The organism is Halomonas nitroreducens (assembly GCF_003966155.1).
GTDB classification, from domain to species: Bacteria; Pseudomonadota; Gammaproteobacteria; order Pseudomonadales; family Halomonadaceae; genus Halomonas; species Halomonas nitroreducens.
The window spans coordinates 115,343-171,195 of the sequence record NZ_RXNS01000001.1 but is presented as its reverse complement, the minus strand read 5'-3'; the positions used below and the strand labels follow the sequence as shown (position 1 = coordinate 171,195).

General features: G+C 68.9%; 56 protein-coding genes (1 of these 56 cut by a window edge). 26 read left to right on the top strand and 30 right to left on the bottom strand.

The window, feature by feature from the left end:
* Positions 1–104 precede the first annotated feature (104 nt).
* From EKG36_RS00675 to EKG36_RS00655, 5 genes are all read left to right on the top strand, one after another.
* The gene (locus tag EKG36_RS00675) at positions 105–1,682 is read left to right on the top strand and encodes a bifunctional GNAT family N-acetyltransferase/carbon-nitrogen hydrolase family protein (RefSeq protein WP_126479977.1); all 1,578 of its coding nucleotides are present in this window, start codon (positions 105–107) and stop codon (positions 1,680–1,682) included.
* Positions 1,683–1,686: 4 nt separating this feature from the next.
* Positions 1,687–2,496: a M90 family metallopeptidase gene (locus tag EKG36_RS00670; RefSeq protein WP_126479975.1), complete on the top strand. Its 810-nt coding sequence runs from the start codon at positions 1,687–1,689 to the stop codon at positions 2,494–2,496.
* A gap of 64 nt (positions 2,497–2,560) precedes the next feature.
* Positions 2,561–3,325, top strand: coding sequence for a glycosyltransferase family 2 protein (locus EKG36_RS00665; protein WP_126479973.1), 765 nt, complete (start codon positions 2,561–2,563; stop codon positions 3,323–3,325).
* On the top strand, positions 3,322–3,603 hold the full coding sequence (locus EKG36_RS00660; RefSeq protein WP_126479971.1) for a lipid-A-disaccharide synthase N-terminal domain-containing protein: 282 nt from the start codon (positions 3,322–3,324) through the stop codon (positions 3,601–3,603). Before EKG36_RS00665 ends, EKG36_RS00660 begins: the two co-directional genes overlap by 4 nt.
* 56 nt (positions 3,604–3,659) lie before the next feature.
* Positions 3,660–5,360 (top strand): ArnT family glycosyltransferase, encoded by a 1,701-nt coding sequence (locus EKG36_RS00655; protein WP_246007393.1) that lies wholly within the window; start codon positions 3,660–3,662, stop codon positions 5,358–5,360.
* Positions 5,361–5,392: 32 nt separating this feature from the next.
* On the opposite strand, the gene EKG36_RS00650 is transcribed toward EKG36_RS00655, so the two are convergent.
* Positions 5,393–6,268, bottom strand: a complete 876-nt coding sequence (locus EKG36_RS00650; protein ID WP_126479967.1) for a LysR substrate-binding domain-containing protein — start codon at positions 6,266–6,268, stop codon at positions 5,393–5,395.
* Positions 6,269–6,381: 113 nt separating this feature from the next.
* Here EKG36_RS00650 and EKG36_RS00645 point away from each other — a divergent pair, with 113 nt between their 5' ends.
* Together EKG36_RS00645 and EKG36_RS00640 are read left to right on the top strand one after the other, a co-directional pair.
* A complete protein-coding gene (locus EKG36_RS00645; RefSeq protein WP_246007392.1) occupies positions 6,382–7,557 on the top strand; it encodes a TauD/TfdA family dioxygenase in 1,176 nt (391 codons plus the stop codon).
* Between the two features lie 95 nt (positions 7,558–7,652).
* Entirely contained in the window at positions 7,653–8,330 is a 678-nt protein-coding gene (locus tag EKG36_RS00640) for a TVP38/TMEM64 family protein (protein WP_126479964.1), read from the top strand.
* A 9-nt stretch (positions 8,331–8,339) separates the two neighbouring features.
* On the opposite strand, the gene EKG36_RS00635 is transcribed toward EKG36_RS00640, so the two are convergent.
* Together EKG36_RS00635 and EKG36_RS00630 are read right to left on the bottom strand one after the other, a co-directional pair.
* Positions 8,340–9,665, bottom strand: a complete 1,326-nt coding sequence (locus EKG36_RS00635; RefSeq protein ID WP_126479962.1) for a glycosyltransferase — start codon at positions 9,663–9,665, stop codon at positions 8,340–8,342.
* Positions 9,662–10,606 carry a LysR family transcriptional regulator gene (locus tag EKG36_RS00630; protein WP_126479960.1) on the bottom strand — a complete coding sequence of 315 codons (945 nt, stop codon included), beginning with the start codon at positions 10,604–10,606 and terminating at the stop codon, positions 9,662–9,664. The genes EKG36_RS00635 and EKG36_RS00630 overlap by 4 nt, the downstream gene beginning before the upstream one ends.
* Positions 10,607–10,711: 105 nt before the next feature.
* On the opposite strand from EKG36_RS00630, the gene EKG36_RS00625 reads away from it, so the two are divergent.
* A complete protein-coding gene (locus EKG36_RS00625; RefSeq protein ID WP_126479958.1) occupies positions 10,712–11,791 on the top strand; it encodes a tartrate dehydrogenase in 1,080 nt (359 codons plus the stop codon).
* Positions 11,792–11,798: 7 nt separating this feature from the next.
* Here EKG36_RS00625 and EKG36_RS00620 read toward each other — a convergent pair whose 3' ends face one another.
* Positions 11,799–12,659, bottom strand: coding sequence for a class I SAM-dependent methyltransferase (locus tag EKG36_RS00620; protein WP_126479956.1), 861 nt, complete (start codon positions 12,657–12,659; stop codon positions 11,799–11,801).
* A gap of 91 nt (positions 12,660–12,750) precedes the next feature.
* On the opposite strand from EKG36_RS00620, the gene EKG36_RS00615 reads away from it, so the two are divergent.
* The 9 genes from EKG36_RS00615 (at position 12,751) to EKG36_RS00575 (ending at position 21,216) form a co-directional block, all read left to right on the top strand.
* Positions 12,751–13,305 (top strand): lipocalin family protein, encoded by a 555-nt coding sequence (locus EKG36_RS00615; RefSeq protein ID WP_126479954.1) that lies wholly within the window; start codon positions 12,751–12,753, stop codon positions 13,303–13,305.
* 212 nt (positions 13,306–13,517) lie between these two features.
* A complete protein-coding gene (locus EKG36_RS00610) occupies positions 13,518–14,510 on the top strand; it encodes a succinylglutamate desuccinylase (RefSeq protein ID WP_126479952.1) in 993 nt (330 codons plus the stop codon).
* 248 nt (positions 14,511–14,758) lie between these two features.
* Complete coding sequence (locus EKG36_RS00605; RefSeq protein ID WP_126479950.1) at positions 14,759–15,529, top strand: ABC transporter ATP-binding protein; 771 nt, start codon at positions 14,759–14,761, stop codon at positions 15,527–15,529.
* A gap of 28 nt (positions 15,530–15,557) precedes the next feature.
* Positions 15,558–16,262, top strand: a complete 705-nt coding sequence (locus EKG36_RS00600; protein WP_126479948.1) for an ABC transporter permease — start codon at positions 15,558–15,560, stop codon at positions 16,260–16,262.
* On the top strand, positions 16,262–16,993 hold the full coding sequence (locus tag EKG36_RS00595; RefSeq protein ID WP_126479947.1) for an ABC transporter permease: 732 nt from the start codon (positions 16,262–16,264) through the stop codon (positions 16,991–16,993). The genes EKG36_RS00600 and EKG36_RS00595 overlap by 1 nt, the downstream gene beginning before the upstream one ends.
* 125 nt (positions 16,994–17,118) lie before the next feature.
* Positions 17,119–17,886: a transporter substrate-binding domain-containing protein gene (locus tag EKG36_RS00590; protein WP_126479945.1), complete on the top strand. Its 768-nt coding sequence runs from the start codon at positions 17,119–17,121 to the stop codon at positions 17,884–17,886.
* Positions 17,887–18,194: 308 nt separating this feature from the next.
* On the top strand, positions 18,195–18,974 hold the full coding sequence (locus EKG36_RS00585) for a transporter substrate-binding domain-containing protein (protein WP_126479943.1): 780 nt from the start codon (positions 18,195–18,197) through the stop codon (positions 18,972–18,974).
* 208 nt (positions 18,975–19,182) lie between these two features.
* Positions 19,183–20,331 (top strand): beta-aspartyl-peptidase, encoded by a 1,149-nt coding sequence (iadA, locus tag EKG36_RS00580; RefSeq protein ID WP_126479941.1) that lies wholly within the window; start codon positions 19,183–19,185, stop codon positions 20,329–20,331.
* 108 nt (positions 20,332–20,439) lie between these two features.
* Positions 20,440–21,216, top strand: a complete 777-nt coding sequence (locus EKG36_RS00575; RefSeq protein ID WP_126479939.1) for a transporter substrate-binding domain-containing protein — start codon at positions 20,440–20,442, stop codon at positions 21,214–21,216.
* Positions 21,217–21,229: 13 nt separating this feature from the next.
* On the opposite strand, the gene cadR is transcribed toward EKG36_RS00575, so the two are convergent.
* Positions 21,230–21,688, bottom strand: a complete 459-nt coding sequence (gene cadR / locus EKG36_RS00570; protein ID WP_126479937.1) for a Cd(II)/Pb(II)-responsive transcriptional regulator — start codon at positions 21,686–21,688, stop codon at positions 21,230–21,232.
* 81 nt (positions 21,689–21,769) lie between these two features.
* On the opposite strand from cadR, the gene EKG36_RS00565 reads away from it, so the two are divergent.
* Positions 21,770–23,977, top strand: a complete 2,208-nt coding sequence (locus EKG36_RS00565; RefSeq protein ID WP_126479935.1) for a heavy metal translocating P-type ATPase — start codon at positions 21,770–21,772, stop codon at positions 23,975–23,977.
* A gap of 4 nt (positions 23,978–23,981) precedes the next feature.
* On the opposite strand, the gene EKG36_RS00560 is transcribed toward EKG36_RS00565, so the two are convergent.
* The 16 genes from EKG36_RS00560 to EKG36_RS00485 form a co-directional block, all read right to left on the bottom strand.
* Entirely contained in the window at positions 23,982–25,187 is a 1,206-nt protein-coding gene (locus EKG36_RS00560) for a cation:proton antiporter (RefSeq protein WP_221766019.1), read from the bottom strand.
* A 141-nt stretch (positions 25,188–25,328) separates the two neighbouring features.
* Positions 25,329–26,216, bottom strand: a complete 888-nt coding sequence (locus EKG36_RS00555; RefSeq protein WP_126479933.1) for a F0F1 ATP synthase subunit gamma — start codon at positions 26,214–26,216, stop codon at positions 25,329–25,331.
* Positions 26,170–27,744 carry an alternate F1F0 ATPase, F1 subunit alpha gene (locus tag EKG36_RS00550; protein ID WP_126479931.1) on the bottom strand — a complete coding sequence of 525 codons (1,575 nt, stop codon included), beginning with the start codon at positions 27,742–27,744 and terminating at the stop codon, positions 26,170–26,172. Before EKG36_RS00550 ends, EKG36_RS00555 begins: the two co-directional genes overlap by 47 nt.
* 3 nt (positions 27,745–27,747) lie before the next feature.
* A complete protein-coding gene (locus EKG36_RS00545) occupies positions 27,748–28,515 on the bottom strand; it encodes a F0F1 ATP synthase subunit B family protein (RefSeq protein ID WP_126479929.1) in 768 nt (255 codons plus the stop codon).
* A 3-nt stretch (positions 28,516–28,518) separates the two neighbouring features.
* Positions 28,519–28,797, bottom strand: coding sequence for a F0F1 ATP synthase subunit C (locus EKG36_RS00540; protein ID WP_126479927.1), 279 nt, complete (start codon positions 28,795–28,797; stop codon positions 28,519–28,521).
* A 14-nt stretch (positions 28,798–28,811) separates the two neighbouring features.
* A complete protein-coding gene (locus EKG36_RS00535; protein ID WP_126479925.1) occupies positions 28,812–29,510 on the bottom strand; it encodes a F0F1 ATP synthase subunit A in 699 nt (232 codons plus the stop codon).
* Positions 29,507–29,824, bottom strand: coding sequence for an N-ATPase subunit AtpR (locus tag EKG36_RS00530; RefSeq protein WP_185827438.1), 318 nt, complete (start codon positions 29,822–29,824; stop codon positions 29,507–29,509). Before EKG36_RS00530 ends, EKG36_RS00535 begins: the two co-directional genes overlap by 4 nt.
* Entirely contained in the window at positions 29,814–30,131 is a 318-nt protein-coding gene (locus EKG36_RS00525) for an AtpZ/AtpI family protein (protein WP_126479921.1), read from the bottom strand. Before EKG36_RS00525 ends, EKG36_RS00530 begins: the two co-directional genes overlap by 11 nt.
* A 1-nt stretch (position 30,132) precedes the next feature.
* Entirely contained in the window at positions 30,133–30,567 is a 435-nt protein-coding gene (locus EKG36_RS00520) for a F0F1 ATP synthase subunit epsilon (protein WP_246007391.1), read from the bottom strand.
* Positions 30,539–31,954 carry a F0F1 ATP synthase subunit beta gene (gene atpD / locus EKG36_RS00515; RefSeq protein WP_126479919.1) on the bottom strand — a complete coding sequence of 472 codons (1,416 nt, stop codon included), beginning with the start codon at positions 31,952–31,954 and terminating at the stop codon, positions 30,539–30,541. Before atpD ends, EKG36_RS00520 begins: the two co-directional genes overlap by 29 nt.
* 142 nt (positions 31,955–32,096) lie before the next feature.
* Positions 32,097–32,852, bottom strand: a complete 756-nt coding sequence (locus tag EKG36_RS00510; RefSeq protein ID WP_126479917.1) for a glutamine amidotransferase-related protein — start codon at positions 32,850–32,852, stop codon at positions 32,097–32,099.
* A gap of 21 nt (positions 32,853–32,873) precedes the next feature.
* Positions 32,874–34,049: an iron-containing alcohol dehydrogenase gene (locus EKG36_RS00505; protein WP_126480428.1), complete on the bottom strand. Its 1,176-nt coding sequence runs from the start codon at positions 34,047–34,049 to the stop codon at positions 32,874–32,876.
* Between the two features lie 22 nt (positions 34,050–34,071).
* On the bottom strand, positions 34,072–35,457 hold the full coding sequence (locus EKG36_RS00500) for an aldehyde dehydrogenase family protein (RefSeq protein WP_126479915.1): 1,386 nt from the start codon (positions 35,455–35,457) through the stop codon (positions 34,072–34,074).
* A gap of 153 nt (positions 35,458–35,610) precedes the next feature.
* Complete coding sequence (locus tag EKG36_RS00495) at positions 35,611–36,993, bottom strand: glutamine synthetase family protein (RefSeq protein WP_126479913.1); 1,383 nt, start codon at positions 36,991–36,993, stop codon at positions 35,611–35,613.
* Between the two features lie 81 nt (positions 36,994–37,074).
* Positions 37,075–38,538 carry an ethanolamine permease gene (eat, locus tag EKG36_RS00490; protein ID WP_126479911.1) on the bottom strand — a complete coding sequence of 488 codons (1,464 nt, stop codon included), beginning with the start codon at positions 38,536–38,538 and terminating at the stop codon, positions 37,075–37,077.
* Positions 38,539–38,747: 209 nt separating this feature from the next.
* Positions 38,748–39,704 carry a LysR family transcriptional regulator gene (locus EKG36_RS00485; protein ID WP_126479908.1) on the bottom strand — a complete coding sequence of 319 codons (957 nt, stop codon included), beginning with the start codon at positions 39,702–39,704 and terminating at the stop codon, positions 38,748–38,750.
* 87 nt (positions 39,705–39,791) lie between these two features.
* Between EKG36_RS00485 and EKG36_RS00480 the strand changes: the two genes are divergently transcribed.
* Positions 39,792–40,598 (top strand): TraX family protein, encoded by an 807-nt coding sequence (locus EKG36_RS00480; protein ID WP_126479906.1) that lies wholly within the window; start codon positions 39,792–39,794, stop codon positions 40,596–40,598.
* On the opposite strand, the gene EKG36_RS00475 is transcribed toward EKG36_RS00480, so the two are convergent.
* Complete coding sequence (locus tag EKG36_RS00475; RefSeq protein ID WP_126479904.1) at positions 40,572–41,489, bottom strand: LysR substrate-binding domain-containing protein; 918 nt, start codon at positions 41,487–41,489, stop codon at positions 40,572–40,574. The two genes, EKG36_RS00480 and EKG36_RS00475, sit on opposite strands and share 27 nt — an antisense overlap.
* Positions 41,490–41,588: 99 nt before the next feature.
* Here EKG36_RS00475 and EKG36_RS00470 point away from each other — a divergent pair, with 99 nt between their 5' ends.
* Entirely contained in the window at positions 41,589–42,581 is a 993-nt protein-coding gene (locus tag EKG36_RS00470) for a YeiH family protein (RefSeq protein WP_126479902.1), read from the top strand.
* A 161-nt stretch (positions 42,582–42,742) separates the two neighbouring features.
* Here EKG36_RS00470 and EKG36_RS00465 read toward each other — a convergent pair whose 3' ends face one another.
* Together EKG36_RS00465 and purE are read right to left on the bottom strand one after the other, a co-directional pair.
* A complete protein-coding gene (locus tag EKG36_RS00465; protein WP_126479900.1) occupies positions 42,743–43,855 on the bottom strand; it encodes a 5-(carboxyamino)imidazole ribonucleotide synthase in 1,113 nt (370 codons plus the stop codon).
* 10 nt (positions 43,856–43,865) lie between these two features.
* Positions 43,866–44,378 (bottom strand): 5-(carboxyamino)imidazole ribonucleotide mutase, encoded by a 513-nt coding sequence (gene purE, locus EKG36_RS00460; RefSeq protein ID WP_126479898.1) that lies wholly within the window; start codon positions 44,376–44,378, stop codon positions 43,866–43,868.
* Between the two features lie 272 nt (positions 44,379–44,650).
* Between purE and EKG36_RS00455 the strand changes: the two genes are divergently transcribed.
* Positions 44,651–45,316 carry a YbaY family lipoprotein gene (locus EKG36_RS00455; RefSeq protein WP_126479896.1) on the top strand — a complete coding sequence of 222 codons (666 nt, stop codon included), beginning with the start codon at positions 44,651–44,653 and terminating at the stop codon, positions 45,314–45,316.
* Positions 45,317–45,381: 65 nt separating this feature from the next.
* On the opposite strand, the gene EKG36_RS00450 is transcribed toward EKG36_RS00455, so the two are convergent.
* The 6 genes from EKG36_RS00450 to EKG36_RS00425 all read right to left on the bottom strand — a co-directional run bounded on the left by EKG36_RS00450 (position 45,382) and on the right by EKG36_RS00425 (position 53,052).
* Positions 45,382–47,388 carry a TRAP transporter permease gene (locus tag EKG36_RS00450; RefSeq protein WP_126479894.1) on the bottom strand — a complete coding sequence of 669 codons (2,007 nt, stop codon included), beginning with the start codon at positions 47,386–47,388 and terminating at the stop codon, positions 45,382–45,384.
* 44 nt (positions 47,389–47,432) lie between these two features.
* Complete coding sequence (locus EKG36_RS00445; protein ID WP_425459572.1) at positions 47,433–48,005, bottom strand: DUF1850 domain-containing protein; 573 nt, start codon at positions 48,003–48,005, stop codon at positions 47,433–47,435.
* Between the two features lie 20 nt (positions 48,006–48,025).
* On the bottom strand, positions 48,026–48,988 hold the full coding sequence (locus tag EKG36_RS00440; RefSeq protein ID WP_126479892.1) for a TAXI family TRAP transporter solute-binding subunit: 963 nt from the start codon (positions 48,986–48,988) through the stop codon (positions 48,026–48,028).
* 159 nt (positions 48,989–49,147) lie between these two features.
* Positions 49,148–50,344 carry an L-2-hydroxyglutarate oxidase gene (lhgO, locus tag EKG36_RS00435; protein ID WP_126479890.1) on the bottom strand — a complete coding sequence of 399 codons (1,197 nt, stop codon included), beginning with the start codon at positions 50,342–50,344 and terminating at the stop codon, positions 49,148–49,150.
* Positions 50,345–50,444: 100 nt separating this feature from the next.
* Entirely contained in the window at positions 50,445–51,425 is a 981-nt protein-coding gene (gene glaH, locus EKG36_RS00430; protein ID WP_126479888.1) for a glutarate dioxygenase GlaH, read from the bottom strand.
* Between the two features lie 187 nt (positions 51,426–51,612).
* The gene (locus tag EKG36_RS00425) at positions 51,613–53,052 is read right to left on the bottom strand and encodes an APC family permease (protein WP_126479886.1); all 1,440 of its coding nucleotides are present in this window, start codon (positions 53,050–53,052) and stop codon (positions 51,613–51,615) included.
* A 148-nt stretch (positions 53,053–53,200) separates the two neighbouring features.
* Between EKG36_RS00425 and EKG36_RS20885 the strand changes: the two genes are divergently transcribed.
* The 5 genes from EKG36_RS20885 to nrfD all read left to right on the top strand — a co-directional run.
* On the top strand, positions 53,201–53,614 hold the full coding sequence (locus EKG36_RS20885; RefSeq protein ID WP_342774401.1) for an XRE family transcriptional regulator: 414 nt from the start codon (positions 53,201–53,203) through the stop codon (positions 53,612–53,614).
* A gap of 93 nt (positions 53,615–53,707) precedes the next feature.
* Complete coding sequence (locus EKG36_RS00415) at positions 53,708–54,379, top strand: hypothetical protein (protein WP_126479882.1); 672 nt, start codon at positions 53,708–53,710, stop codon at positions 54,377–54,379.
* A 175-nt stretch (positions 54,380–54,554) separates the two neighbouring features.
* Entirely contained in the window at positions 54,555–54,686 is a 132-nt protein-coding gene (locus tag EKG36_RS20880) for a hypothetical protein (protein ID WP_281274390.1), read from the top strand.
* A 355-nt stretch (positions 54,687–55,041) separates the two neighbouring features.
* Entirely contained in the window at positions 55,042–55,563 is a 522-nt protein-coding gene (locus tag EKG36_RS00410; RefSeq protein WP_246007388.1) for a 4Fe-4S dicluster domain-containing protein, read from the top strand.
* A protein-coding gene (gene nrfD, locus EKG36_RS00405; RefSeq protein ID WP_126479880.1) for an NrfD/PsrC family molybdoenzyme membrane anchor subunit crosses the window boundary here: on the top strand, positions 55,547–55,853 show its 5' portion. The gene runs 875 nt beyond the window's last position; the window shows 307 of its 1,182 coding nt (coding positions 1–307); the start codon lies at positions 55,547–55,549; the stop codon falls past the right edge of the window. The genes EKG36_RS00410 and nrfD overlap by 17 nt, the downstream gene beginning before the upstream one ends.

Genomic DNA, 55,853 nt, shown 5'->3' with positions numbered 1-55,853 from the left:
AGACCTTCCCTTACCCCGATCCATGCCGCAGCTTGGACCTCTGCTGCCTCCAAGGCCCCATGCTAGACTCCCTTCTTCATACTTGGACCGGGAAGCCTTGGATCATGTCCCTCGATGAGCTGCACCTGAACCTGCGCAACCTGACGCCGGACGACTATCCCGAGCTGAAGGCGCTGATGGACGCCGTCTACCACGACATCGGTGGCGCCTGGCCGGAACACACTATCGAGAAGCTGATCCAGGAATTCCCGGACGGCCAGATCGCCATCGAGGACGACGGCAAGCTGGTCGGCGTGGCCCTGACCGTGCGGGTCGACTACGACGACTTCTCCAATCCCCACCAGTACGACGACCTGATCGGCCAGCGCGAGATCATCCTCAACGATCCCCAGGGCGACGCCATGTACGGCCTGGACGTGCTGATCCATCCGGATTATCGCGGCTACCGCCTGGGCCGCCGCCTCTACGAGGCGCGCAAGGAGCTGTGCCGCTCGATGAACCTGCGGGCGATCCTCGCCGGCGGGCGCATTCCCCAGTACCACCAGCATGCCGAGGAGCTCTCGCCCACCGAGTACATCGACAAGGTGGCCCGCAAGGAGATCCACGACCCCATCCTCTCCTTCCAGCTGGCCAATGATTTCCAGGTCAAGCGGCTGCTGCGCAAGTACCTGCCCGAGGACGAGAAATCCCAGGGCTACGCGACCCTGCTGGAGTGGAACAACATCCTCTTCGAGCCAGCCGAGCGGGTGCTGGAGACCCGCCCCACCCAGGTACGGGTCGGCAGCGTCCAGTGGCAGATGCGCGAGTTCGCCTCGGTGGAGGGCGTGCTGCAGCAGGTGGAGTACTTCGTCGACGCCCTGGCCGACTACCAGAGCGACTTCGCCGTCTTCCCGGAACTGTTCAACGCCCCCCTGATGGGCCTTCAGGATCGCGCCGCCCAGCAGGACCAGATCGCCGCCATCCGCTTTCTGGCGGGGTTCACCGAGAGCTTCAAGGCCGAGCTGTCGCGCATGGCGGTGGCCTACAACATCAACATCGTGGCCGGCTCGATGATCGAGGAACAGGCCGACGGCCGGCTGTACAACGTCGCCTACCTGTGCCACCGCGACGGCACCCTGGAGTGCCAGACCAAGCTGCACATCACCCCCCAGGAGCGGCGCGACTGGGTGATCGAGGGCGGCGACGAGCTGCAGGTGTTCGAGACCGACGCGGGCCGGGTGGGTATCCTGATCTGCTACGACGTGGAGTTTCCCGAGCTCTCGCGCCTGCTGGCCGACCAGGACATGGACATCCTCTTCGTGCCCTTCTGGACCGACACCAAGAACGGCTACCTGCGGGTGCGCCACTGTGCCCAGGCGCGAGCCATCGAGAACGAGTGCTACGTGGTGCTGTGTGGCAGCGTCGGCAACGTCCCCTCCATCGAGAACATGGAGATCCAGTACGCCCAGTCCTCGGTGTTCTCGCCTTCGGATTTCGCCTTCCCCCACGATGCCGTGCTGGCCGAGACCACCCCCAACACCGAGATGATCATGTTCTCGGACCTGGACCTGACCCGGCTGACGGTGGTCCGCAACGAGGGCTCGGTAACCAACCTCAAGGACCGCCGTCAGGATCTCTTCGACCTGCGCCTGCGGGACTGGTCCTGGAAGTCCGGGGGCCGCACCGGCCTGGAGGAGAACTGACAGCGTGATCGGCAGGCTGAGACACTGGCGCACCGCCTGGTTCGAGACCCGCCACCCCTTCCCCGAAGCCGACTGGCGGGAGGCCCGAGCACGGCTGCCACTGCTCGCGGCCGTGCCGGAGCCGGCGGCCTCCCGCCTCGGCCACCGGGCCTGGCACTTCGCTCATGCCAAGCGCCTGAGCCGGCATCCCGCGTTGGCCGAAGCACTGAGCTTCGACGTCGCGGACCGGCTGGCCATCGCCGCCCAGGCCTGCCTGCTGACGCTTGGCTGGAGCGAGGGCGATCATCGCGATGCCTTCGCTAATGTCCACGAGATCCTGATCCTGCCCGATGCCTTCCAGCGTCGCGTGGAGGAGCTCGACGAGTTCGGGGTGATGCACGAATACGACGACCAGCGGGTCGGCGAGACCTCCCATCAGGGCCCGGTGGTGGTCGCCTATCCCGACCTGATGGCCAGTGGCGGCCTGGATGGGTTCAATGTGCTGATCCATGAGCTGGCCCACAAGCTGGACATGGCCAACTCCCTGGACGCCGACGGCTTTCCGCCCCTGCCCGGCGACATCGCGCCACAGGACTGGCACCGGGAGTTCACCGCGGTCTGGGATGATCTCCAGGCCAGGCTCGCCCGCGGCGAGGCCACCCCCATCGACGACTATGCCGCCAGTCACCCGGGGGAATGCTTCGCGGTGGCCTGCGAATATTTCTTCACGGCTCCGGGGGTCCTGCATCAGGCCTACCCATCACTCTACGGGCTGCTGACGCGCTACTTCCGCCAGGCCCCGCCCTGGCGACACGACGCATTCCCCGCCTCTTAAGCCTGTGATAAGAATGCTTGGGTAGTGTCTGCTCCGGTCCGCAAGCATGCACAGAGAACCCGCCGTGAAAGCTCCCCTGGTATCCGTGATCATTCCCGCCCGGGACGAGTCGGGCAACCTGCCGAGCCTGCTCGACGAGATCGCCCGCGCCCTGGCCGCTCTCGATCATGAAGTGCTGGTGGTGGACGATGGCTCCCGCGACGGCAGCTGGGCGCTGCTCGGGGCACGAACCGCCAGGGATCCCCGGCTGAGGCCCCTGCGCCATGCCGAGAGTGCCGGGCAGAGCACCTCGGTGTGGCAGGCCGGTCACGCGGCGCGGGGCGAATGGCTGGCCACCCTTGACGGCGATGGCCAGAACGACCCCGCGGACCTGCCGCGGCTGCTCGCACGGGCACGCCAGGGCGATGTCGCCCTGGTCGCCGGCCACCGCACCACCCGTCACGACGACTGGCTCAAGCGGATCTCGTCACGCATTGCCAACGGCGTGCGCGCTCGGCTGCTCCAGGATGCCACGCCGGACACCGGCTGCGGGCTCAAGGTCATCCGCCGCGAGGCCTTCCTGCGCCTGCCCTACTTCGATCACATGCACCGTTTCCTGCCGGCACTGGTTCAGGCCCAGGGCGGTCGCTGCGTCTCGCTGCCGGTCAGCCACCGCCCGCGGGGCGCCGGCCGCTCGCACTATGGGGTGCATAACCGGCTGTGGGCAGGCCTGATCGACATGGCCGGGGTGATGTGGCTGCGGCACCGCTCGAAGCTGCCGGCGGCCCTGGAGGTAACGCACCGGGAGACGCTTGACGAGCCAGTGGAACAAGCGAGGAGCGAGACATGACCATCGAGTGGCTCTGGCTGGGCGTCGGCTTCCTGGGCCAGGCGCTGTTCTCCGCCCGCTTCCTGATCCAGTGGCTGGCCAGCGAGCGGGCCCGGCGCAGTATCGTGCCCCACGCCTTCTGGCTCTTCAGCCTCGCCGGCGGCATCACCCTGCTGGCCTATGCCCTCTACCGACGCGATCCGGTGTTCATCGCCGGCCAGGGGGCGGGACTGTTCATCTACACTCGCAACCTGGTGCTGATCCGCCGCGAGGTCCGGTTGAGCCGGGCTCGTCAGTGATCGCCTTAGCCTCTCGCCACTCCCTTGCCATGCATCACACCCGCTACGTTCGCCGTTTGCCTCCCCTGTCCTGGCTCTGGCTGCTGGCGATCGCCGCCGGCTTCCTGGGCGTGGGGCTCGGCCTGCGCGACCCCTGGCCCGCCGACGAGCCACGCTTCGCCCTCAACGCCCTGGAAATGCTCCACACCGGTCAGTTCTGGATCCCCCACCGAGCCGGGGAGCCCTATCCCGACAAGCCGCCGATCTTCATGTGGGCCATGGCGGGGGCCATTCACCTGACCGGGTCGGTGCGCCTGGGCTTCCTGCTGCCGTCGCTGGTCGCTGCCCTGGGCACCCTGGCCCTGGTCATGGACCTGTCGAACCGCCTCCACGGGCGCCGCGTGGCCTGGCTGGCGGGCCTGGCCCTGCTCTCGAGCTTCCAGTTCGGCCTCCAGGCGCGTACCGCTCAGATCGACATGCTGGTCACCTTCTTCATCACCCTCGGCGCCTACGGACTGCTGCGTCATGCCCTGCTGGGGCCCGACCGCCGCTGGTGGTTGCTCGGCTGCCTCGCCATGGGTCTGGGCATCCTCACCAAGGGCGTGGGCTTTTTGCCGCTGCTGATGCTGCCCGCCTGGGTACTGCTCGCCCGGCGAGGCCAGGCAGCCCCCCTGACATGGCGCGACCTGGGTCTCGGGCTCGCCGTGATCCTCGGGGTCGTCGCCCTGTGGGTGGTGCCCATGGCCGTGGTCACCAGCTTCTCCGATGACCCGTCGCTGGCGGCCTATCGGGACAATATCCTCTTCAAGCAGACCGGGGAGCGCTATGCCGATGCCTGGCACCATGTGAAGCCCTGGTACTACTACCCGGTCGAGGTGATGCCCTGGGCCTGGCTACCCCTGGTGCTGGCTCTGCCCTGGCTGGTGCCCGCCTGGTGGCGTCGCGCACGGCGCCTCGATGCCCGCGTCATGATGCCGCTCGCCGGCCTGCTGCTGGTGGTCGTCTTCTTCTCACTGTCCCCGGGCAAGCGCGGCGTCTACCTGCTGCCGACGCTGCCGCTGCTGGTACTGGCCATGGCGCCGCTGCTGCCGGGGCTGCTCAGCCGCCCACGGCTGCACTGGCTGGGCGCCGCCGTGCTGGCGCTGTTCGGGAGCGTGTTCCTGGCTGCGGGGATCCTCGGCGCCCTGGGCCTGCCGGCCCTGGCCCGGCTCGCCGCGTACCACGGGGTCACGCCCTGGGCCTGGTGGAGCCTGCTCGGGCTGGGGGCCCTGCTCCTGCTGGCCTGGTGCCGGCCGCGCCATGGCCTGCTGGCCCTGGCGGGCTGGCTTGCGGTGTTCTGGCTGAGCTGGTCGACCTGGGGCTATCAGCTCATGGACCCGGCCCGCTCGCCCCGTGACCTGATGCAGGCGGTGGTCTCCCGGACCGGCCCGTCAGCCTGGTTGGCCATGCCCGACTTCGACGAGGAGTTCCTGCTCCAGGCCCGCCAGCCCATGGTGCAGTTCGGCTACCACACCCCGGACGAGGCCCAGTTCCAGCGGGCCTTCGCCTGGCTGCACGAGGCCCCGGACGAGCGCTGGATGCTGGTGCCGCAGCACCGCGATGGCGCCCTTGCCTGCGCCGACCTCGCCCTGGCCCGGGATCTCGGCGTGCAGAACGGTGAGGCCTGGTGGCTGATCCCGGGTCGGGCCTTCGCCGCGTGTGCGGGGGATGCCGCAGCGGCGCCTCTGTACACCGCCCCGACGACGCTTGCCGCCCTGCCCGCGACGCGCCGCAACTAGCCCGTCTCCCCGCCCCGTCCGGGATCCTGCCGCTAACCGGCGCCCGGTACCTGCGTCCGGAGCCAGTCCCACAGGCACACTGCCTCGGGGCGCGGCGCCCGGCGTACCGGACGCACCAGCCAGAACGCTTCGTCGGTGGGCATCGCCAGGTCGAGGGGCGCGACCAGGTCCTGGCGCGCCGCCAGCAGCTGACGGTGCGCCAGGGCCACCCCCCCGCCCTGCGCCGCCAGCGCCAGGGACATCACCTGGCTGTCGCAGGTAAGCGCGGCGCAGCGTGACTCGAGATAGGCCAGGCCGGCGCGCTCCAGCCAGGCTGGCCAGCCCACCGCGAAGCCCACCGCATGCAGCAGGGTATGGCCGGCCAGGTCCGCCGGCTCGCGAATCGTCGCGGCCAGGGAGGGCGCGCAGACCGGCAGCATGCAATCGTCCCCCAGCGTCACCGCCTCCATGCCCGGCCACTCGCCGTGGCCGTAGCGAATCTCCAGGTCGGCGCCCCCGGGGCCGAAATCGTCCGGCCAGATGGCGCTGACCAGGCGCAGGGCGATGGTCGGGTGATCGCGCTGGAAGGCCGGCAGCCGCGGTGCCAGCCAGTTCTGCTGGATCACCGGGGTGGTGCGCAGGGTCACCGGGGCATCCGTCGTGCCACCGAACACCTCCTGGGTACCCTCGGCGAGACGGGTGAAGGCGTCCTGCAGGCTCGGCAGCCAGGCTCGGCCGGCGGGCGTCAGGCTCAGGCTGCGCGGATGGCGCACGAAGAGTTTCTGGCCCAGGCGGTCCTCGAGCAGGCGGATGCGCTGGCTGATCGCCGCCTGGGTCACGCCCAGCTCGTGGCCGGCGGCGGTGAAGCTCAGGGTGCGCGCCGCAGCCTCGAAGGCCTGCAGCCAGAGCAAGGGGGGCAAGGCAGCCATGAAAAAACTCGCTATAAGCTGAGTGGGGTCATAGCGGCCAGATTAGTCATTTGTCACCCCTTCGGCCAAGCCTCACCCTTGTGCGCACCCGAATCCCCTGACTGGAGGCGATCATGACGACCCTCGAGACGACACCTGCTGTCCGCCCGCGACTTTCCATGGGCGAACTGGCCGACCATGGCGATGGGCCGGCACTGAGCGAGGCCCTGGCCAGCGGCGCCCGGGTCACCCTGACCTGGCAGGATGGCCGGCAGGCGCACTTCCCGCTGGCCTGGCTGCGCGACCACTGCGCCTGCGCCGAGTGCCGCCATCCCCTGACCCGTGAGCGCCTCTATCTGCCCCTCGAGACGCCTACCGAGGCCCCCGGGCCCCGTGTGGTGGAGGGCAATCTGGAACTCGCCTGGGCCGATGGTCACGTCAGCCGCTTCGATGCCGGCTGGCTCCATCAGCGACGCCCGGGGACGCCGCGGGAGGATGTCGTGCCCGTCCGCCAGCCCTGGGGAAACGACTTCCAGCCCAGCCGCATTCCCCACGCTGATTTCGTCGGCGAGGTGGCGGGCGAGCGGGCCTGGCTGACCGCCCTGCTGCGCGACGGCCTGGTGCTGCTCGAGGACGGCCCCCTGGCCGACGAGGAGGTCAGCCGCCTGGCCGAGCGCATCGGCCCACTGCGCCCCACCAACTTCGGGGCCCGCTTCGACGTGCGCTCCAAGCCCAACCCCAACAACGCCGCCTACACGGCGATCGGCCTGGCGCTGCACAGCGACCTGCCCAACTGGCGCCAACCGCCGGACATCCAGCTGCTCTACTGCCTGGAGAACGATGCCGAAGGGGGCGAATCGATCTTTGCCGACGGCTTCGCCGCCGCCGAGGCCCTGCGTCGATCATCGCCGGAGGCGTTCCGCCTGCTCAGCGAGACCCCCATCGACTTCCGCTTCCAGGACGAGGACCACGACCTCGTCTGGCAGGCACCGGTGATCGCCCTCGACGCCGCGGACAACGTCATCGAGGTGCGCCTCAACAACTGGATCCGCGACAGCCTGCGCCTGCCCCTGGAGGCCATCGATGCCTGGTATGCCGCCTATCGCACCTTCTGGCAGCGGGCCCACGAGCCGCAGCACCAACTGGAGTTCGCCCTGGCCCCGGGCGAGATGGTCGCCTTCGACAATCGCCGCGTGCTGCACGGGCGCAATGCCTTCGACCCCAACAGCGGCCGCCGCCACCTCCAGGGCACCTATCTGGATCTCGACATGTGCGAGTCCCGCCTGAGGGTGCTGGCCCGGCGAGGCTGATCCCTGCCCCTGCGCCGGATATCCCGGCGGCCGCTTTGGCCGTCGGGCGCGCTGCCGTATGCTGTGGCGACGTTCACCAGGAAGCGCCTCGCCCCATGCCCCGTTCCCTCGGACTCCTCTTCATCGCCCTGCTCGTCCTCCTCGGCCTGGGCCTGCTGTGGCAATGGCTCGCCATGCAGGACCTGCTCACCGTCGATAGCCTGATGGCCCTGGCCAGGGGCTCGATGGCCTGGCGCGATACCCCCTGGGCGGTGCTGGTGGTGATGGCGATCTATGCCGGCGCCTCGCTGGTGATGTTTCCCCTGAGCCTGCTGGTGGCCTTGACCGGCCTGCTGTTCGGCCCCTGGTGGGGCTTCGGCTATGCCCTGGCCGGGACCCTGGCGGCGTCGGTGCTGACCTGGTGGGTGGGACGCCGGCTGGGCCGGGAGGCACTGATGCGCCACGGCGGCAAGCACCTCAAGGGCCTGTCCCGCTACCTGTCGGGTCGCGGCATCCGCACCATGACGCTGGTCAACCTGCTGCCACTGGCCCCCTTCACCCTCACCAACATGATGGCCGGAGCCTTCCACCTGCGCTTTCGCGACTACATGATCGGCTCGACGCTGGGCATCATACCGGGACTCGCCGGGGTGACCCTGCTGGGCAGTCAGCTCGGGGAGCTGGCCACGGCGGACAGTCGCCAGGAGGTGCTCTTCTCGCTGATCGGCCTGGTCGCCGGGGTGGCACTGCTCTATGGGCTCAAGCGCTGGGCCGAGCGGCGTCGGCGGCGCTGAGACGGGGACTCACTTGGGCGGCAGCTCGGGCTCGTCGTGGCGCCCGCCCGGCCACCAGGACGGGCGCTCCTGCTCCCACTCCTCCTGGACCAGATGGCGCAGCAGCCGTCCCCGGTAGCACAGCATCTGCCATTCGGCGCCGAGCCGCCCGCGGACCCGGTCCCAGCCGCCATCGTCGGCATGGGTGAAGGGCCCGCCCCGGGCGATGACGTCGCGATAGACCGCCAGGCAACGTTCGGCGCACAGCCGCTCGTCGAAGGCCGCGGCGGTGGCCAGCGCCCCTTCGCGAAGAGGCCGACGGTGCGCCGGTTCGGCGAGCTCGACCAGTGCCGAGGCCATGGCCGGGGCGTCGTCCCCGGCCAGCAGCCGGCCGTTCTCGCCGTCCTCGACCACCTCGACGACCCCCGGGGCGCGCACTGCCACCACCGGCAGGCCGGCGGCCATGGCCTCGGCCACCACCATGCCCTGGGTCTCGCTGTGAGAGGCGAAGGCAAAGACATCCATGGCATGGTAGGCATCGATCAATCCCTGGCCCTCGAGGCGCCCGGTGAAGTGCAGGCGCCCGGCCACGCCCGCGGCCTCGGCGATCGCCTGCATGCGCATAGCGGCATCGCCGTCACCGACCACCAGGAAGTGCGCCCGGGGCAGCGCGACCAGGGCCCGGGTCACGGCCTCGGCCAGGAAGATCAGGTTCTTCTCCCTGGCCAGCCGCCCCAGGTGGCCGATCACGTAGGCCCCGGCGGGAATCCCCAGGCGGCGCCGGCAATCCTCGCCGTTGCCCAGGGCGAAGCGGGTGGTGTCCACGCCGCTGGGCACTACGCGGATCGCCGGATTGGCATCGCGCGCGACCAGCAGCTCGCGGATGCTCTCGCTGGGCGCGATGACCTCGTCGCACAGCCAGGTGTACTGGGTGGCCAGGGCGATGGCGAAGCGCTGCATGCGCGGCGAGTCGCCTGGCACGTAGTGGGTGTAGTGCTCGTAGAGGGTGTGATGGGTGAAGACCAGGGGCAAGCCATAGGTCTCGGCCGCCCGGGCGGCGGTGTCCCCCAGCAGGAAGGGATGGTGGGCATGCACCAGGTCCGGCTCGAAGGCCTCGATGGCATCGAACAGCTGGCCCGGGATCGGTACCGGCAGGGAGAAGTCGCTGCCATTGAAGTGCTGGACCGCCGCCACCCGCACCACGTCGGTCTCGTCGGCGGGCTGGCCGGCGAGACGCGGGGCCACCACCAGCACGCGGTGCCCAGCGGCCTGGAGCTGGCGCTTGAGGCGCTGTACGGACTCGCTGACCCCACCCACGATCGGCAGATAGGTGTTGGTGAACATCAGCACATTCACGTTGACGACTCTCCTGTCGTGGTCGGCCGGGCAACGGGGGGCACGCGACCGGCCATCTCCTGCTCAAGATAGGCGATGAAGGCACGAATCCGCAGCGGGACGTGGCGGCGCTGATCATACACGGCATGGAAGTCGGCACGCACGCCCCGCCAGCCCGGCAACACTTCCACCAGGTGTCCCGCGGCCAGGTCCTCGTGCACGTCCCACCAGGACCGCAGCGCCACGCCATGGCCATCGCGGGCCAACCGACGGATGACCTCGCCGTCGTTGCTGGCCAGCGGGCCGGCCACCTTCACCGCCCGCTCCTCCCGAGGACCATCGCGACGCTCGAAGCGCCACAGGGCATAGTCGCTGGCATTCTCGCGCAGCACCAGGCAGGGATGCGCCGCCAGGTCAGCGGGCGTGTCGAGCGGCGGCATGGCCGCCACGTAGGCCGGGGAGGCGCAGAGGATACGCCGGTTGGCCAGGATGCGCCGCGCCACCAGCCGCGAGTCCGGGGGCTCGCCGACGCGGATGCCGATATCGAAGCCCTGGTCGGCGAGGTTCACCGGGAAGTTGGTCAGCTCCAGGGCGGCCTCGAGGCGCGGGTGCCGGCGGCAGAAGGCCGACAGCAGCGGCGCCACATGGCGCCGTCCGAAGCCGAAGGTGGCGTTGATGCGCAGCGGGCCGGAGAGCGCGGTCCGGTGGTCGGCCAGGGTCTCCTCCAGCTCGACGAGTTCCTCGAGGATCGCCCCGCCCCGGGCCAGGTAGAGCTCGCCCTCGGCGGTCAGCGTCAGGCGGCGGGTGGTGCGGGTCGCCAGGGCGACCCCCAGGCGCGCCTCGAGCTGCTTGAGCCGCTTGCTGACCGCCGACAGCGACAGGCCCAGCTCCCGCGCGGTGGCGGTCAGGCTGCCGGCCCGAGCCAGCCGCTGGAAGAAGGCCAGGTCATCCAGGGGGGGCACGCCACTCTCCACTCAGTTTCAACAATGGATTGCATCATACCCCGATTGTCTCCGGGATGTGCAGGGTTAGACTGGACGCCCGACCCCGCCCGCAGAGGAGCTCCCATGACCCATCGCATCGCCGTGCTCGCCGGTGACGGCATCGGTACCGAAGTCATGCCCGAGGGCGTGCGCGCCCTCGAGGCGGCCGCCGGCCGGTTCGGCATCGACCTGGACCTGACCGCCTTCGGCTTCGCCAGCTGTGACTACTATCTGGAACACGGCCAGATGCTGCCCGACGACTGGCACGAGACCCTCGCCGCGTTCGACGCCATCTTCTATGGCGCCATCGGCTGGCCGGACAAGGTGCCGGATCACATCTCGCTGTGGGGCTCGCTGCTCAAGTTCCGCCGCGAGTTCGACCAGTACGTCAACCTGCGCCCCTGTCGCCTGCTGCCCGGCATCCAGAGCCCGCTGGCCGGCCGTGCCCCGGGCGACATCGACTTCTACGTGGTGCGCGAGAACACCGAGGGCGAGTATTCCAGTGTCGGCGGCACCATGTTCGAGGGCACCGAGCGCGAGGTGGTGATCCAGGAGACGGTGATGACCCGCACCGGCGTCGACCGCGTGCTGAAGTACGCCTTCGATCTCGCCGCCACGCGCCCGCGAAAAAAGCTCACCTCGGCCACCAAGTCCAACGGCATCGCCATCACCATGCCCTGGTGGGACACGCGGGTGGCGGCCATGGCCGAGCACTACCCGGAGGTCGAGGTGGACAAGTTCCACATCGACATCCTCACCGCCAACTTCGTGCTGCATCCCGACTGGTTCGACGTGGTGGTGGCCAGCAACCTGTTCGGCGATATCCTCTCCGACCTGGGCCCGGCCTGTACCGGCACCATCGGCGTGGCCCCCTCGGCCAACATCAACCCCGAGGGACGCTTCCCGAGCCTGTTCGAGCCGGTCCACGGCAGCGCCCCGGATATCGCCGGTCGCGGCATCGCCAACCCCATCGGCCAGATCTGGTCCGGCGCGATGATGCTCGAGCACCTGGGGCATGCCGAGGCCGGTGCAGCCATCCTCGCCGCCATCGAGGCGGTGCTCGCCGAGGGCGACCCCAGCCTGCTGACGCCGGACCTCGGCGGCCGGGGCACCACCACCGGCCTGGGCCAGGCCATCGCCGAGCGCATCGCCGACGACGGCTGAGCCAGGCTCAGGCGAGCCGCCAGACGCCCTCGAGGATGCGCACGCGGCCATCCGCCAGGTTGTCGTGCAGGTTGCGGCCCATGGTGGCGAAGTCGTCGCCGAAGATCAGCGCCGGGCCCGGCAGGGGCCGCGCCGCGCCCTCGGGGGAGGCCTGGCGGCGGCCATGCTTGCGCCGCCAGGCCAGGGCGGTGTCGGTGACATCCTCGAGATGGACATCGCGGAAGCCCGCCTCGGCGAGGCTACCCGCCAGGGACGCCCGGGACGCCAGGTGGCTGGTTGCCGCGCGGCGCGCCCAGGGCACCGGCAACGCGAGGGGAGCCGGATTGTCGCCGGCCACCACCTCGTGGAGCAGCACCCGGCCACCGGGCACCAGCAGCCGCCGCCACTCGCCGAGCACCACCGGCAGGTCGGGCATGTTCATCAGCGCATGCTGGCACCAGACGACATCCACGCTCGCCGCCGGCAGCGGCACCCGGGCCGCGTCCGCACACAGGAAGCGGGTGCGCGCCTCCAGGCCGGTGGCCCGGCTCAGCCACTCGGCCACCTCGACGAAGGCCGCGGTGATATCCACGCCGATCACCTCCACCCCATGCTCCGCCGCCAGCAGCCGGCTGGCACCGCCGGTGCCGCAGCCCACGTCCAGCACCCGCAGCCCGGGGCCGAGGGCGCCGTGCCGCGCCAGGGCACGACTGGCCTGGCGACCGCCCAGATGCAGCTGGTCGATGCCGGCGGTCGCATCCGGGGAGAGCCGCTCGGGATCCTGGCCGGCGCTGCGGAAGGCTGCCTGCAGGCGAGTCAGCAGGCGTTCCCCCGCGTCTCGAGCGAGGGCATCATAGTGAGCATCGAGCTGTCGGGTCGTGTCGATCATGGCAGGCTTCCTGATGGTTCGAGGTCCCAGCCTAGCGGCTCCGCGTCGTGCCCCCTATCCTGCCATGGTCGCCCCCGACAAGGAGTCCGCGATGCCTCGCCCCCACCCCCGGCTCTTCCTGCCCCTCCTGGCCCTGGGACTGGGCGCCTGCACCGGCATCCCCGACGGCACCCGGGCCGTCGAGGATTTCGACCTGGAACGCTACCTGGGTCGCTGGTACGAGATCGCCCGACTGGACCATAGCTTCGAGGAGGGCCTGGACTGCGTCACCGCCGACTACACCCGCCGCGACGGCGGGGGCTTGCGGGTGATCAACCGTGGCGTGAACCTGGCCGCCGGCGAGGTCGATGTTGCCGAGGGCAGAGCCTTCCCCGCCAAGGAACCGGACATCGGCCGCCTCAAGGTCAGCTTCTTCGGCCCCTTCTATGCCGGTTACAACGTTCTGGCGCTGGACGAGGACTACGCCTGGGCCCTGGTGGCCGGTCCCGACCGGGACTACCTGTGGATCCTCTCCCGCACCCCCGAGCTGCCGCCGGCGACCTACCGTGACCTGACGCGCCGTGCCGCGGCCCTGGATTTTCCGGTCGACGCCCTGATCGAGGTCGAGCAGGGCGAGGCCTGCCACCCATGGCGCCGGTCGCCCTGAACCGGGGTGCCCGCCGGGGTCGAGTTACAGGATCGCACCCGCCTCTTTCATCCTGCCGACAGCCTCTCTTGAGCCCGTGACACGCAAGGCAGAAGGTGGCCCACAGCCCGAAAAAAGCGACAAGACAAGGACCGACATGATTGCCACGCCCCATGCCGTCCGGCGCGACTCCCTGCCCTGTGTGCCGACTGCCGCCACCGGAGGTCCGCGTCATGCTGACTGAGTGGCTTGACCGGAGCCTCGCCGGAGAAGCCGGGTCGGCGCAGGAAGGGACGCTCGCCGGGGGACGCTACCGGATCCCCGCGCCCGGCCTGCTGGAACTGATCCCGTCGGCGCCGGCCGCGGATGCCCCGGCCCTGGTGCTGTCGGCGGGAATCCACGGCAACGAGACCGCCCCCATCGAGCTGCTGGGCGAGCTCCTGGCCCACCTGGAGGCCGGCCAGCTGGCCCTGGCCACGCCGGTGCTGGTGATCCTCGGCAACCTGGCGGCCATCCAGGCCGGCGAGCGCTTCGTGGCGACGAACCTCAACCGGTTGTTCCGGCGCGGCCTCGACGCGGCCGGTGACGAGCCCGACCGGGCCCGCACGCTGATGGGCGCGGTGGACGCCTTCTTCGCCGACCACGGCGACCGCCCCCGCCTCCACTACGACCTGCATACGGCGATCCGTGACAGCCAGTATCCCCGCTTCGCGGTAGAACCCTACGCCGAGACCGCCACCCGCCCCGAGCAGTGGCGCTGGCTGGCCGGGGCCGACATCCAGGCCGTGCTCCACCAGCACTGCCACAGCTGGACCTTCTCCCATTATTCGAAGCACTACCATGCTGCCCAGGCCTTCACCCTGGAGCTGGGTCGGGCCCTGCCCTTCGGCGAGAACGACCTCGCTGCCCTGGCCCCCATGGGACGGCTGCTGGCGGCCCTTCTGGAGGGGCGCCCCCCCGACACCCGCCCGGCCGCGACGATGGCCTTCTTCCGCGTCGAGCACGAGCTCAAGCGCGCCTCCCGGGACTTCCGGCTGTGCTTTGCCGACGACACGCCAAACTTCACCGAGTTCGCCCCCGGCACCCTGCTGGCCGAGGATGCCGAGGCCGGTCCCTTTCGCGTGGGCGAGACGCCGCTACGGGTGGTCTTCCCCAACGCCAGGGTAGAGATCGGTGCCCGGGCCGCGCTGCTGGTGACGACGGTGCCGGCGCCGGGAACAAGCTGACCGAACCGGCCTGGCCAAGCGGACGATCGTCACGACAACCGCTTTTGCACAGCAAGAAATGCCAAAGAACAACAATTATCTGGAGACAACTCATGACAACAAGCCACCACAACCTAGACCAAGGTCGCATGACCGAGTGGGCAACGCCGCCTGCCGTGGCACCGCGAGCCTGTTAGAATCGCCCCCCTTTTCGCACCAGCCGCGTTGTCCCGTGCCCGCTAGGCGACCCCTGAACTGGAGCCCATTTCATGGCCGATACCCCGATCCCGCTGGAAGTGCAGAACATCAAGAAACGCTTCGGCGACACCGAAGTCCTCAAGGGACTCTCCCTGCAGGCCCACAAGGGTGACGTGATCACCCTGATCGGCGCGTCAGGGTCCGGCAAGAGCACCTTCCTGCGCTGCATGAACCTGCTGGAGCAACCCAACGAGGGCGAGCTGTTCGTCCACGGCGAGCAGATCCGCTTCAAGGAGACCCGCCACGGGCGCGAACCGGCGGACTGGAAGCAGGTCGTCAACATGCGCGCCAAGCTCTCCATGGTCTTCCAGAGCTTCAACCTCTGGGCTCACATGACGCTACTGGAGAACGTCATCGAGGCACCGGTGCACGTCCTCGGCAAGTCCAAGCAGGAGGCCACCGAGCACGCGCGCCAGCTGCTCGAGCGGGTCGGCCTGGCCGAGCGCGCCGACTACTACCCGGCCCAGCTTTCCGGCGGCCAGCAGCAGCGCGGTGCCATCGCCCGGGCACTGGCCATGGACCCGGAGGTGATGCTGTTCGACGAGCCCACCTCGGCGCTGGACCCGGAGCTCGTCGGCGACGTGCTCAAGGTCATGCGCGACCTCGCGGAGGAAGGCCGCACCATGATCGTGGTCACCCACGAGATGGCCTTCGCCCGGGATGTCTCCACCCAGGTCATCTACCTGCACCAGGGCCAGGTCGAGGAGGCCGGGCCGCCCGACGAGGTCCTCGGCAACCCCAAGTCCGAGCGCCTCAAGCAGTTCCTGGCGCCCAAGCACTGATGGGCCGGCTCGGGACAAGGAGAGAGACATGATCGACCTGCATGGCTACGGCCCCCGCCTCCTGGAAGGCGCCCTGATCACCATCGAGCTGGGGATCCTGTCGCTGATTCTGGCGGTGCTCCTCGGCCTGCTCACCGCCAGCGCCAAGATGTCGCGCAGCTGGCTGCTGCACCGCCTCGGCACCCTCTACACCACGATCATCCGTGGCGTGCCCGACCTGGTGCTGATGATGCTGCTGTTCTTCGGCGGCCAGATCGGCATCAACCAGATCACCGACTGGCTCTATGTCCAGTTCGATATCGATATCTTCATCAACGTCAACGAGTTCGTGGCCGGCGTGGTGACCATCGGCCTGATCTTTGGCGCCTACATGGGCGAGACCTTCCGCGGCGCCTTCATGGCCGTGGACAGCGGCCAGATCGAGGCCGGTCGCGCCTATGGCATGAGCCACTGGCTGGTGTTCCGGCGCATCCGCTTCCCGCAGATGATGCGTCATGCCCTGCCGGGGCTATCCAACAACTGGATGGTGCTGCTCAAGACCACCGCCCTGGTGTCAGTGATCGGCCTGTCCGACATGGTCCGGGTGGCCGCCGAGGCCTCCAAGGCAACCCGCGAGCCCTTCACCTTCATGATCATCGTCGCCGCCATCTATCTGCTGATCGCCAGCGTCTCCGAGTGGGGCTTCGCGCGGCTGCAGAAGCGCTATGACGTCGGCTACGGGGAGGCAGACTGATGGAAGCCCTGATGAACTGGCTCGAGGCCCAGCTGGCCGACAACAGCATCTTCACCCTGCAGACGCTGTCCTACTACGGCCAGGGCCTGTCCACCACCGTCCAGCTGGTGTTCCTGTCGCTGATCATCGGCCTGGTGCTGGCGGTGCCCCTGGCCATCGGCCGCGGCTCGAAGCACGCCTGGCTGCGCCTGCCGATCTTCTTCTACTGCTACGTGTTCCGCGGCACACCGCTGCTGGTGCAGCTCTACCTGATCTACTACGGCGTGGTGTTCGTCGAGGGGATTCAGGAGACCTGGCTGTGGGTGATCCTCGAGAAGCCCTTCGTGCCGGCGCTGATCGCCTTCACCCTCAACACCGCCGCCTATACCACCGAGATCTTCCGTGGCGCCATCAAGGCCACGCCCAGGGGCGAGATCGAGGCCGCCCGGGCCTATGGCATGTCCTGGGGGCTGATGATGCGGCGCATCGTGCTGCCCAGCGCCTTCCGTCGCGCCCTGCCCGCCTACGGCAACGAGGTGATCTTCATGCTCCACGCCAGCGCCATCGCCAGCGTGGTGACCATCATGGATCTCACCGGGGCGGCACGCTTCGTCTATGCCCGCTTCTATGCGCCCTTCGACGCCTTCCTGTTCGTGGCGGCGATCTACCTGTGCCTGACCTTCGCCATCCTCTACCTGTTCCGCTACCTGGAGAAGCGCCTGCTGGCCCATCTCAAGCCGGCGAGCGGTTGAGACAGCGTAAAACAAGCGTTGGGAACTATCGTTCGAACCGGCCCTTTCGACCCGTCCGGCCATCGGCTATCGTGGACGGGTCATCACCCGCAAGGTGAAACCACCAACAACAAGGGGAAGCACCCATGAAGTTTCACAAGATCCTGAGCCTCGGCGTACTCGGCGCCGCCATGATTGCCGGCAGCGCCAACGCCGAGGTCCGCGACATCCGCATCGGCGTCGACGTGCCCTACGAGCCCATGGAGTACCGGACGCCGGACGGCGAGCTGACCGGCTTCGACATCGAGTTGGGCAATGCCCTGTGTACCGAGATCGGCATCCAGTGCGAGTGGGTCGTCCAGGGCTGGGACGGCATCATCCCCGGCCTGCAGGCGCGCAAGTACGACGCCATCATGTCGTCCATGACCATCAACGAACAGCGTCGCGAGCAGGTGCTGTTCTCCGATCCCTACATCACCCCGCCATCGGCCTGGTTCGCGCCGAAGGATGTCGAGATCGGCACTCCGTCCGACGAGACCCTCGAGGGCATGACCATCGGCGTGCAGCGCGGCACCCTGCAGGACAACTACGTGACCGACATGTACGGCGACGTGGCCGATGTGAACCGTTACGCCACCGCCGACGACATGGTGCTGGACATGGATTCCGGCCGCCTCGACGCGGTGTTCCTCGACTTCCCGATCGGCAAGTCCACCCTGCTCGACAGCGAGGCCGGCAACTACAAGGTGGTGGGCGAGAAGATCACCGAGCCCAAGGAATACTTCGGCGAAGGCTTCGGCATCGCCTTCCGCCAGCGTGACGAGGACCTGGCCCAGGCCTTCAACGAGGCGCTGGCCACCCTCAAGGAAAACGGCACCTACGAAGAGATCTACACCGAGTACTTCGGCGAGTGATCCCCGTCGCCGCCCCGGCCCCGTCGGGGCGGCGAGACGCGTGCCAGGAAACCCAGCCCATGTCTCAACCGCCCATCTTCCTCTCGGCCTGTCCCGCGCCCTGCCGGGCCCCCGCCGCACGCTTCTATCTCAGCGAGTGGTTTGACGAATAGTCCTTCCCGATGACCACCCCGGTCATCCCGGCACACCCGTGCCTCGCCTTTGACGGCGCCCTGCGCCGATAGCGGCGACCCCGTCGCCATCGCCCCAGCGGCGAATCCCTGATCGCAATAGCAACGACCATCCACGCCCTCACGGGAGGTTTCCCCATGCGTAACGCCAAGCTGCTGCTGGCCGCCACCCTCGGAGCGAGCCTGTTCGCCACCTCGGTCCAGGCCGACGAGCCCATTCGCCTGGCAGTGGACGTGCCCTACGAGCCCTTCGAGTACAAGCTGCCCGATGGCACCCTGACCGGCTTCCAGGTCGAGCTGGGTGACGCCGTCTGCGACTACCTGGGAGAGGAATGCACCTGGGTGGAACAGCCCTGGGACGGCATGATCCCGGCCCTGCAGGCGCGCAAGTTCGATGCCATCATGTCCTCGATGGCCATCACCGAGGAGCGCGCCCGCCAGGTGCTGTTCTCCGAGCCCTACTACACCACGCCCAGCGCCTGGATCACCGCCAAGGGCAACGAGATCGACATCTCGGACCGCGAGAGCCTCGAGGGCATGACCGTCGGCGTGCAGCGCGCCACCCTCCAGGACAACTACGTCACCGACCTCTACGGCGATATCCTCGAGGTGCGCCGCTACGCCAGCGCCGACGATGTCATCGCCGACATGCGTAGTGGCCGCCTGGACCTGACCTTCATGGACTACTCGATCGCCGAGGCGATGATCGACATCGACACCTCGCAGAGTGACTTCAAGCGGGTCAGCGACTTCATCAAGGAACCGCAGACGTACTTCGGCCAGGGCGTCGGGGTGGCCTTCCGCCAGCGCGACCGCGAACTCGCCGAACGCTTCAACGAGGCGCTCCAGGCACTCAAGACCAACGGCACCTACGACGCGATCATGGCCAAGTACTTCAGCTACGACGTCAAGCTGTAAGCGCCGAGCCCCAGGGCCATCACTACTGAGCATGACGAGGCGCGCCGGGGACAGGGCGAAGAGGGGGGCACAGCGCCCCCTCGATGGTCCGGCACCCCGGGACCTGTCGACGGGTTAGCGCCGAGACACACCTGCTGTTGTTATAGCCCTGCGCCGGCCCCCACGACGCCGGCCTCCCGCCGGCGTCATCATTTCGAGAGGAGCGACGATGCTGACCCTGCTCAAGAATGCCTGCCTGCATGCCCCCGAGCCGCGGGGGCTGTGCCACCTGTTGATTGCCGACGGCCGCCTCGCCGCCATCGTCCCGACGGACGACCCCGACCTGCCCGCCGGGGGGCCGGCGGTGGACGTCCATGATCTGGAGGGACGACGCGTGATCCCCGGGCTGGTCGACCCCCTGGTGCACTTCATCGGCGGCGGCGGCGAGGGCGGCTTCGGTACCCGCACCCCCGAGCTCGCCCTGGACGAGGCCCTGGCCTCCGGCGTCACCACCCTGGTCGGCGCCCTGGGCACCGACGCCCTGACCCGCACCCCCGCCAACCTGCTGGGCAAGGCCCGCGAGCTGGCGGCCGGCGGCCTGACCACCTACTGCTATACGGGCTCCTACCAGCTGCCGCCGGTGACCCTGACCGGCTCGGTGGCCGGCGACATCACCTTCATCCCCGAATTCATCGGCCTGGGCGAGGTGGCCATCAGCGACCACCGCGGCTCCCAGCCCAGCCGCGAGGAGTTGACCCGGCTGGCCGCCGAGACCCGCACTGCCGACATGCTGGCCGGCAAGGCCGGCATCGTCTTTATCCACACCGGCGATGCGCCGGGCGGGCTCGAGCCGTTGCGCGAGGTGGCCCGGCACAGCGCCATCCCCCTGGCTCAGTTCCTGCCCACCCACATCAACCGCACCGCGGAGCTGTTCGAGGACGGCCTGCGCTTCGGCCGCGAGGGCGGTCGCCTGGACTTCACCACCAGCACCACTCCCGAGCTGCTGACCGACGGCGAGGTGCCCGCCGCCCGCGCCGTGGCCCGGGCCCTGGAGGCCCGCATCGACGCCTCGCGGATCACCCTGTCCACGGACGCCAATGCCTCGCTGCCCCGCTTCGATGCCGAGGGCCGCTTCGCGGGCCTCCAGCCCGGTCGTCTGGCCAGCCTGTTCGAGACCCTGGGCGAATGCGTCACGCAACACGGCATGGCACTCGACAAGGCCATCGGCGCGGCCAGCACCCACGCCGCCAAGGCCCTGGGGCTCGCCCGCAAGGGCCGGCTGCGCGTCGGAGCCGACGCCGACCTGCTGGTGCTGGCCGAGGACGCCTGGGCGATCGACGAGGTCTGGGCGATGGGGCGACGGGTGTATCGCGCCTGAAGGCAGTCGCCACGACTGGAAATAGCGCGACATATCGGTATCATCTAATGGTATATCTGATTATCTCAGTATATTTTTCTGACCTATCCCGATTTCGCGAGATCCCTCATGCGTCATTCCATCCGACTGCTGGCCGCGGTGCTGGGCGCCGGGCTGCTGGCCTCCTCCGCCCAGGCCGAGGAACCCCTGCGCCTGGCCGCCGACGTGCCCTACAAGCCCTTCGAGTACACCCGCCCCGACGGCAGCCTGGCCGGCTTCGATATCGAGCTGGGCAACGCCATCTGCGACTACCTGGAACGCGAGTGCGAATGGGTTGTGCAGAGCTGGGACGGCCTGATTCCCGGGCTGCGGGCGCGCAAGTACGACGCCATCATGTCGGCCATGACCATCTCCGAGGTGCGGCGGCGCCAGGTGCTGTTCTCGGACAGCTATTTCCGGATGCCCAGCGTCTGGGTGGCCCGTGACGGCAGCGAGATCGACGTCGCCGACACGGCCAGCCTGTCGGGCAAGGTCGTCGGGGTCCAGATCGCGACCCTCCAGGACGAATACGTCACCGACCTCTACGGCGACAGCGTCGAGATCCGGCGCTACGCCAGCTGGGCCGACGTGGTGACCGACATGCGCGCCGAGCGCCTCGACCTGGCCTTCATGGAATACCCCACCGCCCAGTCCTTCGTGCAGATCGACCAGGCCACCAGCGACTTCCAGCGGCTTGGCGAGCTGGTCCGCGAGCCGGATCGCTACTTCGCTCAGGGCGTGGGCGTGGCCTTTCGCCAGCGTGACCGCAAGCTGGCCGAGCGCTTCAACGAGGCCCTGGCCGCCCTGAAGGCGGACGGCACATACGATGCGCTGGTGCAGAAGCACTTCGACACCCCCGACGCCTGAACGGCCCGTGGGCTCACACCCGGGGATGCACCCCCGGGACATGGTCGTCCCGAGCCTCCGCGGCGCTCGACGCTACCGGCGACGCGTGCGCCAGCGCCTCGAGGATGCCGCATTCGCCAGCCGACCGCGGCTCCTGGCAGCGAGCCCGCAGTGCTTCCAGGGCGTGTTCCAGGGCCTGCAGCTGGGCGATGCGACCCGCCACATGGTCGAGGTGGGCATCGATCAGGTCATTGACATCCTGGCAGGGACGCTCGGGATGGTCGTGGCAGTCCAGCAGGGCGCGGATCTCGTCCAGGGTCATGTCCAGCGCCCGGCAGTGGCGGATGAAGGCCAGCCGCTCGGCGTGGGCCTCGCCATAGAGGCGGTAGTTGGCCTCGCTGCGGGCGGGTTCGGGCAGCAGCCCCTCACGCTCGTAGTAGCGGATGGTGACGACGCGGCAACCCGTGCGTCGTGCCAGTTGGCCGATCTTCATGGCTCAGGCTCCCGGTAGGACTTGACCCTATACTGCCTACAGGGTTTGTCATGGGGCAAGACACGACCGAGGGAGTTCACGATGTCCGATGCCCATTCGCCCGCCCGGGACACCTGCTGCGGCGCCCAGTCCCCCTCCACCCCGCCCGAGGCACCGTGCGCCCCGGCAGGTACCGTGACCCTGCGCCTGCGCATCCAGGAGATGGACTGTCCTACCGAGGAGGCCCTGTTGCGCAAGGCCCTGGCCGATGCGCCCGGGGTGGCCGCCCTGGACTTCGACCTGATGGGCCGGGTGCTGAGCATCCATCACCGGGGGGCCGACCCCCAGGCCCTGGCGGCGTGCATCCGCGCGCTGGGCATGACGCCTCAGCCGCTGGAGACCGGCAACGCGGCCGACCAGGCCCCGACGGCCCAGGGCGAGCGCTGGGGCACGCTGTGGCTGGCCGCCGGCCTGGCCCTGGCGGCCGAGCTGGTCGGCTGGACGCCCTGGCCGGGCGCGACCTGGGGCGCGGCGCTGCTGGCGCTCGCCGCCATCGGCCTGGTCGGCCTGCCCACCTGGCGCAAGGGCTGGGTGGCCCTGCGCCATCGCAGCCTCAACATCAACGCCCTGATGAGCGTCGCCGTGACCGGCGCCCTGCTGATCGGCCACTGGGCCGAGGCCGCCATGGTGATGGTGCTCTTCACCCTGGCCGAGCGCATCGAGGCCCGCTCCCTGGACCGCGCCCGCCGGGCAATCCGCGAGCTGCTGGACAGCGCCCCCGACCAGGCCCGCCAGCAGACCCCGGACGGCGACTGGGAGATGGTCGCCGCCGAGGGCGTCGCCGTGGGCGAGCTGGTCCGCATCCTGCCCGGCGAGCGGCTGCCGCTGGACGGCGAGATCGTGCGCGGCGAGCCGACCCTGGACGAGTCGCCGATCACCGGCGAGAGCCTGCCCCACGACAAGGGGCCGGGCGAGGCGGTCTTCGCCGGCACCATCAACCGCCACGGCGACTTCGACTACCGCACCACCCGACCCGCCGATGACACCACCCTGGCCCGCATCATCCACGCCGTGGAGCAGGCCCAGGCCAGCCGCGCCCCTACCCAGCGCTTCATCGACCGCTTCGCCGCCGTCTATACCCCGGCGGTGCTGGGCCTCGCCGTCCTCACGGCCGTCGCCTGGCCGCTGCTGTTTCCCGGCGCCTGGCTGGACGGCGTCTACCGGGCCCTGGTGCTGCTGGTCATCGCCTGCCCCTGCGCCCTGGTGATCTCCACGCCGGTGAGCATCGTCAGCGGCCTCTCCGCCGCCGCCCGGGCGGGCATCCTCATCAAGGGCGGGCGCTTCCTCGAACAGGGCCGCCGGCTTGCCTGGCTGGCCCTCGACAAGACCGGCACCCTGACCCAGGGCCAGCCCCGCCTGGCCCACTGGGCGGCCCTGGACGATGACCTCGATGCGGCCGGACAGGCACGCCTCGCCCACCAGGCCGCCAGTCTCGCCGGGCGGTCGACGCATCCGGTGTCCCGGGCCCTGTACGACGCCCTCGCGACCCTGGCCGGGGAAGACGGCGTCGCGTCCGTCCGCGAGCGCCCGGGGCTGGGGGTGGAAGGCGAGCTGGCCGGGACCGCCCTGTGGCTGGGCAATCGCCGGCTGATGGCCGAACGCGGCCTGGCCAGCGAGGCGCTCGAGGCACGCCTGGAAGCCCTGGAGCGCGACGGCGCCAGCGTGGTCGCGCTCGGCGACACCCAGCGCGTGCTGGCGCTGTTTGCCGTGCGGGATCCCCTCAAGCCCACCAGCGTCGCCGCCATCCGGGCGCTGCATGACAAAGGCGTGAAGACCCTGATGCTCTCCGGCGACAACCGACAGGCGGTGGCCGCCATCGCCGCCGAGGCCGGCATCGATGAGGCCAGGGGGGAGCTGCTGCCCGAGGACAAGCTGGCCGCCATCGAGGCCTGCGCGAGCCGGGGAGTGACCGGCATGGTCGGCGACGGCATCAACGATGCCCCGGCGCTGGCCCGGGCGGACATCGGCTTCGCCATGGGCGCGGCCGGCAGCGACGTGGCCATCGAGACCGCCGACGTGGCACTGATGGACGACGATCTGGGCAAACTGTCGACCTTCCTGCGGCTGTCGCGGGCCACCCGCGCCGTGCTGGTCCAGAACATCGTCGTCGCCCTCGGCCTCAAGGCGGTATTCATGGTGCTCGCCTTCACCGGCCAGGCGACCCTGTGGATGGCGGTCTTCGCCGACATGGGTGCCAGCCTGCTGGTGGTGGCCAATGGCCTGCGCCTGCTCCGTTCCCGCCACCACTGAGGGCTCAACGCAGCACGCGACGCACCAGCACCGGCCCCAGGATCTCGAAGACCACCGTCGAGCCGACCACGGTGGAGAGCAGGGCCACGCCATGCTCGGGGAAACGCTCGGCGGCCAGCAGGGCCATGCCCATGGCCACCCCGGCCTGCGGCGTCAGTGCCAGGCCGATATTGCGCGGCAGGTCGGCCTGGCGTTCCCGGGCCAGGCGCACGCCCAGCAGGCCGCCGAGCATGCGGCCGGCGAGGCGCAGCAGGATATAGGCCAGGGTCAGCCCCAGGGCCTCGTCGAGGCGATAGAGATCCACGCTGGCCCCGGACAGCACGAAGAAGAATACCAGGAAGGGCCACTCGATGTGCTCGATCTCGTTGAACGAGCGGGTGTGATGGCGCGACAGGTTGGCCACCAGCACCCCGGTGACCATGGCAGCCAGCAGCGACGAAACGCCGAGCCAGGACGACACGCCAGCCAGCAGCAGGATCAGGGCGATGGCCTCGACCTGGGTCGGCTCGCCCGCAGCCAGGCGGCCGGTCAACCAGGAAGCGGGCAGGCCGATCAGCGTGCCGAGCATCACGGCGCCGCCCAGTTCCCAGGCCGCCTCGAGCAGCGCCCGCTCACCCCCGCCGGCACCGGTCAGCGTCCAACCCAGCGCCGACATGGCCAGGCCGAAGACGACAATCCCCCAGCCATCATCGATGGCCACGATGCCCAGCAGCAGCCGCGCTCGCAGGCGGGTGTCGCCGCTGGCATGCACCGTTTCCTGGACCGCCGCCGGGTCGGTGGCCACCGAGATGGCGGCCAGCGAGACCGCCACCACCAGGGGAAAGCCCAGCGCCAGCAGGCCAAGGCCGACCGCGAGCGCGCCCACCACGATGACCGACAGCGAGACGATCAGGATCAGCGGCCCGGTCAGCCGCAGGCGCTCGAGGGTCAGCTCGCCGCCCAGCAGGAAGGCCACCATCACCAGGGCCACCTGCACCAGGGGCTCGCCGAGCCCGTTCAAGGGACGGGCATCCGGAGCCTCCAGCCACAGCTGCTGCACCACGGCCACGCCCACCCCCACCATTACCAGCAGGGAGATGCGCGGCAGCCGGGTGCGGCTCGCCACGGCATCGGCGAAGATGCTCGAGGACAGCAGCACGCCCAACAGGATCAGGGCCCCCGACGTTGGCGGCAGGTCGCTGAGCACCCGGGTCATGGTCGTGTCAATCACTCGTCCTTGTGTTCCTGTGGCGGTCGATACGGCGATAGCAGCATGCCGCGCCCCGGCGTGCCAAGGGCCCGACGGCTCAACGAGAGGCTAGCATGGCGGCCGGCCCGGCGTATTGCCCTGTCTCAAGGGACGCACGGCACGCTATCGCTCGCCGGCGACCACCTCGAAACCGGCCACCACGTCCAGCAGCTCGGCGGTGATCACCGCCTGACGGGCTCGGCGGAACCCCTGGGTGACGTCTTCGATGCGCTCATCCAGGTTGCGCTGCGCCGCCTGCATGGCGGCCCGCCGGCTGGCGTGCTCGCTGGCCTGGGATTCGGCACAGGCCCGAAACAGCGACACGAACAGGTACTGGCCGACCAGGCGTCGCAACAGGGCTTCACGCGACATGCGGAAGCTGGGCAGACGCCGCGAGGGCCAGGGAGGGGCATCGCGGCGCAGGAAGCGGCGCAGGTCCACGGGCAGCAGGGTGAGCGCGACGGGCTGGTAGCGACTGCCGCCGGCATGCCGGTGATGGAACAGCTCGACATGGGTGATGCCCGCCTGCTGCCAGGCATCGATTCGCGCCAGCAGGTCCTGGACCATCGTCGAGATGCGTCCTACCGAACCGGGCAGCGGCACCACCCGGTCGACCTCCCGGCCGGCCCGCGCGAGGTTGTCCGCAGCCCGGGCGCCGACGGCAAGCAGTCGCAGGGAGGCAGGAGGCGGTGCCCGCTCGGCCAGCCATGCCAGGCAGAAATCGGTGATATCCTCGTTGAACCGCCCACACAGGCCATGATCGGAGCCGAACACGATGACACCCAGGGAGGCCGGCTGACGGGCGGCGTGGTCGAGTTCGGGCGGCGACGGCAGGTCGCGGAGGACGGCCTGCAGCCCCAGCTCCACGGTACGGTCATAGTCGGCGAGGGCCACCACGGCCTGCTCGTACTGGCGGATACTCGCCGTGGACAGCGACTTCATCGTCTTGACGATGGTACGCAGCTCATCCAGCGTCTCGCGCTGTCCCTGCAGTCTCTCCAGCGATTCCATCTGGTCCTCCCTTGGCGGCTCCGGCGGCCTCGCCCAGCACCGCCCGGGCGGCCTCCAGCAGCTGCTGCCACTGCGCCTCCTCGAGCGGCTCCCCGCTGTCCAGCTGCGCGCAGAGCGCCGGCAGCCGCTGCTGAGCCCCGCGCGTGAGGCGGGTCTCGGCAGCGGCGATCTGCTCGAGGGGCAGACCATCGAGGAGCCCCTCGTTGACGGCCTTGAGCACCACCAGCTGCTCGCCGGCGGAAAACGGACGGTGCTCGGGCTGTTTCAGCACCTCGCGGACCCGACGGCCATGTTCGATAGCCTGACGGGTCGCGGCATCGAGCCGGGTCGCGAAGCGGGAAAAGGTCTCGAGCTCCTCGAACTGCGCATAGGCGAGGCGCAGGTCCCCGGCCACCTGGCGAAAGGCCGGGTACTGGGTCTTGCCGCCGACCCGGGACACGGAGCGGCCCACTTCGATCGCCGGCAGGAAGCCCTTGTGGAACAGGCTCGGGGACAGATAGACCTGGCCATCGGTGATCGAGATGAGGTTGGTCGGGATATAGGCCGACATGTCCTGGCCCTGGGTCTCGATGATCGGCAAGGCCGTCAGCGAGCCACCGCCGAGGCGTTCCACCAGCTGGGTGGATCGCTCCAGCAGGCGCGAATGGATGTAGAAGATATCGCCGGGGAAGGCCTCGCGGCCCGGCGGACGCCGTGCCAGCAGGGACAGTTCGCGATAAGCCCGGGCGTGACGGGTCAGGTCGTCGAGCACGACCAGCACGTCGCGTCCCCTGGCCATGAAGTATTCCGCCATGGTCATGGCGGCATAGGGCGTGATGAACCGCAGCCCCGGGGCATCGGCATCGGACGCCACCAGCACGATGGTGTTCGGCAGGGCCTGCTGGTCGCGCAGGGTGTCCACGACCCGCGAGACGGCGGTCCCCCGCTGGCCCACGGCACAGTAGAGGCAGATCACCCCCTTGTCGCGCTGGTTGAGGATGGCATCGATGGCCACCGAGGTCTTGCCGGTCTGGCGGTCGCCGATGATCAGCTCGCGTTGCCCCCGCCCGATGGGGATGAGGGCGTCGATGGCCTTGATGCCCGTCTCCAGCGGCACGGTCACCGGTGCCCGGTCGAGGATCGCCGGCGCCGGCCGCTCCACCGGCCAGCGCTCGAGGGTGCCGAGGGGGTCGCCGCCATCGAGCACACGCCCGGTGGCGTCGAGCACGCGGCCGAGCAACGCCTCGCCCACCGGCGTGTCGACCTCCCGGCCGGTGGCCCGGGCCCGGCTGCCGGCCGACAGCTCCGGTCGGTCGTCCAGCAACATGACCTCGATCGCGTCGGGGGCCAGGTTGAAGACGATGCCGAGCCCGCCCCCGTCGAAGGCCACCAGTTCCTCGGCGGTGACCCCGGGCAACCCCTCGAGGCGGGCAATACCGCCGCCGACTTCCACCACCGTGCCGACCTCCTGCAGCTCCAGGGCGGGCGAGACCCGACCGATCGCGGCCTCCAGGCGATCGAGGGTGTCATCCAGCAGACGCTCGAGCATGCGCTACTCCTTGCCGCCGAGGGCGCCGTGCTGACCGAACTCCCCCTCGAGCTGGTCATGCAGCGCCTCGAGGTAGTCCGCCAGGCTCCAGCCCAGGCGACGCCCGCCGCTGGTCAGCTCGATGCCGCACAGCGGCGACGATGCGCGGACGACCTCGACGGCCCGGTCGGCGCCGAGCTGCTCATGGAGGGCCGCCGTGAGTCGTGCCTCCAGGGCCGGGTCAAGGGGGAAGGACGTCGCGACACGCAGCGGGTCCTGCGGCGCCGACAGCTGGCGGCGGCTCTCGGCATCCAGGGTCGTCAGCCGGCCGATGAAGGTCTCGACCACCCTGGCCTCGAGATCGGCATCGGCCAGGTCGCGCAGCGCCTGGCGGGCCATCGTCTCGAGGGCGACAACCGCTCGCTCGCCCAGGCGGCACAGGAAGGCCTCGCGCTCCTCCGCGAGCTGACGCTGCCAGTCGGCGCGCATCGCGTCGACCTCCTGCCGGGCCTCGTCGATCAGCCGGTGCTTGAACCGGCCAGCCTCGTCCTGTGCCGCCTCGAGCAGTTCGTCACGCCGCCGGGCCAGCGAGGCCTTGCGAGCCTGGTAGTCCTCGAGCCGGGCCTCGGCCTCGGCCTCGCGCTCGCCGGCCGCCTGGAGTCGCGCGGCGATGCGCTCTTCCCGGCGGTCCATGGCCCGCAGTACGGGGCGATACAGGAAGCGCTTGAGCAGCCAGACCAGGATCAGGAAGTTGACGACCTGCGCCGAGACCGTGATCCAGTCGATCTCCATGCGTCAACCTCCCGCCGCGGCGACGACATGATCCCAGAAGGGATTGGCGAAGATCAGGATCATCGACACCACGAAGCAATAGATGGCCGTGGACTCGATCATCGCCAGGCCCACGAACAGGGTTCGCGTGATGGTGGCGGCCTCGTCCGGTTGCTGGGCGATGGCGGAGAGTGCCTGGGCAACGGCCCGCCCCTCCCCCAGGGCGGGCCCGATGCAGCCGACCGCAATGGTCAGCCCGGCGGTGATGATCGAGACCATCCCGATGATGGCGAGGCTTTCCATGCTGGTTCCTCCTGTCAGTGCAAAGGTGGCGGGGATGACGCCTTGCCCTGCTGGACCGACGAGGCGGAGGCGATGTACACCATGGCCAGGACGGCGAAGATATAGGCCTGGATCATCCCGGTGAGCAAGCCCAGCAGCTGCATGACCACGGGAAAGAAATAGGGCGTCAGACTGAGCAGGATGCCCACGATCACCGTGCCGCTCATGATGTTGCCGTAGAGACGTACCGCCAGGGCGACGGTGCGCGAGAGCTCGCCGACGACATTGAAGGGCAGCATCAGCCAGCTGGGCTTGAGGTAATGCCGCAGGTAGGCTCCCGGCCCATCCCGGGCGATGCCGAAGAGCGGTACCGCCACGAAGACACAGATGGCCAGGGCCGTCGTCGTCGACAGCGACCCCATCGGCGCCATGTAGCCCGGCAGCACGTCCAGCAGGTTGGATACGGCGATGAACAGGAACAGGGTGCCGACGAACGGCAGGTAGCGCCCCGGCTCCTGGCGGCTGACCTGGCGAATCTGGTCGTTGATGCCGGTCACCAGGATCTCGAGCAGGTTCTGCCAGCGCGACAGTGTTGTCGCGGTGGACAGCCGGCGCGTCACCCCCCAGGAGACCAGTGTCAGCAGCGCCATGACCAGCCAGGTGTAGAGCAGGGTCGCATTGATCGCGAAGGGGCCCCATTGCCACAAGACCACGTCATCCGGACTGATCGTCATGTCCCCGGCTCCCGTTCCGGCGTCCGGGGCCGTGCGTGACGGGCGACCACCCAGCGCGCCAGGGTGAACCCAAGGGCCCCGGCGAGCCCTCCACCCAGGCCGGCAAGACGCACGAGCCACAGCAAGCCCGCCACGGCCAGGGCGAGGCGCAGCAGCAGGCTGACCGCCACCCTGAGCCCCGGATGGCGCGCCTCGCCGAGGCTCCGCACGGTAAGCCACAGCCCCCAGAAGAAGGCCAGCCCCAGCCCGAACCCCGTCAACAGACTGATCATCAGGCCGAACACGGGCGACATCTCGATGAGCTCAGTCGTCATGATGGCTCTCCTGTCGAATCCAGTACCAGGCATTCAGGCAGCCCAGCGCCACACCGATGATCATGAAGGTCAGGGTCCAGGAGGCCTGCCCCCCCGCCCGCCGGTCCAGCCAGGCCCCCAGGGCGATACCGGCCAGGGTGGGCACCGCCACCGACCAGCCCACCAGGCCGAACATGCCGAGCCCGAACCAGGGCGCATGATGGCCCCGCTCGCGGGCACGGCGCTTGCGCTCGGCCTGGCGGCCAACCTCCCTGCCGAGGCGCTCCTCCTCACGCGGCGTGCGCGGCTCTTTCGGCGACTTGGCCATGTCAGCGCTCCTGCAGGTTCCGGAAGCGTCGCAGGGTCCCCGCTTCCAGCCGGGCCAGGGTCGTGCGCGACTTGCGCTCCTGCTCATCCAGGGCCAGGAAGCGCTCCTCGACCAGCGCCTCCAGCTGGCCGAGGTCGTCACCGCCCACGGCATTGGGCGTCGACACCAGCACTTCCTGGCCACACTTGACCAGCAGGCCACGGTCCACGGCGAACAGGCGTTCCTGCGCCTCACGGTCGTGGAAGAGGAACACCCCCGGCACCAGGGCTGCCACGAAATCGATGTGTCGCGGCAGCAGGCAGAAGGCGCCGTCCTCGGCCACGGCCACCACCTTCGTCACCGGCTCGTCGACCAGCACCTCGCTGGGCACCAGCAGGCGCAGCTGCATGACGCGCGGCTCCGCCAGGTCAGGCATCATCGGCCGTGACGCCTTCACCACTGATCTCCTCCACGGCGCCGATCATGTAGAGAGCCTTTTCCGGCACCTCGGCGAACTCGCCGGCCAGAATGCGCTCGCAGCCGTCGACGGTCTGATCCAGGGGCACGAGCTTGCCCGCCTTGCCAGTGAACTGGCCGGTGGTGAAGAAGGGCTGGGTCAGGAACCGCTCGAGCCGGCGCGCCTGGCTCACGGTCGCGCGGTCCTCGCGGGAGAGCTCCTCGAGGCCGAGCATGGCGATGATATCCTTGAGATCCTCGTACTCGGCCAGGGTACTGCGCACCGCCTGGGCAACCCGGTAATGCCGCTCGCCCACCACGCCGGGAGTCAGCATCTTGGAGGCGGTCTGCAGCGGATCGATGGCCGGGTACAGGCCCTGGCTGGCCCGCTTGCGCGACAGCACGATGGAGGCCGACAGGTGCGAGAAGATATGCGTCGCGGAAGGGTCGGTGAGGTCGTCGGCCGGCACATAGACGGCCTGCACCGAGGTCATGCCGGCGGAGCGGGAACTGCAGATGCGCTCCTCCAGGGCGGCCAGCTCGCTGGCCAGGGTCGGCTGGTAGCCTACGCGGGAGGGAATGCGTCCCATCAGGCCGGATACCTCGGTTCCGGACTGCACGAAGCGGAAGATATTGTCGATCAGCAGCAGGACGTCGCGCTTCTCCACGTCACGGAAATGCTCGGCGATCGACAGCGCCGCGTGGCCGACCCGGAATCTCGCCCCGGGAGGCTCGTTCATCTGGCCATAGAGCAGCACCGCCTTGTCGAGGACACCGGAAGAGGCCATGGAGTGATACATGTCCTCCGCCTCGCGCAACCGCTCGCCGATACCACAGAACAGGCTGACGCCCTCGTAGGCCAGGGCCATGTTGTGGATCATCTCGTTGATCAACACCGTCTTGCCGACACCGGCGCCACCGAACATGCCCGCCTTGCCGCCCCGCTCGAGGGGCGCCAGCAGGTCGATGGCCTTGATGCCGGTGGTGAAGATTTCGGTGCGGGTAGTGCGCGCTTCGAGGGACAGCAACGGGCGGTGGATGGACCACCACTCGGTGGCCTCGATCGGCCCGCGCCCATCGATGGGCTCGCCGAACACATTGAGCATGCGGCCCAGCAGGGCCGGGCCGACGGGGATCATCAGCGGCGTGCCCACATCCTCGACCGGCATGCCGCGTCCCAACCGGCGCGTGGCGGTCAGCGCGATGCAGCGTACCGTCCGCGGATCGAGGTGGGACTCGACCTCCAGCACCACACGCCGGTCGACACCGGTGCGCAGCTGCCGAAGACGCGGCGGCAAGGGGGGCGCGAAGCGCACGTCGACCACATTGCCACGCACCGCCACGACCTCCCCCGTCGTGGCCACCGCCTCCCGGACACTCTCCTGCATCGCTCCCCTTCCCTGCCGCTGGCGAGCCACCCCCTCGGTGGGGCCCTGGCTACAGTGTAATCCGTCTGGCTGCGGCTGCCCGGGGCTGGATCAAGGAAGGCAACGCAAGCGACCCGCCGGTCGGCGGGTCGCTGCGGGGGGATCAACGGCCAACGGGAACGCCGGGGGCGCGGGTTCTCGCCTCTCCCCCGACGCCGGCTCCACGCATGAACTGGAGGATCCAGCGCGCCATCAGCGCATCGTCCACCGGTGCCTGGAGGGAGGCCAGCCCCTCGCGGACCCGCTGGGAGCCGACCTGGTCACGGCGCAGCGCCATCAGATCCGCCGAGTAGGGCTTGGCGAACTCCGGGTGGCCCTGGACGCCGAGGAAGTGCTCGCCCACCTGCATCAGGTAGACGGGACAGAAGTCGCTACCGGCCAGCACCCTGGCCTCGGCGGGTGTCTCCACCACCTGGTCCTGGTGGCTGACCACCAGGTCCAGGCCCTCCTGCCAGGGCTCCATCCACGCGGCGCGGCCGTTTACCCGGTTGAAGGACATGCCCACCCCCCAGCCCCGTGCACTCTTGACGACCTTGCCGCCCAGGGACCTGGCGATCAGCTGGTGGCCGAAGCAGATGCCGACCAGCGGCTTGTCGGCCGCCCAGAGACGCCGCACGAAACCGCACAGGTCCTCGACCCAGGCCAGACCGTCGTTGACCCCGAACTTGGAACCGGTGGTCAGCCAGGCGTCCACCGCATCCACGTCATCCGGGATCTCGCCATCCAGGCAGCGCCAGACCCGGAATACGACGGTCGGATCCACCGCGGTGAACAGCCGCTCGAACATGGCCGGATAGTTGCCGTGGCGCTCGCGCAGCGCTGGCGCCACGTCATCGCATTGCAGCAGTCCGATGCGCATCGGCCTGTCTCCCTGTCGCGGTTAGAGGCGTCCCTCGACGGCCTGGACGAAGATGTCCCGGTACTGGCCGGCCTCGAAGGCGATCGGATTGGACCCGGAGGACGGGTCCGCGACGGCCATGCGTCCCACCCGCTCGGCCTGGGTGGTATCGATGTCAAGGGCGGCGAGGGTGTGCGGGATGCCCAGCCGCTCGCGCAGGTCGAGCACCCAGTCGATGACGGCCGCGGTGCTCGGCTGGCGCAGGTCGAGGTAGCGTGAGAGGCGTACCATGGGTTCGCCGATGGCCCGCTCGTTGGCGCGCAGTACATAGGGCATCAACACCGCGTTGAGGGTGCCGTGGTGGGCGTCGTAGAGCGCTCCCAGGGGATGCGCCAGGGCGTGCATGCCGCCGAGTCCGCGCTGGAAGGCCGTGGCCCCCATCATCGAGGCCACCAGCATGTTCATGCGCGCCTGGAGGTCACCGCCATCCCGATAGGCCAGGGGGAGGTGGTCGCGGATGCGGCGCATGCCCTCCACGGCGATGCCCTCGGCCATGGGATGGTAGTTGGGCGAGCACCAGGCCTCCATGCAGTGCGACAGCGCGTCCATGCCGGTGGCCGCGGTGATGGCCGGCGGCAGGCCGGTGGTCAGCTCCGGGTCGAGGATCACCGTCGCCGGCACCATCGCCGGGTGGAAGATGATGCGCTTGACGTGGGCCTCCTCGTCGGTGATCACCGAAGCGCGGCCCACCTCCGAGCCGGTGCCGGCAGTGGTGGGCACCGCCACCACCGGGGCCACGGCATGGCCGTCGGCGTGGCGCCAGTTGTCGCCAACGTCCTCCAGGGACCACAGCGAGAGGTCGTCCCGCTGGCGGGCCATCAAGGCCACTGCCTTGGCGGCATCCAGGCCGGAGCCGCCACCTAAGGCAATTACCCCATCGTGATCGCCCTCGCGGAAGGCCGCCACCCCGTCGGCGACGTTGCGCCCCGTGGGGTTGCCCTTGATCTCGCTGAATACGGCGATCTCGAGGCCGGCCTCGGCGCAGGCCGCGACCAGTGCCTGAACCATCGGCAGGCCGGCCAGCCCAGGGTCGGTGATCAGCAGCGGGGCACGCATGCCCAGCGCCCGGCAGGCTGCCGGCAGCTCTCGGGCGCGGCCCACGCCGGTGAGGACCTGGGCCGGATAGTTCCAGCCCGTGGTGAAGGCAGAAAGGTCCATGTCGCTCATGGGATCTCCTCGATCAGGCGTGCTTGAGATGGAAGGACTTGGGCCGGGTCAGGGTCTCGTAGCCCAGCCGTGACAGCGAGCAGCCACGGCCGGACTGCTTGACGCCAGTCCAGGCCAGCTCCGGGTCCAGGTAGTCGCAGCGGTTGGTGAAGACGGTGCCCGCCTCGAGGCGTCGGGCCAGCGCCTCGCCGGTGGCGATGTCACGGGTGAAGACCGCCGCGGTGAGGCCGAAGTCGCTGTCGTTCATCAGGGCCACGGCCTCGTCGTCGCTCTCCACCGGCATGATGCCCACCACCGGGCCGAAGCTCTCCTCGCCCATGACCCGCATGGAGTGATCGACTCCGGTCAGCAGCTGGGGGGCCAGGTAGGCGCTGCCCGGCCGCGAGAGCGGGAAGTCGCCGGGATCGATCCAGGCCCTGGCGCCGGCCGCCACGGCCTCCTCCACCTGGCCGCGCACGAAGTCCGCGGCGGCCGGCTTGACCAGCGGGCCCAGGGTCGTCGCCGGGTCGGTGGGATTGCCCAGGCGCAGCTGGCGGACCCAGGCCACCGCCCGCTCGACGAAGGCGTCGAAGAGCTCGCGATGCACGTAGATGCGCTCGATGCCGCAGCAGCTCTGTCCGGAGTTGAAGAAGGCCCCGTCCATGACCCCGTCCACGGCGGCGTCCAGGTCGGCGTCGGCGCGCACATAGGCCGGGTCCTTGCCGCCCAGCTCCAGGCCGGTGGCGATGAAGCGCCCGGCGGCGTTGCGCTCGACCATGGCGCCGCCGCCCACCGAGCCGGTAAAGGAGACGTGATCGACGCGCGGATCGCGGATCAGCGCCTCGGTGGCCGCATGGGAGAGATGCAGGTGCTGGAAGACCCCCGCAGGGAGGCCCGCCGCATCGAAGGCCTCCTGGAGGCGCTCGGCGCACAGCGGGGTCTGGGCCGAGTGCTTGAGGATCACCGCATTGCCGGCCATCAAGGCCGGGACGATGGCGTTCACCGCGGTCATGAAGGGAAAGTTCCAGGGGGCGACGATGAAGGACACGCCCAGGGGCTCGCGGGTAATGTAGCGGGTGAAGCCGGGCTTGTCGGGCAGCGTGACGGGGGCCAGTGCCCCCTCGGCGAGGCCGATCATGCCGCGGGCACGCTCCTCGAAGCCGCCGATCTCGCCGCCGCCGGCGGCGATCGGCCGTCCCATCTGCCAGGTCAGCTCCTCGGCCAGGGCGTCGCGCCGGGCGACGATGGCGTCGACCATCGCCGAGCAGCGCCGGGCGCGCTCGCCGAGCGGCGTCTCGCGCCAGGCCCGCTGGGCGGCGACTGCCCGCTCCAGGGTCGCCTCCACCCGGGCCGGGTCGGCCAGCTCGCGCTCGACATAGACCGAGCCGTCCACCGGGGAAATCGTCTGTTGTATGGCCATCTGAATTACCTTATTGGTTTCGCAAGCTCGAAGGCCGTGCGAACGGCGTCAGAGCAAGGCGGAGCAACGAGAAATCGCGGAGTTGACGGTCGTCAATGAGCAGATTTCGAGGCGCTCCAACGCCGCTCTGGCGACGTGCAGCCGGCCCAGGCACTAAATAATTTCGAAGTAGCGATCCAACTCCCAATCCGTGATATGCCGACGGAACTGCCGCTCCTCCCACTCCCGGGTGGCGGCGAAATGCTCGACGAAGGCATCCCCGAACAGCGCCCGGGCCGCCTCGGAGGCCTTGAGCCGCTGGGCGGCCTCCCAGAGGGTGGCAGGCAGCGCCTGGTGGTCGGGATGATCCAGCTCGTAGGCATTGCCCTTGACCGGCTCGTCGGGCTCCAGGCGGTGCTCGATGCCGTACAGCCCGGCCCCGATGGCCGCGGCCAGCGCCAGGTAGGGGTTGGCGTCGGCGCTGCCCAGGCGATACTCGACCCGCTGGGACTTGTCGCTGCCGGGGATCACGCGCAGCGCCGTGGTGCGATTCTCCACGCCCCAGGTGGCCTCGGTGGGCGCCCAGAAGCCGGGGATCAGCCGCGTGTAGCTGTTGATGGTCGGCGCGAACAGGGCAAGAAATTCCGGCATCAGCTTCTGCTGGCCGGCCACGAAGTGACGCTGGACGTCGCTCATCCGGTAGGGCTTCTCGGCATCGAAGAAGGCTGAACGGCCCGAGTCGCGCTCGCGCAGCGAGAGGTGGATGTGCCCGCTCTGGCCCGGGTAGTCCGGCGACCACTTGGCCATGAAGGTCGCCATCAGGCCACGGCGCTGGGCCCAGACCTTGGTGAAGGTCTTGAACAGCGCCCCCTTGTCGCCAGCGGCCAGGGCATCGTCCACGGCGATGGCCGCCTCGAGAACACCGGGGCCGGTCTCGGTGTGCAGGCCCTCGATGGGGAAGTCCATGGTCTCGGACAGCGCCAGCAGCTCGTGGTAGAGCTCGCTGTGCACCGAACTGCGCAGCATGGAGTAGCCCATCATGTCCGGGGTCAGCGGCCTCAGGTTGCGAAAGCCCTTCTCGCGCACCGACTCGGGGGTCTCCTGGAACATGAAGAACTCGTACTCCAGGGAGCCGAAGGCGTCGTAGCCCATCCCCCGGCCGCGCTCGAGCACGCGCTTGAGCAGCCCGCGGGGGCAGATGTCCCCGGCGGGGCCGGCGAAGTCGGCCAGGAACAGCAGCATGCCCCCCCCTTCACTGGGCAGCTCACGGCAACTCGCCGGGATGATCTGCAGCGGGGCGTCGGGATAGCCGGTGTGCCAGCCGGTGAACCGGACGTTGTCGTAGAGTTCGTCCTTGCTGTCCCAGCCCAGCACCACATCGCAGAAGGCGAAACCATCCTCGAGGGCCGAGACGAACTTGCTGGCCTGCATGTACTTGCCGAGCATCACGCCGTCGATGTCGAACATGCCCACCTTGACGTGGCTCAGGCCGCGTTCCTCGACGATGCGCCGGGCATCCTCCGCGGTCTTGATATCTCTCGCCTGCATTCGGCTCATCGTGGGTTCCTCGTTGGCTCTGTTGTTGTTGGGTTCTCTGCCGAGCCCGTGCCGGGCCCGGCGTGTCGGGTCATGTGGGGTTTAGACCGTGCCCGGAGCCGGTTCTTCGTCCGACAGCTCCTGCTCGGCCAGGGCGATGGCCTCGAACTCCTCCTCCGGCGCCTGGGCCACCAGATGGTGACGGCTATAGACGCCGAAGTAGGCGAGCATGATGGCGTAGAACACCGCCGACCAGAGCGCCGCCTCGACGCTGACCACGAAGGTCGAGAGGAAGGCGACGATCGCCAGGACGAAGGCCACGCCAGAGGTCAGCGTGCCGCCCGGGGTGCGGTAGGGCCGCGCCAGGTCCGGCTCGCGCCGGCGCAGCAGGAGATGTGACAGGGTCATCATGGCGTAGGAGATGGTGGCACCGAACACGGCCATGGTGATCATCAGGTCGCCCTTGCCGGTCAGCGACAGCAGGAAACCGATGGCACCGGGCACGATCAGCGCCAGGTAGGGCACCTTGCGCTCGCCGGTGACGGACAGCCAGCGCGGCAGGTAGCCGGCCCGGGACAGCGCGAAGGTCTGGCGGGAGTAGCCGTAGATGATCGAGAAGAAGGAGGCGATCAGGCCGGCCAGGCCGACCAGGTTGACGAAGCCTGCCGCCCAGGAATCGCGGCCGTAGACCGCCTGGAGGGCCCCGACCAGGGGCGCGGCGTGCTCGCTCATGGCCGCCGCCCCGGCCCCGCCGGGGGCCAGCAGCAGCACGCAGGCGGCGAACACCAGCAGCACCAGCATGGCGGTGATGATGCCCCGTGGCATGTCGCGGGCCGGATCGCCGGCCTCCTCGGCCGCCAGGGGCACGCCCTCCACGGCCAGAAACAGCCAGATGGCGAAGGGCAGCGCTCCCCAGACGCCCATGAAGCCCTCGGGCAGGAAGGCCGAGGCCCCCGCGACCCCGGCGCTGGGCGCGATGTCGAAGAGGTTGTCGACGCTGAAGTGCGGCAGCATGCCGACCACGAAGACCAGGATGGCCACCACCGCGAGTGCCGTGATGCCCATCATTATCTTCAACGCCTCGCCGGCGCCCCACAGGTGGATGCCGACGAACAGCGCATAGAAGGCGGCATAGACCAGGGGCCCGTTGAGGCCGATCAGTTCGTTGACGTAGCCACCGATGAAGATGGCGATGGCCGCCGGCGCGATGGCGTATTCCAGCAGGATCGCCGTGCCGGTGACGTAGCCCCCCCAGGGACCCATGGCACGACGCGCGAAGCTGTAGCCGCCGCCGGCAGTGGGCAGGGACGAGGAGAGTTCGGCGATCGACAGCACCATGGCGGTGTACATGATCGCCATCAGCACGGTGGCCACCAGCATGCCGCCGAAGCCGCCGGCGGCGAGGCCGAAGTTCCAGCCGGCATAGTCGCCGGAAATCACGTAGGAGACGCCGAGACTGGCCAGCAGGATCCAGCCCGCTGCGCCCTTCTTCAGCTTGCGCTTGTCGAGATAGGCCTTGTCGACCGATTCGTAGTCCACCGAGGTGGTGTGGTGGGAAGAGCTCATCGAATACCCCTTGTGTTTGTCATTGTCTGGGTGGGACCGGATCCCACGACCGGGAATTGCAGGAGCCTGGGCCAGTCTGGCGCCCCCCATGACAAGGCCGCAAACAGCATCGGTCGAGCCGACGCCGCGACTATAGGAAAAATCGATACTAGTCGCCCGGGACGCCTCGCTGGGCCATTCGGCCCCGCGGTGGGGCGGGTGTCTGGGGCTCAAAGACCGTCGATGTGGGACACCACCCAAGGCAGGTGGCGCTGCAGTTCGCCGCGGAAGCGTCGCTCGAGCAGCCGCCGGCTGTCGCGGGCCAGCTGGCCCGGCAGGCCGCCCAGCTCGTCGCGCCGGGCCACCAGGGTCAGGTCCCGGCGCAGGGGCGCGGTGGGCAGGGGCACGGCCTGGACATCGAGACGCTCCAGGCCGGCCTGGTAGAGGCACAGCGGGGTGGTGATGGTCCAGCCGGCGCCACCGGCGACCAGGCTCAGCACCGCATAGGTGTTGTCCAGGTGCAGGCGCGCCGGCAGTTCCAGCTGACTGAGTCGCAGGTGGCGCTCGATGGTCTGGCCGATCAGCGACTGGGGGGTATAGCGCACGAAGTCCAGCTGCCGCGACAGCCAGCGCAGGTTGTCCACCGGGCCCTGCCAGTCGCCGGGCAGGACCAGCACGAAGGGCTCGCCGAGGATGGCATGGCGCTCCAGGCCGTCGTAGTTCTCCAACCGGTCATCGGAGATGATGATGTCCACGTGCCGCGTCAGCAGCGCATGGCCATGCATGTGCGACAGCCCGGTGGTCAGGGTGTAGTCGGCGGTATGGCGACGGATCACCTCGAGCAACGGCTGGCCAACGGCGGTGGCCAGGGAGTCGACCAGCGCCATGCGCACCTGGTGCAGCTGGCCGAAGGCGCCGCCCTGGAGCTCGCGGCGGGTGGCGCGGGCCTCCTTGAGCAACCGCTTGGCCCGGTCATGGAAGAAGCGCCCGGCGCCGGTCGCTTCCAGGGGGCGGGAATGCCGGTCCAGCAGGCTCACGCCCAGGCTCTCCTCCAGGTTGGCCAGGCTCTGCGATACCGACGACTGCTTGAGGCCCAGGTGCCTGGCCGCGGCGGTCTGGCTGCCCCGCTCGAGGGTCTCGACGAAGATTTCCAGACTACGCAGATCGAACCCGAACCCGCCTCGCATCAACACCCCTCCCTTGATCAAGCCTCAGGGAACTCCGTACGGCCCGGCCTGTCAACGGCCATTGATCGTCACCCACCGGAGGGAAAGATGACGGAAGCCGCAAGCGCTCCCCTGGCGCCCGCCCGCCCCCGCCCCGCCTCGACCTGGACCGGCTGGGGCCAGTGGCTGGCCCTGATCACCATGACCATCGACCATCTGGCACGCTACGTGGTCCCCGAGAGCTGGGGCCTCGACTGGGCGGACGCCTCCCTCGGTCGGATCGCCTTTCCGCTGTTCGCCGCCATGGTCGCCTGGCACGGGCTGTTCAATACCCGCAATCCGCTGCGCTATGCGCGACGCATCCTGGTGATCGGCCTGGTCGCCCAGCTGCCCTACATGCTGATGCCCCGCGCGGCGGACGGCCTGCTCCTCAACATCTGCTTCACCCTGTCACTGGGACTGACCGGCGGCACCTGGCTGCAGGCCCTGAGAGGACGCCTCGAGGGCGGCACCCTGGGTGGCCCTCGGCTGGCCGCCGAGGCCGGCCTCGCCGTCGCCATCTGGGCCGCTGCCGGGCTCTGGGTCGAATACAGCCACCTGGGCCTGCTGATGATTCCGCTCTACATGGTCGCCATGCAGAACCTCCACGGCGCCGGTGACGGCCTCGGCGAGCGCCTTGCCGCCACCGCCATGGCCCTGCCCGTGCTGATGGTGGCCGGCCTGATGAACAGCTCCGACATGGCCAAGTCGTTCACCGTTGCCACCTGCCTGGTGATCCTGCTGCTGGCCGCCGGTGCCCACCGCCTGGCCCCGGGCGTGCCGTTCGCCATGCCGCGGCGGCTGTGGCTCGGCTGGTACCCCGGGCACTTCGCGGCCATCGCCCTGTGGCTATGGCTCGCCGGTGGACTCGCCTGAAGCACGGGCCTCGACGAGAAACACCTTGAAGGCCTGCCACAGCGGGCTGCGGTAGCGCTCCGGGTGCCACACCAGCGAGAAGGTGCGGCGCAGCGTGAGGCTGGTGTCCAGGGCGACCAGTTCGCCGCGCTCGAGCTCGCCGGCCACGCTCAGCCGCGACAGGCAGCCCAGCCCCAGGCCGGCACGTACCGCCTGCTTGATGGCCTCGTGCTGGCCGAGTTCCATGCGTACCCTGGGCGGTACGTTGCGGGCGCGCATGGCCTGCTCGAAGACCCCCCGGGTGCCCGAGCCGGACTCGCGCAGGATCCAGTCGGCATCGGCCAGCGTCGCATCGTCGAGGCGCCCCCGCCGGGCCAGCGGATGCGACGGCGCGGCCACCACCACCATGCGATCCTCGCACCAGGGCTCACTGGCCAGGCTCGGCTCCCGACACTCTCCCTCGATCAGCCCCAGGTCGGCCTCCAGGCGCAGCACGTCGGTGATCACCTCGAAGGTGTTGCGCAGGCGCAGGCGCAGGTCCACCGCCGGGTGGGTCTCGCTGAAGCGTCCCGCCAGCGCGGGCAACAGGTAGGTACCCACGGTGGCGCTGGCGGACACGCTGAGCACCCCCTGCAACTGTCCCTCGGGCTCGGTGGCGGCGGCGACGAAGCCGGCGACGCCGTCCAGCAGTTCCTCCGCCCGGGGCAACAGCCGACGCCCCAGGTCATTGAGGTGCAGGCGACGCCCCAGCCGCTCGAACAGCGCCACCCCCAGCTGCCGCTCCAGATCCGAGAGGGCCTGGCTGGTCGCCGACTGGGACAGGCACAGCTCGGCGGCGGCCGCGCTCACCGTGCCCAGGCGCGCCACCGCGGCGAAGACCTGGAGCTGTCGAAAACTCACCGTGGGTGTCATATCGGTTTTCCCGAATAGCCAGTTCGTTATTAGTTGATAACTGTATGAGCTATATGATGCCTAGGATAGCCGCATGAATCCCGTCGAGAGGACACGATCATGTGGCAAGGCCTGCTGGTCTGCATCACCCTGACCGCCGCCGGCGTCGGCCTGGCCCGGCTGCCCGCCCTGGCCGATAGCGGCATCAGCCCGCTGGTCATCGCGCTGCTGCTGGGTATCCTGGTCGGCAACCTACCGATCTCGCGGCGGCTCACCGACACCGCGGCAGGGCTGAAATTCGCCACGCGCTGGTTGCTGCGCACCGGCATCGTGCTGTTCGGGCTCTCGCTGACCCTGCAGCAGATCGCCGCCCTGGGGCCCAAGGTACTGCTGCTGGATATCCTGGTCATCTCCAGCGTGCTGATCACCGGCTACGTCATCGGCACCCGGGTGCTGGGCATGGACCGGGAAACCACCCTGCTGACCAGCGCCGGCAGCGCCATCTGTGGTGCCGCCGCGGTACTGGCCACCGAGTCCACCATCCGCGCGCGGCCGGCCGCCACCGCCATGGCCGTGGCCACGGTGGTGCTGTTCGGCTCGCTGGCGATGCTGATCTATCCCCTGCTCTACCCCCTGCTGGGCATGGAGGAAGGCCTCTACGGCATCTATATCGGCGCCACCGTCCACGAGGTCGCCCAGGTCGTGGCCGCCGGCGAGGCGGTGGGCCCGGACGCCCTGGCCAACGCGGTGATCGTCAAGCTGGTGCGGGTGATGCTGCTGGTGCCCTTCCTGTTGATCGTCGGCCAATGGTGGCTGCGCCGGGGCCACGGCGCCGCTGCCGAGGCGGGGACCGGCCTGGTGATACCCTGGTTCGCCTTCGGCTTCATGGCCATGGTGGTGGTCAACAGCCTGGTCCGCCTGCCTGCCCCGCTGCATGACGGCCTGGTCCTGGTCGGCCAGCTGTCGCTGACCATGGCCATGGCCGCGTTGGGCTACGAGACCCGGATCGAGCGGCTGCGCTCGCTGGGCCTGCGTCCCTTCATCCTGGCCCTGACGCTGTTCGCACTGCTGCTCACCGGGGGCGGGCTGGCGAGCCGGCTGCTGATGGGCTGAAGTGCGAGGTGCGAGGTGCGAGGTGCGAGGTGCGAGGTGCGAGGTGCGAGGTGCGAAGAGGGTGAGGGGCAGCGTCAGGATGAGGACAGCCCCGTAACGCAAGAGGCCGCGCCGGAAGGCGCGGCCTCGTCCCTTGGCGCCTCACGACGCCGGACGATGCGTCACTCGAAGCTGAAGCGCGGCACCGGGGCATCGGGCAGCAGGGCCGCGCAGGTCCGGACCTTCTCCAGCAGGGCATCGTGGGTCGGTGCCACCAGGTTGACGTGGGCCAGCTTGCGGCCGGGACGCTCGCTCTTGTCGTAGCGGTGCAGGTGGGCGTCCTCGATCGCGAGCAGGGCCGCCGCTTCGCCCTCGCGGCCGATGACGTTGACCATGCAGGTCGGCTGCCGCGCCGCGGTATCGCCCAGCGGCAGCCCCTGGATGGCCCGCAGGTGGTTCTCGAACTGGCTGGTCACGGCGCCGTCCATGGTCCAGTGCCCGGAGTTGTGGACACGGGGCGCCATCTCGTTGGCCATCAGCCCGCCGTCGCGGGTCTGGAAGAGCTCCAGCGTCAGCACGCCCACGTAGTCGAGCTCGTCGAGCAGCGCGCGGATATAGCCGTCGGCGATCTGCTGGATGGCCGCGTCGAGATCGGGCAGCGGGGCCACCGAGTAGCGCAGGATGCCGTCGACGTGGACGTTCTCGGCCATCGGGTAGAAGGCCACCTCGCCATCGCGGCCGCGCACGGCGATGATCGACACCTCGCGCACGAAGTCGACGAAGGCCTCGACGATCAGCTGCGGGTGGTTGATGGCATGCCAGGCATCGGCGGCCTCGGCCGGGTCCTTGAGCACCGCCTGGCCCTTGCCGTCATAGCCCTCGGTCACCGACTTGGCGACCACCGGCGTGCCCAGTTCCCGGGCCGCGGCCTCCAGCGCCTCGGCACTGTCCACCAGGCGATAGGCCGGAGTGGGGATGCCCAGACGGTCGAACAGCGCCTTCTCCTCGGCGCGGTTCTGGCAGACCCGGATCGCCTCGCTGGAGGGATGTACGGGCTTGTGCTCCTCGATGGCCTGGACCAGTGACACCGGCAGGTGCTCGAACTCGTAGGTGACCAGGTCGACGCGCTCGAGGAAGTCCTCGAGGTGGCGCCGGTCGGTGTCGATCATCACCTCGCCGATCCCGGCGCTGGGATGGCCGGTGGTATCGAGGAAGGTGAAGCGGTTGGCCAGCGGATAGCCCGCCAGGGCCAGCATCCGGCCGAGCTGGCCGGCCCCCAGTACGCCGATTTTCATCTTGGCTTCCTCACTCGCTGTCGGGACGCGGATCGGGATTGTCCAGCACCGTCTGGGTCTGCTCGGCGCGGAACGCCTCGACGGCGGCGCGCACGTCGTCGTCCTGCAGCCCGACGATCTGGGCCGCCATCAGCCCGGCATTGGTGGCGCCGGCCTTGCCGATGGCCAGGGTGCCCACGGCGATGCCGCCGGGCATCTGCACGATGGAGAGCAGCGAATCCAGCCCCTTGAGGGCCTTGGACTCCACCGGCACGCCGAGCACCGGCAGGGCCGTCTGGGAGGCCACCATGCCCGGCAGGTGCGCAGCCCCGCCGGCCCCGGCGATGATCACCGAGAGGCCGCGCTCGGCGGCGGACTTGGCATAGTCGAACAGCAGGTCCGGGGTGCGGTGGGCCGAGACCACGCGGGTCTCGTAGGGCACGCCCAGGCGCTCGAGCATGCCCACGGCATGCTCCATGACCGGCCAGTCGGACTTCGACCCCATGATCACGCCGACGCGTGGCGACTCGTTCGATGCAGGCATCCAGGGCTCCTCGAGAACGGGCAATGACGCCGCCCGCGATCGGTGCCGCGGGCGGGGGATAAATTGGAAGGCCGATATTCTAGCAGAGCCGCGCGGCACCTACCTCTCCCCGACGCCCGGCGGCACGGGAAGGTCGTCGGCGGGAAGCGTCGCGGACGGGCGACAGCGGGTTTCAACCTTCCTGCGCATTGGCTTGCTAGGGTCATGGACAAGCGGTCGCCGGGAACGCGGCCGACCATTCCACACGGACACCGTGCTCAAGGAGAACGACCATGAAGCGTCATCTTTTCATTGCTGCTGCCCTCACGGGCACCCTGGTCCTGGCCGGCTGCGACAACGGTGACGACACCGAGCAGGCCGCCCAGAACGAGACGACCAGCCAGGCCGAGCAGCCCCAGGAGGCCGACCAGCAGGCCAGCCGGACCCTGCAGGGCATGCTGGAATTCGCCGCCACCGAGACCCCGTTGCCGGAGGAGGCCGAGGTGACGGTGAGCCTGCAGGACGTGGCCCTGGCGGATGCCCCCGCCACCGTGATCACCGAGACCACGGTGACCCCCGAGGACGGCGAGCCCGTCGAGTTCGCCCTCGACTACGACGTCTCGGCCGTGACCGCCCACCACGCCCATATCCTGCAGGCGACGCTGCGCGATGGCGACGGCAACCTGCGCTGGACCACCAAGGAGCGCCACACGGTCGAGGTCGGCCCCGACGCCGAGCAGGGGCCCATGACCCTGGTGCTGGAGCCGGTGACCAGCGGGCCCGCCAGCGACGAGAGCCTGCAGGAAGCGCAGCAGGACATGCTCCAGTCCGGTGACGAGGCCGGCGACACCGCCAGCGAGTCCTCCGGCGAAAGCATGGAGGCGATCGACGAGCAGGCCACCGAGATGCAGGAGCCCACCACCCCGAGCGAGGGCGACACGACCACCGCGGCCCAGTAATCCCCCAACGCGCAGGCCCCGCCCGGCTCACCCGGGCGGGGCCTGGTCGTGGCCAGGCAGCGGGGCTAGCCGGCGGCCAGCACCTCCCGCCGGCTGGCCACCCAGTTGCCGGCGAGGGCCAGTGCCATCACCGCGGCCCCGACCGCCTCGGCGACCAGGCTCGGATAGAAGACCGCGACGATGGACGGCAGCAGGACCAGGCGCACCGGCGCCGACATGCGCGTGAACAGGTAGCCTTCCAGGGCAGCGGCGAAGGCGCCCAGGGCGAGGAAGGCGGTGAGCGCGCTCCACACCAGCAGCGGCAGCGGCCCGCCCATGATGATCTCCGGGTTGAAGACCATGAACAGCGGGATCAGGTAGAGCCCCTTGGCGAACTTCCAGGCCTGGATGCCCGTGTCCATGGGCTTGGCCCCGGCAATGGCCGCCCCGGCGAAGCCGGCCAGCGCGATGGGCGGGGTGACGTTCGAGTCCTGGGAGTACCAGAACACCACCAGGTGGGCGATCAGCAGCGGCACGCCGAATTCGGCGGTCAGCGCCGGGCCCACCAGCACGATGAGCACGATGTAGCTGGCGGTCACCGGCAGCCCCATGCCCAGCACCAGGCTGGCCAGCAGCACCATCACCAGCGCCAGCAGCAGGTTGCCGCCGGAGAAGGCCATCATCATCGCCGAGAACTTGAGGCCCAGGCCGGTCAGGCCCACCACCCCGACGATGATCCCGGCCACGGCGCAGGCCATCGACACCGCCACGGCGTTGCGGGCGCCGAGCTCGAGGCCCTCGATGACCTTGAGCACGCCGTTGCGCACGGCCAGTACCAGGGCCGGTCCGGTAACCGGCTCGCCGCGCCGGGGGGCAACGAAGAGGAACCATACGGCGAAGCGGGCCGCTGCCACTGCCAGCATGGTGAGGATGGCGTAGTAGCCCACCCGCATCGGCGACATGTTCATCACCAGCAGCCACACCAGCACCGCCAGGGGCAGCAGGAAGTGCCAGCCGGCACCCATGACGTCGCGCATCTGGGGCAACTCCGAGCGCGCCATGCCCTGCATGCCCTGCTTGAGCGCGATGATGTGCACGAACAGATAGACCGTGGCGAAGTACATGATCGCCGGCAGGATGCTGACCTTGACCACGTCGAGGTAGGGCATGCGGGTGTACTCGGCGATCAAAAAGGCGCCGGCGCCCATCAGCGGCGGCATGATCTGGCCGCCGGTGGAGGCGGCCGCCTCGATGCCGCCGGCCTGGTGGGGCTTGTAGCCCAGGCGCTTCATCAGCGGGATGGTGAAGGCCCCGGTGGTCACCACGTTGGCGATGGCGCTGCCGGAGATCGAGCCCATGCCGGCCGAGGCGATGACCGCGGCCTTGGCCGGCCCGCCCCGCTGCCGCCCGGTGGCGGCATAGGCCAGATCGATGAAGAACTTGCCGGCGCCGGTGATCTCGAGGAAGGCGCCGAAGAGCACGAAGATGAAGATATAGGTGGCCGCCACGCCCATGGGCAGGCCGAAGATGCCCTCCTGCCCCAGGTAGAGCTGCCCCACCAGGCGGTCCAGATTGTAGCCGCGATGCTCGAGGATGCCCGGCAGGAACTGGCCCAGCCAGGGCAGCTCGCCCCGGGGCCCGGCGAAGGCGTAGAGGATGGCCAGGATACCGATGATCGTCATGCCGAGCCCCACCGCCCGACGGCTCGCCTCGAGCACGGTGACGGTGGCGATGCAGCCGATGACGATATCGGTCTGGCTCCAGAAGCCCGCCCGGTTGATGATCTCGTCGAGGAACAGCACCAGGTAGCCGCCAGTGATCACCGCGCCGGCAAAGAACACCAGGTCGATCGCCCCACCGATCACCCCCCGTCGGTGCCGGGGGCCGAAGACCGGGAACATCAGGAAGGCCAGCATCATGATCAACGCCAGGTGGATGCTGCGCTGGTAGAACAGGCCCAGCGGCTGGATGCCGGCGGAATACAGCTGGAACAGCGACAGCGCCACGGCCACCAGGCTGATCAGCCACAGCACGGGCCGGGAATGACTGGCCTGGCTGCCGGGAATGACGGGAGAGGTGCCCGAATCGCTCATAGCGTTGCACTCGCAGGGTTGGGGTCCGCCCGGGGCGGACCGCGTCAGGGAAGGATGGGCTCCAGGGCCAGGGTCACGCGCTGGTTGGCAGCCCGCTCGCTCAGGCTGATCTCCACCGACGCGTCGCCGTCGGGGCGCACCGCGCCGCAGCCGTGGTCAGCCGCCCGGGTCAGGAGGGTGGCGAGGCTCGGCTCGCCGTGGCGCACCAGGCGATGATCGACCCGGCTGGCGCCCACTCTCAGGCGGTAGCGGTCGCCAGGGACCGGTTCGTCGATCGCCTCGATCCAGTAGCCGCCCTGCCCATCGGAGACCTGGCGGCCACGCCCGGGAATATGGTCCAGGCCGGCCGCGAAATCCGGCAGGTGGCTGCGCTCGAGCACCATGTGCCCGCCCCGGTTGCGATAGCAGTCGTGGACGGGAAAGCCCTCCACGGAATGGTTCCAGGCCAGGCACCAGCCGGCCTCCTCCGGCATCGGCAGCCGCACCAGCACCTGGCCCTCGGCATCACGCACCCGCAGCTCGTAGGCCGGGCACCCGGCGTCTGCCAGGGCCGGCGAGGTGACCGCCAGCATCAGCCACAGCAAGGGGGCGGGCCAGGCGACCCGCCCCTTGGTCATCAGCGACATGTCGACGCCCCTCAGGGACGCTGACGGTCGGCGATCTCGGCGCCCACCTCCTCGTAGTAGCGCAGCGCGCCGGGATGGAAGGCGATCGGGGTGGACTCGACGCTGAACTCCACGGTGGTGTCATTGGCCGCCGGGTGGATGGCGATCAGCTCATCGGTGTACTCGAAGAGGGTCTTGGTGATCTGGTAGGCCAGCTCATCGTCCATCTCGGCGCTCACGGCCAGCACGTTGGGCACCCCGATGGTCTGGACGGCCTCGTCCATGCCCTCGTAGAGCCCGGCACGCAGCTTGTAGGCGGCGAACACCGGCTCCTCGCCCTTGGCGTTGGCCACTTCCTCGTCGGTCAGGCCGATCAGGCGGATATCGCGGGTGGTGGCCAGGTTGAGGATCGAACTGGTAGGCGGCCCCACGCTCCAGAACCCGGCGTCGATGTCACCATCGCGGATGGCATCGGCGGTCTCGTTGAAGTTGAGGCGGCGCGCGTCGATGTCATCGTAGGTGATGCCGTTGGCCTCCAGCACGGTACTGGCGTTGATCTCGGTGCCGCTGCCCGGCGCGCCCACGGATACCGTCTTGCCCTTGAGGTCGGAGAGCGACTCGATCCCGGAATCCGCCAGGGTGACGATCTGCACGGCGTTGGGGTAGATCGACGCCAGGGCCCGGATGTTCTCGAGCTGGCGGCCCTCGAAGTCACCGGTTCCGGTATAGGCCTGGTAGACGGTGTCGGCCAGGGCCAGGGCGAGGTCGGAGTCACCGCGCCAGACCAGCCCCATGTTCTCCACCGAGGCGCCGGTGACCTCGGCCACGGCGTCATGGCCCTCGACGTGCTCGCCGATCAGCTCGGCCAGGCCACCGCCGTAGGGATAGTAGGTGCCGCCGGTGCCGCCGGTGGCGATGGACAGCTGCTGCTGGGCCAGGGCCGCGGGGGCCGCCACCAGCAGCGAGGCCGCCAGAGCATACTTGAGTGCTCGCATGTAGGATCCTCCGTCGCGAATCGGTAAGGCGTTGTCCTTGTTGTGGGCGATGCTTTCGCTCACCGCCTCGAAAGACGCTAGCAGCCCCCTGGCACCGGGGCCAGGTAATATTTCTACGTTTCCTAATGCTTTCGGCAATTCGCCCAAGGTCGTAACGCCCTACTCCGCTACCTGGGCCTTCACCTTCTCGACGATATGGGCGCCGATGGGAATCGCCGAGGTGGCCGCCGGTGACGGGGCATTGCCCACGTTCACCGTGCGTGCCGTGTTCACGAACAGGAAGTCGTCCACCAGCCTGCCATCGCGGGAGACCGCCTGGGCCCGAACCCCGGCCGGGTAGTCGCCGAGGTCGTCGAGGGTCAGGCTCGGACAGTACTTGCGTACCTGCTCCAGGTAGCCACGCTTGAACAGCGAGTTCTTCATCTCGGCGAGTCCCGGGCGCAGGTTCCTGCCCAGCACCTTGAGGATGCCCGGGTTGGTGAGCATCTGCACCAGGTCCCGGGGCGAAACATCGCGACGATGATAGCCCTCGCGCTTGAAGGCCAGTACGGCATTGGGCCCCACCGTCACCGAGCCGTCGATCATGCGGGTCAGGTGCACGCCGAGAAACGGCATGGAGGGGTCCGGGATCGGGTAGATCAGGTGGTTCACGATGTCGTTGTGCTCGGCGGGCAACCGGTAATACTCGCCGCGGAACGGGCAGATGGTGAAGCCGGGATCCTGGCCCAGCATGCGCACCACCCGATCGGCCATCAGCCCCGAGCAGGTGACCAGGTAGCGGCTGGTGAACTCGCCGGCGCTGGTGGTCACCACCACCTCCTGGCGGCGTTCCTCCAGGGCCGTGACCTCGGCCGCGTAGTGGATCTCGCCGCCCAGGCGCTCGAACTCCGCCGCCATCGCCCGGGTCACCTCGGCATAGTCGACGATGCCGCTGGACGGCACGAAGATGCCGCCGATGCCCGTGATGTTGGGCTCGCGCTCGGCGAGCGCCTCGGGGCCGAGCCACTCGCGCTCCAGGCCATTGGCCTCGGTGCGCTCCCACAGCGCCTTCATGCGCTGCATCTCCAGGTCATTGGTGGCCACCAGCAGCTTGCCGCAGCTGTCGTAGGGGATGTCATGGGCCTCGCAGAAGGCCTTGGTGGCCCGGTTGCCCTCCAGGCAGAAACGCGCCTTGAGGCTGCCCGGCGTGTAGTAGACGCCGGCATGGATCACGCCGCTGTTGTGACCTGTCTGGTGGCGCGCCGCCTCGCGTTCCTTCTCCACCACCAGCATGCGGTGGTCCGGGTAGGCCTGCTTGAGCTGCATGGCGGTGGACATGCCCAGGATGCCCCCACCGATGATGATGAAATCGTACATGCCGTCCTCGTTCTTCTAATGCGACGACCACGCCGTCGTCACGGCGTGGCCTCGTCAGGGTAACCCGTCGGGCGGTGCGATGCGCCTCAGGCGTCTTTCTTCAACGCTGGCGCGGGTTGCGCAGGGTCTTCGCATGGGTGAAGTAGCCCCGCTGGCGCATCAGCTCCCGACGCAGGTCCGGGTGGGACTTGAACCGATCCCGCCCGTGCAGCCAGAAGTGGTTGTTGATCAGCAGGAAGCTGCCCACCGGGTTGGGCACCGAGAGAATCGCCGGGCTGCCCTCCAGGGACTCGGAGAGGTCGGTCAGCCAGTTACCCTCCTCGAAGTCCTTGGGCTGCACGAACTGGTCGATGTAGGACATGATCGGCAGACCGCTGGCGTCCACATCGAACACCGCATGGTAGACGTCCTTGGCCACGTTCTTGCTGGGCGGCGCGGTCCAGCGCATCTCGCGACGGGCCAGTGGATGACGATAGAAGCGTTCCAGGTCCTCCCAGTCATCCAGGTGCAGCAGCAGCGAGTCGCCGCCCTCCATGTGCTGCTCGTCGATCTTCATCATCAGCACATAGTCGGTGTCCTGCTCGACGAAGGTGCCGTCGTTGTGCAGCTCCATCACGCGATGCGGCTGACGCAGGTAGCTGTCCGAGTCATCGACGTTCTTGACCACGAAGCGGGCGTAGTACTGGCCGCTCATGGCGTCGTAGTTGGACCGCCCCATCAGGTGCGCCACGGCAGTGGCGAACTTGACCATCTCGTCGGCCTGCTCGAGGTCGTCGAGACCCTCGGGGGTGACCTGCAGGCCGCCGGTGCCACGATCCACCAGGGTGTTGATCAGCACCGGCTGCAGGGTGTTGCCGCACAGGTCGTCGAGGATCCTGGCCACCCGGAAGCGCAGCATGGACTTGTACTCCAGGGCCTGGACGGGCCACTCGGACACGGCCTCGAGGAAGGCCTCGACCACCTGGCGGGAGACGGTCAGCTGCAACAACCGCGGTGACTGGGGGGACGGCGCCAGGGTGAAGCCCTGGAGGTCGGCGGGCAGCGGCATGGCGGTGTCGGGAAGGCGGGTCAGCACGGTCATGTCAGGGTCTCCATCGTCGCGAGCGTTGTGATTTAAAAATATCTACATTTTTTATTTTCGTCAATATAATTGCGCTATGTCTACGACTATGGTCGGGCCGACGTCGCCGCGGCAAAGGGCGATGAACAAAAAAAGCCCCGACCCTTCCGGGCCGGGGCTCACCCCACTCAGTGGCTCACGGCCGGAGTCAGCGGCCGGGGTAGGGATCGGCGCCGCCGAGCTCGCGCTGCATCATGGTGTCGCTGTAGGCCACGCCGTAACGAGCCCGTGACCAGGCATAGAGCGCCAGGCCCAGCAGCATCCAGCCGGCGAACATGCTCCATTCGATGGTGGAGAGCGCCGAGGGGCTGCCGGGCAGATACATGCCGACCAGCGCCAGCGACAGGATCACCGACAGCGCCCCGACCGTCTTGCCGCGACGCACCCGGAAGGGGCGCGGCATGTCCGGCTCACGCCGGCGCAACATCACGAAGGACAGCGACACGAAGAGGTAGGCGATGACGATGCCCAGACCACCGGCGACCACCAGCCAGACCAGGGCGGGCCGACCGAAGAAGGGCGCGATGCTGGAGATCAGGCCCATCAGCAGGATGGCGTTGGTGGGCGTGCGGTGCTTGGGATGCAGCTTGGCGAGAAAGGCCGGCAGCATGCCGGAGTGCGCCAGCGCGTAGATGGCCCGGGAGCCGCCGATATAGAAGGCGTTCCAGCTGGTGATGATGCCCGCGATGCCGGCCAGGATCATCAGGTTGCCGGCCCAGGGCGCCTGGAAGGCCGCCTGCATGGCATCCGGAACCGCCAGGGAGCTCTCGGCCAGTGCCGCGGGGTCGAGCATCAGGGCGGTGCCGAGGATGATGAAGGCATACCAGAACACCGCCAGGATCACCGAGATCATCAGCACCCGGCCGATCTCCTTGAACGGCAGATTGATTTCCTCGGCGGCCTGGGGAATGACGTCGAACCCCACGAACATGAAGGGCACCATGATGATCACCGTCATGATGCCACCGATGACCCCCTGCTCGACCCGGAACAGCGGTTCCATGGTGGTGGTGCTGCCCTCGAACAGCGCCCCGGTGATGAACAGGATGCCGACCGCCAGGATCAGCAGGGTGACCACCTTCTGCACCAGGGCGGCCGTGCGCACGCCGAAGTAGTTGATTGCCATCATCACCACGGACCCGGCCACGCCGACCGCCACCCAGGTGGCCTTCACGTCCCAGCCGGCGATGGTCCACAGCTGTCCGACCGCATAATCCGGGAAGAGATGCTCCACCACGGTGGGCAAGGCCACGGCCTCGAAGGCCACCACGCTGACATAGCCCAGGGTAATGGCCCAGGTGCACAGGAAGGAGGCGAAATGCCCCATGGCCCGGTAGCTGTAGACATGCTCGCCCCCGACCTGGGGCATCGCCGAGGCCAGCTCGGCATAGGTCAGGCCCACCAGCACGATCACCACCCCGCCGAGCAGGAAGGCGGTGATGGCGCCGAGGCTGCCGGCGGACTCGATCCAGCTGCCGGTCAGTACGATCCACCCCCAGCCGATCATGGCGCCGAAGGCCAGGGCCAGCACATCCTTGCGGGCCAGCACTCGCGTCAGATGCGTCTCCGTGGACGACGTATCGTTCATGTCACTCCCCCTCATCAGTGAGATTGATTTTTTGTAGAAATTAATACTTTTAATAAAAGTATCGACAAAAAATAGACCACCGCATCGCCCCCTACAAGTCGACTTTCGGGCAGTCGAATTCCACTTTGGTCGCATTAATCAGCCTGCCATGATGTTCAGGGCCCGTCATACAGCGCCTCGCGAGGCCCCTTTGCCAGGACGGGCTGCCGGCCCCTTCACGACACTGGCGAAACCGGCAAAAAGGCTGCATGCTGTACTCGTCGATTCTGTCCCTTGGAGCATCATGAGCACGGCAAGCCCCTCGACCGCCGCGGAACTCCTCGACCCTCCGCGAAGGTGCCCTGACCTCGATGTCAGGGATCTGGAACAACGCACTCGCCTCATGCGCATCATCACCCGGTTGATCGCCGTATCGGATCTGGGCAGCCGCGACATCGCGCGTCGCGCCGGTCTGCCGATGCAGAAGATCAGCGACCTCCTCTCCGGTCGTCTCGAGCAGCTCACCCTCGACGAGCTCCAGACGCTGCGCCGGACCATCGACCCCCAGCTTACCCCACCCTGAGCCCTCGGCAGCCCCGGCCGAACGGACCAGGATCAAGGCCGGCAATCCACGATTGCCGGCCTTCATGGATTCGAGACATAGGGAGATCCCCACATGCGACACCTCGTGACCGGCCTGCTGCTGGCCGCCTCGCTGCCCGTCCTCGCCGCTGGGCAGGCCACCCTGGAGACCCGCTCCGACCAGGGCGGTGCCACCATGGAGGTCAGCTGGGCAGACGATGACCTGCGCATGGACTTCCCGCAGCAGGCCCAGGCGGGCTTCATGCTGCTCAAGGACGGCAAGGGCTACATGGTCAGCCAGATGCAGGGCCAGACGATGGTCATGGACATGGCCAAGCTCCGCGAGATGGCGGAGAGCATGGGGGGCGACCAGGCCAACGCCGGTATCGCCAGCCAGCAGGCCAGCGCCGTCGATGCCCTGGAGGCTACCGGCGAGCAGGAGACCATCGCCGGCCTGGAGGGCGAGGTCTACCGCCTGCAGTGGACCGACAAGGCCGGGACCGCCCATGACGACGAGATGGTCCTCAGCGAGAATCCCCAGGTCCGGGAGCTGATGGCCTCCTTCCATGCCTACCAGCAATCCATGACCGGCGAGCCCGACCCCATTGCCACCACCCTCGAGGAGCGCGGCCTCGGCATGCTGCGCTTCGGCGACCGCTTCCGGATCACCCGCCTCTCCGATGCCACGCCGGATGGCGAGATCTTCCAGCTCCCCGAGGACGCCATGACCTTCGAGGACATGATGCGCTCCGCCACCTCGGAGTGAAGTCTTGCTGCCGCGCTCCCAGGGGCGTGGCGGCGTGTCAAGAAGATCAGCAGTCTGCTGGCTGGGGCTGGGCGACTGGAACACCTCACCCTCGATGAGCTACGCCTCGTCTGTCGCAGCATCGACCCGAGCGGCTCACCGCCCTGATTGCCCCCTCCCGTGGGAGGCCGACAGGATGACGAACAGCGAACGCTCCGCCTTCCCGGCGGGGCGTTTTTTTGCCTGCCCGAAGGTCAGAAAGTCCTTTATCTTCAATGATTTGAATGAACATTATGCCAACATTAAGAGCTTGCTAACGATCTCTTGATCCGCGTCAAGCGCCTAGACCTTGGTCGCAGGTAGCCTTCCGGTATCCCCCCTGACCCGTCAGCGGAAATCCCGCACCACCCAGGCCACCGGAGGCGCCATGGACCCCATTCGCCGCACCCTGCTCGGCCAGTTGGCCCGCCTCAGCGCGGGCGCCGCGATGGTGCCGCTCTCGAGCATCGCCAGCGCCGGTATCAACCAGCAGCCACCCCGTCGCGAAGGCGACCCCAGCAAGCGCTACGGCATGCTCATCGACCTGCGCCAGTGCATCGGCTGCCAGGCATGCACCGTGTCGTGCCATATCGAGAACGCCGCCCCCCCTGGGCAGCTTCCGTACCACCGTCGCCCAGTACGAGGTGGCGCACCAGGAGAGCGGCGAGGTCGCCACCTTCATGCTGCCCCGCCTGTGCAACCACTGCGAGAACCCGCCCTGCGTGCCGGTCTGCCCGGTGGAGGCCACCTTCCAGCGCCAGGACGGCATCGTGGTGGTCGACAGCGATCGCTGCGTGGGCTGTGCCTACTGCGTCAATGCCTGCCCCTACGACGCCCGCTTCATCAACGAGCGCACCCAGACCGCCGACAAGTGCACCTTCTGCGCCCACCGCCTGGAGGCGGGCCTGCTGCCGGCCTGCGTGGAGAGCTGCGTGGGCGGCGCGCGGATCATCGGCGACATGCGCGACCCCGAGAGCCAGATCAGCCGCATGATCGCCGAGCATCGCGACGCGCTGATGGTGCTGCAGCCCGAGAAGAACACCCTGCCCCAGGTCTTCTACCTCGGCATGGACGAGCGCTTCGTCACTCGCCCCGACGCCGAGCCGGTCGCCCTGGAAGTCCTCGACCCCCACGGCCAGGAGATGGGCTATGAATTCCGCCATTGAGCTGCTCGCCCCGCGCTTCGACATCGCCTGGTATCCCTGGGCGGTGCAGTACTTCTTCATGATCGCGCTCTCCTACGCCACCCTGTGGCTGGCCGCCCCGGCGCTGGTCTTCGGCAGGCCGCGCTGGCTGCCTACCGCGCGCCTGGCGCTGCTCGCCTGCCTCACCACCACCCTGGTGGCGCCGGTGGCACTGCTCGCCGACCTGCACCAGCCCCTGCGCTTCTGGCACTTCTACGCCTACGCCAACAGCCACTCCTGGATGTCCGTCGGCAGCCTGGTGCTGCCCCTCT

Coding starts and splice junctions, on each gene's coding strand:
- EKG36_RS00455 (WP_126479896.1), top strand. CDS start 44,651: ATGAAGCGTCATCTTTTCATTGCTGCTGCCCTCACGGGCACCCTGGTC.
- EKG36_RS00510 (WP_126479917.1), bottom strand. CDS start 32,852: ATGCGCATCGGACTGCTGCAATGCGATGACGTGGCGCCAGCGCTGCGC.
- EKG36_RS00415 (WP_126479882.1), top strand. CDS start 53,708: ATGCGACACCTCGTGACCGGCCTGCTGCTGGCCGCCTCGCTGCCCGTC.
- EKG36_RS00475 (WP_126479904.1), bottom strand. CDS start 41,489: ATGACACCCACGGTGAGTTTTCGACAGCTCCAGGTCTTCGCCGCGGTG.
- EKG36_RS00495 (WP_126479913.1), bottom strand. CDS start 36,993: ATGAGCCGAATGCAGGCGAGAGATATCAAGACCGCGGAGGATGCCCGG.
- EKG36_RS00535 (WP_126479925.1), bottom strand. CDS start 29,510: ATGACGATCAGTCCGGATGACGTGGTCTTGTGGCAATGGGGCCCCTTC.
- EKG36_RS00500 (WP_126479915.1), bottom strand. CDS start 35,457: ATGGCCATACAACAGACGATTTCCCCGGTGGACGGCTCGGTCTATGTC.
- purE (WP_126479898.1), bottom strand. CDS start 44,378: ATGCCTGCATCGAACGAGTCGCCACGCGTCGGCGTGATCATGGGGTCG.
- EKG36_RS00545 (WP_126479929.1), bottom strand. CDS start 28,515: ATGGAGATCGACTGGATCACGGTCTCGGCGCAGGTCGTCAACTTCCTG.
- EKG36_RS00550 (WP_126479931.1), bottom strand. CDS start 27,744: ATGCTCGAGCGTCTGCTGGATGACACCCTCGATCGCCTGGAGGCCGCG.
- EKG36_RS00615 (WP_126479954.1), top strand. CDS start 12,751: ATGCCTCGCCCCCACCCCCGGCTCTTCCTGCCCCTCCTGGCCCTGGGA.
- EKG36_RS00650 (WP_126479967.1), bottom strand. CDS start 6,268: ATGGCTGCCTTGCCCCCCTTGCTCTGGCTGCAGGCCTTCGAGGCTGCG.
- EKG36_RS00640 (WP_126479964.1), top strand. CDS start 7,653: ATGCCCCGTTCCCTCGGACTCCTCTTCATCGCCCTGCTCGTCCTCCTC.
- EKG36_RS00485 (WP_126479908.1), bottom strand. CDS start 39,704: ATGCGAGGCGGGTTCGGGTTCGATCTGCGTAGTCTGGAAATCTTCGTC.
- EKG36_RS00480 (WP_126479906.1), top strand. CDS start 39,792: ATGACGGAAGCCGCAAGCGCTCCCCTGGCGCCCGCCCGCCCCCGCCCC.
- EKG36_RS00620 (WP_126479956.1), bottom strand. CDS start 12,659: ATGATCGACACGACCCGACAGCTCGATGCTCACTATGATGCCCTCGCT.
- EKG36_RS00585 (WP_126479943.1), top strand. CDS start 18,195: ATGCGTAACGCCAAGCTGCTGCTGGCCGCCACCCTCGGAGCGAGCCTG.
- EKG36_RS00445 (WP_425459572.1), bottom strand. CDS start 48,005: ATGACCAAGGGGCGGGTCGCCTGGCCCGCCCCCTTGCTGTGGCTGATG.
- EKG36_RS00450 (WP_126479894.1), bottom strand. CDS start 47,388: ATGAGCGATTCGGGCACCTCTCCCGTCATTCCCGGCAGCCAGGCCAGT.
- EKG36_RS00505 (WP_126480428.1), bottom strand. CDS start 34,049: ATGGACCTTTCTGCCTTCACCACGGGCTGGAACTATCCGGCCCAGGTC.
- eat (WP_126479911.1), bottom strand. CDS start 38,538: ATGAGCTCTTCCCACCACACCACCTCGGTGGACTACGAATCGGTCGAC.
- EKG36_RS00645 (WP_246007392.1), top strand. CDS start 6,382: ATGACGACCCTCGAGACGACACCTGCTGTCCGCCCGCGACTTTCCATG.
- EKG36_RS00575 (WP_126479939.1), top strand. CDS start 20,440: ATGCGTCATTCCATCCGACTGCTGGCCGCGGTGCTGGGCGCCGGGCTG.
- lhgO (WP_126479890.1), bottom strand. CDS start 50,344: ATGTACGATTTCATCATCATCGGTGGGGGCATCCTGGGCATGTCCACC.
- EKG36_RS00465 (WP_126479900.1), bottom strand. CDS start 43,855: ATGAAAATCGGCGTACTGGGGGCCGGCCAGCTCGGCCGGATGCTGGCC.
- glaH (WP_126479888.1), bottom strand. CDS start 51,425: ATGACCGTGCTGACCCGCCTTCCCGACACCGCCATGCCGCTGCCCGCC.
- EKG36_RS00675 (WP_126479977.1), top strand. CDS start 105: ATGTCCCTCGATGAGCTGCACCTGAACCTGCGCAACCTGACGCCGGAC.
- EKG36_RS00565 (WP_126479935.1), top strand. CDS start 21,770: ATGTCCGATGCCCATTCGCCCGCCCGGGACACCTGCTGCGGCGCCCAG.
- iadA (WP_126479941.1), top strand. CDS start 19,183: ATGCTGACCCTGCTCAAGAATGCCTGCCTGCATGCCCCCGAGCCGCGG.
- EKG36_RS00590 (WP_126479945.1), top strand. CDS start 17,119: ATGAAGTTTCACAAGATCCTGAGCCTCGGCGTACTCGGCGCCGCCATG.
- EKG36_RS00440 (WP_126479892.1), bottom strand. CDS start 48,988: ATGCGAGCACTCAAGTATGCTCTGGCGGCCTCGCTGCTGGTGGCGGCC.
- EKG36_RS00530 (WP_185827438.1), bottom strand. CDS start 29,824: ATGACGACTGAGCTCATCGAGATGTCGCCCGTGTTCGGCCTGATGATC.
- atpD (WP_126479919.1), bottom strand. CDS start 31,954: ATGCAGGAGAGTGTCCGGGAGGCGGTGGCCACGACGGGGGAGGTCGTG.
- EKG36_RS00525 (WP_126479921.1), bottom strand. CDS start 30,131: ATGGCCAAGTCGCCGAAAGAGCCGCGCACGCCGCGTGAGGAGGAGCGC.
- EKG36_RS00610 (WP_126479952.1), top strand. CDS start 13,518: ATGCTGACTGAGTGGCTTGACCGGAGCCTCGCCGGAGAAGCCGGGTCG.
- EKG36_RS00600 (WP_126479948.1), top strand. CDS start 15,558: ATGATCGACCTGCATGGCTACGGCCCCCGCCTCCTGGAAGGCGCCCTG.
- EKG36_RS00625 (WP_126479958.1), top strand. CDS start 10,712: ATGACCCATCGCATCGCCGTGCTCGCCGGTGACGGCATCGGTACCGAA.
- EKG36_RS20885 (WP_342774401.1), top strand. CDS start 53,201: ATGATGTTCAGGGCCCGTCATACAGCGCCTCGCGAGGCCCCTTTGCCA.
- EKG36_RS00470 (WP_126479902.1), top strand. CDS start 41,589: ATGTGGCAAGGCCTGCTGGTCTGCATCACCCTGACCGCCGCCGGCGTC.
- EKG36_RS20880 (WP_281274390.1), top strand. CDS start 54,555: ATGACGAACAGCGAACGCTCCGCCTTCCCGGCGGGGCGTTTTTTTGCC.
- EKG36_RS00540 (WP_126479927.1), bottom strand. CDS start 28,797: ATGGAAAGCCTCGCCATCATCGGGATGGTCTCGATCATCACCGCCGGG.
- EKG36_RS00555 (WP_126479933.1), bottom strand. CDS start 26,216: ATGGAATCGCTGGAGAGACTGCAGGGACAGCGCGAGACGCTGGATGAG.
- cadR (WP_126479937.1), bottom strand. CDS start 21,688: ATGAAGATCGGCCAACTGGCACGACGCACGGGTTGCCGCGTCGTCACC.
- EKG36_RS00595 (WP_126479947.1), top strand. CDS start 16,262: ATGGAAGCCCTGATGAACTGGCTCGAGGCCCAGCTGGCCGACAACAGC.
- EKG36_RS00660 (WP_126479971.1), top strand. CDS start 3,322: ATGACCATCGAGTGGCTCTGGCTGGGCGTCGGCTTCCTGGGCCAGGCG.
- EKG36_RS00425 (WP_126479886.1), bottom strand. CDS start 53,052: ATGAACGATACGTCGTCCACGGAGACGCATCTGACGCGAGTGCTGGCC.
- EKG36_RS00605 (WP_126479950.1), top strand. CDS start 14,759: ATGGCCGATACCCCGATCCCGCTGGAAGTGCAGAACATCAAGAAACGC.